63 protein-coding genes, 4 tRNA genes and 1 rRNA gene are annotated in these 55,378 nt (G+C 44.1%); 62 read left to right on the forward strand and 6 right to left on the reverse strand.

Going from position 1 to position 55,378, the window contains the following annotated elements; all coding sequences use genetic code 11:
• The first annotated feature begins 5 nt into the window (after window positions 1-5).
• Window positions 6-120: ribosomal RNA gene (gene rrf / locus OFY17_RS14140) — 5S ribosomal RNA — on the forward strand.
• A 234-nt stretch (window positions 121-354) separates the two neighbouring features.
• Here rrf and OFY17_RS14145 read toward each other — a convergent pair.
• Window positions 355-735, reverse strand: coding sequence for a GNAT family N-acetyltransferase (locus OFY17_RS14145; protein ID WP_263531389.1), 381 nt, complete (start codon window positions 733-735; stop codon window positions 355-357).
• A 136-nt stretch (window positions 736-871) separates the two neighbouring features.
• Here OFY17_RS14145 and OFY17_RS14150 point away from each other — a divergent pair, with 136 nt between their 5' ends.
• The 49 genes from OFY17_RS14150 (at window position 872) to rplQ (ending at window position 36,107) form a co-directional block, all read left to right on the forward strand.
• Window positions 872-2,047 (forward strand): alpha/beta hydrolase, encoded by a 1,176-nt coding sequence (locus tag OFY17_RS14150; protein WP_263531390.1) that lies wholly within the window; start codon window positions 872-874, stop codon window positions 2,045-2,047.
• Between the two features lie 20 nt (window positions 2,048-2,067).
• Window positions 2,068-2,937, forward strand: coding sequence for a phytanoyl-CoA dioxygenase family protein (locus OFY17_RS14155; RefSeq protein ID WP_263531391.1), 870 nt, complete (start codon window positions 2,068-2,070; stop codon window positions 2,935-2,937).
• A 24-nt stretch (window positions 2,938-2,961) separates the two neighbouring features.
• Window positions 2,962-3,915: a biotin--[acetyl-CoA-carboxylase] ligase gene (locus tag OFY17_RS14160; protein ID WP_263531392.1), complete on the forward strand. Its 954-nt coding sequence runs from the start codon at window positions 2,962-2,964 to the stop codon at window positions 3,913-3,915.
• Window positions 3,899-4,633: a type III pantothenate kinase gene (locus OFY17_RS14165; RefSeq protein WP_263531393.1), complete on the forward strand. Its 735-nt coding sequence runs from the start codon at window positions 3,899-3,901 to the stop codon at window positions 4,631-4,633. Before OFY17_RS14160 ends, OFY17_RS14165 begins: the two co-directional genes overlap by 17 nt.
• A complete protein-coding gene (locus OFY17_RS14170; RefSeq protein ID WP_263531394.1) occupies window positions 4,630-5,337 on the forward strand; it encodes an SPOR domain-containing protein in 708 nt (235 codons plus the stop codon). The genes OFY17_RS14165 and OFY17_RS14170 overlap by 4 nt, the downstream gene beginning before the upstream one ends.
• 74 nt (window positions 5,338-5,411) lie before the next feature.
• Window positions 5,412-5,495, forward strand: a tRNA-Tyr gene (locus OFY17_RS14175).
• A gap of 4 nt (window positions 5,496-5,499) precedes the next feature.
• Window positions 5,500-5,574 (forward strand) — tRNA-Gly (locus OFY17_RS14180).
• A gap of 1 nt (window position 5,575) precedes the next feature.
• Window positions 5,576-5,651, forward strand: a tRNA-Thr gene (locus OFY17_RS14185).
• A 118-nt stretch (window positions 5,652-5,769) separates the two neighbouring features.
• Window positions 5,770-5,845 (forward strand) — tRNA-Trp (locus OFY17_RS14190).
• A gap of 41 nt (window positions 5,846-5,886) precedes the next feature.
• Entirely contained in the window at window positions 5,887-6,255 is a 369-nt protein-coding gene (gene secE / locus OFY17_RS14195; RefSeq protein ID WP_263531395.1) for a preprotein translocase subunit SecE, read from the forward strand.
• Between the two features lie 9 nt (window positions 6,256-6,264).
• Window positions 6,265-6,798 carry a transcription termination/antitermination protein NusG gene (gene nusG / locus OFY17_RS14200; RefSeq protein ID WP_263531396.1) on the forward strand — a complete coding sequence of 178 codons (534 nt, stop codon included), beginning with the start codon at window positions 6,265-6,267 and terminating at the stop codon, window positions 6,796-6,798.
• Window positions 6,799-6,847: 49 nt separating this feature from the next.
• Window positions 6,848-7,282, forward strand: coding sequence for a 50S ribosomal protein L11 (gene rplK / locus OFY17_RS14205; RefSeq protein WP_263531397.1), 435 nt, complete (start codon window positions 6,848-6,850; stop codon window positions 7,280-7,282).
• The gene (gene rplA / locus OFY17_RS14210; RefSeq protein WP_263531398.1) at window positions 7,282-7,983 is read left to right on the forward strand and encodes a 50S ribosomal protein L1; all 702 of its coding nucleotides are present in this window, start codon (window positions 7,282-7,284) and stop codon (window positions 7,981-7,983) included. Before rplK ends, rplA begins: the two co-directional genes overlap by 1 nt.
• Before the next feature lie 227 nt (window positions 7,984-8,210).
• Complete coding sequence (rplJ, locus tag OFY17_RS14215) at window positions 8,211-8,711, forward strand: 50S ribosomal protein L10 (RefSeq protein WP_263531399.1); 501 nt, start codon at window positions 8,211-8,213, stop codon at window positions 8,709-8,711.
• Between the two features lie 82 nt (window positions 8,712-8,793).
• Complete coding sequence (gene rplL, locus OFY17_RS14220) at window positions 8,794-9,165, forward strand: 50S ribosomal protein L7/L12 (protein WP_263531400.1); 372 nt, start codon at window positions 8,794-8,796, stop codon at window positions 9,163-9,165.
• Window positions 9,166-9,349: 184 nt separating this feature from the next.
• Window positions 9,350-13,450 (forward strand): DNA-directed RNA polymerase subunit beta, encoded by a 4,101-nt coding sequence (gene rpoB / locus OFY17_RS14225; RefSeq protein WP_263531401.1) that lies wholly within the window; start codon window positions 9,350-9,352, stop codon window positions 13,448-13,450.
• A gap of 65 nt (window positions 13,451-13,515) precedes the next feature.
• Entirely contained in the window at window positions 13,516-17,718 is a 4,203-nt protein-coding gene (rpoC, locus tag OFY17_RS14230) for a DNA-directed RNA polymerase subunit beta' (protein ID WP_263531402.1), read from the forward strand.
• A gap of 136 nt (window positions 17,719-17,854) precedes the next feature.
• The gene (gene rpsL / locus OFY17_RS14235) at window positions 17,855-18,226 is read left to right on the forward strand and encodes a 30S ribosomal protein S12 (RefSeq protein ID WP_013659444.1); all 372 of its coding nucleotides are present in this window, start codon (window positions 17,855-17,857) and stop codon (window positions 18,224-18,226) included.
• 98 nt (window positions 18,227-18,324) lie between these two features.
• Window positions 18,325-18,798, forward strand: coding sequence for a 30S ribosomal protein S7 (gene rpsG, locus OFY17_RS14240; RefSeq protein WP_263531403.1), 474 nt, complete (start codon window positions 18,325-18,327; stop codon window positions 18,796-18,798).
• 21 nt (window positions 18,799-18,819) lie between these two features.
• Window positions 18,820-20,913, forward strand: a complete 2,094-nt coding sequence (fusA, locus tag OFY17_RS14245; protein WP_263531404.1) for an elongation factor G — start codon at window positions 18,820-18,822, stop codon at window positions 20,911-20,913.
• Between the two features lie 35 nt (window positions 20,914-20,948).
• Entirely contained in the window at window positions 20,949-22,172 is a 1,224-nt protein-coding gene (gene tuf, locus OFY17_RS14250; protein WP_263531405.1) for an elongation factor Tu, read from the forward strand.
• A 201-nt stretch (window positions 22,173-22,373) separates the two neighbouring features.
• Entirely contained in the window at window positions 22,374-22,685 is a 312-nt protein-coding gene (rpsJ, locus tag OFY17_RS14255; protein WP_012071937.1) for a 30S ribosomal protein S10, read from the forward strand.
• 128 nt (window positions 22,686-22,813) lie between these two features.
• Window positions 22,814-23,452 carry a 50S ribosomal protein L3 gene (gene rplC / locus OFY17_RS14260; protein ID WP_263531406.1) on the forward strand — a complete coding sequence of 213 codons (639 nt, stop codon included), beginning with the start codon at window positions 22,814-22,816 and terminating at the stop codon, window positions 23,450-23,452.
• A gap of 12 nt (window positions 23,453-23,464) precedes the next feature.
• Window positions 23,465-24,070 (forward strand): 50S ribosomal protein L4, encoded by a 606-nt coding sequence (gene rplD / locus OFY17_RS14265; RefSeq protein WP_263531407.1) that lies wholly within the window; start codon window positions 23,465-23,467, stop codon window positions 24,068-24,070.
• Window positions 24,067-24,363 (forward strand): 50S ribosomal protein L23, encoded by a 297-nt coding sequence (rplW, locus tag OFY17_RS14270; RefSeq protein WP_263531408.1) that lies wholly within the window; start codon window positions 24,067-24,069, stop codon window positions 24,361-24,363. Before rplD ends, rplW begins: the two co-directional genes overlap by 4 nt.
• Before the next feature lie 14 nt (window positions 24,364-24,377).
• Window positions 24,378-25,202 (forward strand): 50S ribosomal protein L2, encoded by an 825-nt coding sequence (gene rplB / locus OFY17_RS14275; protein WP_263531409.1) that lies wholly within the window; start codon window positions 24,378-24,380, stop codon window positions 25,200-25,202.
• Window positions 25,203-25,217: 15 nt separating this feature from the next.
• Complete coding sequence (gene rpsS / locus OFY17_RS14280; RefSeq protein WP_263531410.1) at window positions 25,218-25,493, forward strand: 30S ribosomal protein S19; 276 nt, start codon at window positions 25,218-25,220, stop codon at window positions 25,491-25,493.
• 14 nt (window positions 25,494-25,507) lie between these two features.
• Window positions 25,508-25,840, forward strand: a complete 333-nt coding sequence (gene rplV / locus OFY17_RS14285; RefSeq protein ID WP_063334248.1) for a 50S ribosomal protein L22 — start codon at window positions 25,508-25,510, stop codon at window positions 25,838-25,840.
• Between the two features lie 14 nt (window positions 25,841-25,854).
• On the forward strand, window positions 25,855-26,535 hold the full coding sequence (gene rpsC / locus OFY17_RS14290) for a 30S ribosomal protein S3 (protein ID WP_263531411.1): 681 nt from the start codon (window positions 25,855-25,857) through the stop codon (window positions 26,533-26,535).
• A gap of 10 nt (window positions 26,536-26,545) precedes the next feature.
• Window positions 26,546-26,959: a 50S ribosomal protein L16 gene (gene rplP / locus OFY17_RS14295; protein WP_263531412.1), complete on the forward strand. Its 414-nt coding sequence runs from the start codon at window positions 26,546-26,548 to the stop codon at window positions 26,957-26,959.
• Window positions 26,960-27,151 (forward strand): 50S ribosomal protein L29, encoded by a 192-nt coding sequence (rpmC, locus tag OFY17_RS14300; RefSeq protein ID WP_263531413.1) that lies wholly within the window; start codon window positions 26,960-26,962, stop codon window positions 27,149-27,151.
• 1 nt (window position 27,152) lies between these two features.
• Complete coding sequence (gene rpsQ, locus OFY17_RS14305; RefSeq protein WP_263531414.1) at window positions 27,153-27,413, forward strand: 30S ribosomal protein S17; 261 nt, start codon at window positions 27,153-27,155, stop codon at window positions 27,411-27,413.
• 51 nt (window positions 27,414-27,464) lie between these two features.
• Window positions 27,465-27,833, forward strand: a complete 369-nt coding sequence (gene rplN, locus OFY17_RS14310) for a 50S ribosomal protein L14 (RefSeq protein ID WP_263531415.1) — start codon at window positions 27,465-27,467, stop codon at window positions 27,831-27,833.
• A 17-nt stretch (window positions 27,834-27,850) separates the two neighbouring features.
• Entirely contained in the window at window positions 27,851-28,168 is a 318-nt protein-coding gene (rplX, locus tag OFY17_RS14315; protein ID WP_263531416.1) for a 50S ribosomal protein L24, read from the forward strand.
• Window positions 28,169-28,185: 17 nt separating this feature from the next.
• Window positions 28,186-28,725 (forward strand): 50S ribosomal protein L5, encoded by a 540-nt coding sequence (gene rplE / locus OFY17_RS14320; protein WP_263531417.1) that lies wholly within the window; start codon window positions 28,186-28,188, stop codon window positions 28,723-28,725.
• A gap of 12 nt (window positions 28,726-28,737) precedes the next feature.
• Window positions 28,738-29,043, forward strand: coding sequence for a 30S ribosomal protein S14 (rpsN, locus tag OFY17_RS14325; protein ID WP_263531418.1), 306 nt, complete (start codon window positions 28,738-28,740; stop codon window positions 29,041-29,043).
• Window positions 29,044-29,173: 130 nt separating this feature from the next.
• Window positions 29,174-29,566 carry a 30S ribosomal protein S8 gene (gene rpsH, locus OFY17_RS14330; RefSeq protein WP_263531419.1) on the forward strand — a complete coding sequence of 131 codons (393 nt, stop codon included), beginning with the start codon at window positions 29,174-29,176 and terminating at the stop codon, window positions 29,564-29,566.
• A gap of 8 nt (window positions 29,567-29,574) precedes the next feature.
• Entirely contained in the window at window positions 29,575-30,108 is a 534-nt protein-coding gene (gene rplF / locus OFY17_RS14335; RefSeq protein ID WP_263531420.1) for a 50S ribosomal protein L6, read from the forward strand.
• 8 nt (window positions 30,109-30,116) lie between these two features.
• The gene (gene rplR, locus OFY17_RS14340) at window positions 30,117-30,467 is read left to right on the forward strand and encodes a 50S ribosomal protein L18 (protein WP_263531421.1); all 351 of its coding nucleotides are present in this window, start codon (window positions 30,117-30,119) and stop codon (window positions 30,465-30,467) included.
• A gap of 10 nt (window positions 30,468-30,477) precedes the next feature.
• Complete coding sequence (gene rpsE / locus OFY17_RS14345) at window positions 30,478-30,978, forward strand: 30S ribosomal protein S5 (RefSeq protein WP_263531422.1); 501 nt, start codon at window positions 30,478-30,480, stop codon at window positions 30,976-30,978.
• 6 nt (window positions 30,979-30,984) lie between these two features.
• Complete coding sequence (rpmD, locus tag OFY17_RS14350; RefSeq protein WP_263531423.1) at window positions 30,985-31,170, forward strand: 50S ribosomal protein L30; 186 nt, start codon at window positions 30,985-30,987, stop codon at window positions 31,168-31,170.
• Between the two features lies 1 nt (window position 31,171).
• Window positions 31,172-31,606 (forward strand): 50S ribosomal protein L15, encoded by a 435-nt coding sequence (gene rplO / locus OFY17_RS14355; RefSeq protein ID WP_263531424.1) that lies wholly within the window; start codon window positions 31,172-31,174, stop codon window positions 31,604-31,606.
• Entirely contained in the window at window positions 31,607-32,935 is a 1,329-nt protein-coding gene (gene secY / locus OFY17_RS14360; protein WP_263531425.1) for a preprotein translocase subunit SecY, read from the forward strand.
• A gap of 22 nt (window positions 32,936-32,957) precedes the next feature.
• Window positions 32,958-33,074, forward strand: a complete 117-nt coding sequence (gene rpmJ, locus OFY17_RS14365; RefSeq protein WP_114697044.1) for a 50S ribosomal protein L36 — start codon at window positions 32,958-32,960, stop codon at window positions 33,072-33,074.
• A gap of 123 nt (window positions 33,075-33,197) precedes the next feature.
• Complete coding sequence (gene rpsM / locus OFY17_RS14370; RefSeq protein ID WP_263531426.1) at window positions 33,198-33,554, forward strand: 30S ribosomal protein S13; 357 nt, start codon at window positions 33,198-33,200, stop codon at window positions 33,552-33,554.
• 64 nt (window positions 33,555-33,618) lie between these two features.
• Window positions 33,619-34,011 (forward strand): 30S ribosomal protein S11, encoded by a 393-nt coding sequence (gene rpsK / locus OFY17_RS14375; RefSeq protein WP_263531427.1) that lies wholly within the window; start codon window positions 33,619-33,621, stop codon window positions 34,009-34,011.
• Between the two features lie 14 nt (window positions 34,012-34,025).
• Window positions 34,026-34,646 carry a 30S ribosomal protein S4 gene (gene rpsD, locus OFY17_RS14380; RefSeq protein ID WP_263531428.1) on the forward strand — a complete coding sequence of 207 codons (621 nt, stop codon included), beginning with the start codon at window positions 34,026-34,028 and terminating at the stop codon, window positions 34,644-34,646.
• A gap of 36 nt (window positions 34,647-34,682) precedes the next feature.
• The gene (locus tag OFY17_RS14385) at window positions 34,683-35,687 is read left to right on the forward strand and encodes a DNA-directed RNA polymerase subunit alpha (RefSeq protein WP_263531429.1); all 1,005 of its coding nucleotides are present in this window, start codon (window positions 34,683-34,685) and stop codon (window positions 35,685-35,687) included.
• A gap of 42 nt (window positions 35,688-35,729) precedes the next feature.
• Complete coding sequence (gene rplQ / locus OFY17_RS14390) at window positions 35,730-36,107, forward strand: 50S ribosomal protein L17 (protein WP_263531430.1); 378 nt, start codon at window positions 35,730-35,732, stop codon at window positions 36,105-36,107.
• 106 nt (window positions 36,108-36,213) lie between these two features.
• On the opposite strand, the gene uvrA is transcribed toward rplQ, so the two are convergent.
• Window positions 36,214-39,033 carry an excinuclease ABC subunit UvrA gene (uvrA, locus tag OFY17_RS14395; RefSeq protein ID WP_263531431.1) on the reverse strand — a complete coding sequence of 940 codons (2,820 nt, stop codon included), beginning with the start codon at window positions 39,031-39,033 and terminating at the stop codon, window positions 36,214-36,216.
• A 160-nt stretch (window positions 39,034-39,193) separates the two neighbouring features.
• Here uvrA and OFY17_RS14400 point away from each other — a divergent pair, with 160 nt between their 5' ends.
• The 5 genes from OFY17_RS14400 (at window position 39,194) to OFY17_RS14420 (ending at window position 44,080) form a co-directional block, all read left to right on the forward strand.
• Window positions 39,194-40,552 (forward strand): MFS transporter, encoded by a 1,359-nt coding sequence (locus tag OFY17_RS14400; RefSeq protein WP_263531432.1) that lies wholly within the window; start codon window positions 39,194-39,196, stop codon window positions 40,550-40,552.
• Between the two features lie 47 nt (window positions 40,553-40,599).
• On the forward strand, window positions 40,600-41,304 hold the full coding sequence (gene ssb / locus OFY17_RS14405) for a single-stranded DNA-binding protein (RefSeq protein ID WP_263531433.1): 705 nt from the start codon (window positions 40,600-40,602) through the stop codon (window positions 41,302-41,304).
• A 155-nt stretch (window positions 41,305-41,459) separates the two neighbouring features.
• Window positions 41,460-42,044, forward strand: coding sequence for a GNAT family N-acetyltransferase (locus OFY17_RS14410; RefSeq protein ID WP_263531434.1), 585 nt, complete (start codon window positions 41,460-41,462; stop codon window positions 42,042-42,044).
• Between the two features lie 178 nt (window positions 42,045-42,222).
• Window positions 42,223-43,110, forward strand: a complete 888-nt coding sequence (locus OFY17_RS14415; protein WP_263531435.1) for a helix-turn-helix transcriptional regulator — start codon at window positions 42,223-42,225, stop codon at window positions 43,108-43,110.
• Window positions 43,111-43,216: 106 nt separating this feature from the next.
• The gene (locus tag OFY17_RS14420) at window positions 43,217-44,080 is read left to right on the forward strand and encodes a nuclear transport factor 2 family protein (protein WP_263531436.1); all 864 of its coding nucleotides are present in this window, start codon (window positions 43,217-43,219) and stop codon (window positions 44,078-44,080) included.
• Between the two features lie 65 nt (window positions 44,081-44,145).
• Here the strand turns inward: OFY17_RS14420 and OFY17_RS14425 are convergent, their stop codons facing one another.
• Window positions 44,146-44,640, reverse strand: a complete 495-nt coding sequence (locus OFY17_RS14425; RefSeq protein WP_263531437.1) for a phosphatase domain-containing protein — start codon at window positions 44,638-44,640, stop codon at window positions 44,146-44,148.
• Between the two features lie 183 nt (window positions 44,641-44,823).
• On the opposite strand from OFY17_RS14425, the gene smrA reads away from it, so the two are divergent.
• From smrA to OFY17_RS14445, 4 genes are all read left to right on the forward strand, one after another.
• Entirely contained in the window at window positions 44,824-45,405 is a 582-nt protein-coding gene (smrA, locus tag OFY17_RS14430) for a DNA endonuclease SmrA (protein ID WP_263531438.1), read from the forward strand.
• A 152-nt stretch (window positions 45,406-45,557) separates the two neighbouring features.
• On the forward strand, window positions 45,558-48,479 hold the full coding sequence (locus OFY17_RS14435) for an insulinase family protein (protein WP_263531439.1): 2,922 nt from the start codon (window positions 45,558-45,560) through the stop codon (window positions 48,477-48,479).
• A gap of 44 nt (window positions 48,480-48,523) precedes the next feature.
• Window positions 48,524-49,630, forward strand: a complete 1,107-nt coding sequence (locus tag OFY17_RS14440) for a 1-acyl-sn-glycerol-3-phosphate acyltransferase (RefSeq protein ID WP_263531440.1) — start codon at window positions 48,524-48,526, stop codon at window positions 49,628-49,630.
• A gap of 79 nt (window positions 49,631-49,709) precedes the next feature.
• A complete protein-coding gene (locus OFY17_RS14445; protein WP_263531441.1) occupies window positions 49,710-50,402 on the forward strand; it encodes a lysophospholipid acyltransferase family protein in 693 nt (230 codons plus the stop codon).
• Window positions 50,403-50,518: 116 nt separating this feature from the next.
• Here OFY17_RS14445 and fabB read toward each other — a convergent pair whose 3' ends face one another.
• Window positions 50,519-51,733, reverse strand: a complete 1,215-nt coding sequence (gene fabB / locus OFY17_RS14450) for a beta-ketoacyl-ACP synthase I (RefSeq protein ID WP_263531442.1) — start codon at window positions 51,731-51,733, stop codon at window positions 50,519-50,521.
• Window positions 51,734-51,762: 29 nt separating this feature from the next.
• Window positions 51,763-52,278 (reverse strand): bifunctional 3-hydroxydecanoyl-ACP dehydratase/trans-2-decenoyl-ACP isomerase, encoded by a 516-nt coding sequence (fabA, locus tag OFY17_RS14455; RefSeq protein WP_263531443.1) that lies wholly within the window; start codon window positions 52,276-52,278, stop codon window positions 51,763-51,765.
• A 205-nt stretch (window positions 52,279-52,483) separates the two neighbouring features.
• Between fabA and OFY17_RS14460 the strand changes: the two genes are divergently transcribed.
• Window positions 52,484-53,452 (forward strand): alpha/beta hydrolase, encoded by a 969-nt coding sequence (locus OFY17_RS14460; protein WP_263531444.1) that lies wholly within the window; start codon window positions 52,484-52,486, stop codon window positions 53,450-53,452.
• Window positions 53,453-53,510: 58 nt separating this feature from the next.
• Here OFY17_RS14460 and ispB read toward each other — a convergent pair whose 3' ends face one another.
• Entirely contained in the window at window positions 53,511-54,491 is a 981-nt protein-coding gene (gene ispB / locus OFY17_RS14465) for an octaprenyl diphosphate synthase (protein WP_263531445.1), read from the reverse strand.
• A 281-nt stretch (window positions 54,492-54,772) separates the two neighbouring features.
• Here ispB and rplU point away from each other — a divergent pair, with 281 nt between their 5' ends.
• Together rplU and rpmA are read left to right on the forward strand one after the other, a co-directional pair.
• Window positions 54,773-55,081: a 50S ribosomal protein L21 gene (gene rplU / locus OFY17_RS14470; protein WP_263531446.1), complete on the forward strand. Its 309-nt coding sequence runs from the start codon at window positions 54,773-54,775 to the stop codon at window positions 55,079-55,081.
• Window positions 55,082-55,112: 31 nt separating this feature from the next.
• Window positions 55,113-55,370 (forward strand): 50S ribosomal protein L27, encoded by a 258-nt coding sequence (gene rpmA, locus OFY17_RS14475; RefSeq protein ID WP_263531447.1) that lies wholly within the window; start codon window positions 55,113-55,115, stop codon window positions 55,368-55,370.
• Window positions 55,371-55,378 lie beyond the last annotated feature (8 nt).

Genomic DNA, 55,378 nt, shown 5'->3' on the forward strand with positions numbered 1-55,378 from the left:
AATTGCTTGACGATCATAGAGGCGTTGAACCACCTGATCCCATCCCGAACTCAGAAGTGAAAAGCGCCATCGCCGATGGTAGTGTGGGGGATCCCATGTGAGAGTAGGTCGTCGTCAAGCTTTAAATTAAGAGAAACCCCATCCTGCACTGCAGGGTGGGGTTTTTTCGTTTTGGGGTGTTAAAACAAGAGTGGAAAGCTTAAAACACCGTGCCAGTGTGGGGCTCTTGATACGATACGCATGTGGGAGAAGCTCTTTTTCAAACTTTATATTGAGAGAACCCCCATCCTGCTGTGCAGTGTGGGGTTTTTATATTTACATACCTTACGGTAACTTTTGATGTCGCTCTAGTGTCTACTCTGCATAGTATTTCATGGCTGTGATTTTTCTACCCTGCTGCTGATAGCTGATATAACGGCTTTGTATTTCTTCTGGTAAGTCAGGGGTGTCGACTATTACAAAATTATTCTTTATATAAAAAGACACTTGGTGGTTGAGTGCGAAGCAGTAGCAAGGTGTTTGCTTGAGCTCTGTGTGGATTTGTTTTAATAAGTGACTGCCTAAGCCACTTTTGCGGTGGGGTGGTGCTGTGACCATTGCCATGAGTAATTGAGATGATGTTAGCTGTTTTAGTCGTACGGCAGACAAGATTTTGGCATTATGTCGTATTACCCAAATAGGGTCGGCTTTGTTGGGTTTGCCGCTAGGGTAGTGTTCTTGATAGAACCTCTTCACTAAGGGGAACCACAACGAGGGTACTAACTCTGCGTTAGGGTGGTCTGTACACATATTGAAATATCTATATCCTTTGTCTGAGTTAGTATGATACTGGGTATTAAAAGGTTGAACCTCTTATTTCAAGGTAAAGTATATGTTCAAGGCAATAGTGTCTTTAGCTTTTTTCTTTTTCATGCATACGGCGGCTGCATCTGAGAGCCCGCGGCCCTTTGTTTTCTTAGAAGGGGAGATATTTCATCAATATCAGCAACGAGCATCCGTTTATTTAAAAACAAACAAACTTTGGGTGAATGAGGAGGATCAAGCTCGTGAGCTTGCTGCCGTGATGCCTTTTGAGTTGATACCAGGCTCTTCGCAGTGTGAAGACCAGCAATCGATAGGGATTTTATTGTCCCACGGATTGTCGGATTCACCCTTCTCTATGCGATCCATTGCTAGTGCATTACAAGCTGCTTGTTACTATGTCCGTGTCCTGTTGTTACCAGGTCATGGCACTAAGGCGGAAGACTTATTAGAGGTGTCTCGTGATGATTGGCGAGATACTTTCCGTTATGCGGCAAAAGACTTTAAATCGGAAGTCGATATTTTGTATGTCGGTGGCTTTTCCACTGGAGGAGCCTTGGCAACTGAGTACGCATGGAATCATCCTGATGATGTTTCTGGAGTGCTGTTACTTTCTCCCATCTTTAAGATAAACAGCGGTATTGATTGGCTAGCTCCTTGGTTATCTTTAGTGAAAGATTGGTTAGACCATGAAGCAACCGACGACTTTGCCAAATACGCATCCATACCTCTTCCCGCTATTGCGGAAGTCTATCGTCTATCAAAAGAAGTTCGTAACCTTGTACTGGGTGGGCCTAAGTCTCTACCTGTGTTTATTGCTTTGTCAGAAGATGATCAAACGGTGGATTCTGCTGTAACACAACAAGTTTTTCAGGAGGGTATGCTTAGTGAAAATAGTCGGATGCTGCTTTATAGCTTAGGCGGTGGTAATACTGGGGATAGACGCGTTACCCAATACCATAGCTCTTGGCCAGAGCGGAAGATTTTGGGTATGTCGCATATGGCAGTACATGGCTCACCGGATAACCCTTATTATGGGGCGGATGGTGAGTATCGTGTTTGTGGTTGGCACATATCAGATAAGACTCTATATGAAGCGTGTCGCAGTGACCTAGATAACTGGTTTGGCGAGCGTTCTGATATTTTGCTTGAAAAGAGCGCCCATGCCGCTAGGTTATCTTGGAATCCACACTTTTCTGAATTGGTGCAATCGATTGATTTCTTCCTGCAAAGCAATGCTCAGTAACCAAAGATAGGAGGTTATATATGAATCTTACATCCTTGAAACTCACGGAAGAGCAAGTTAACCAATATCATAACGAAGGTTATTTGGTATTAGATTCTCTCGTGCCTGCTGAAGTTTGTGACCAATTGAAAGATAGGATGTCAGAGATATTGTCTTCGTTTGATGCGGAAGAGGTGCGCTCTATCTTTACCACTAACGAGCAAGCACGAAGGACTGACCGATATTTTATGGATTCTGCTGAAAGAATTTCTTTCTTTTTTGAAGAGGAAGCATTCAATGGCAGTGGTGAGCTTAACCAAGCGTTATCTTTATCTATTAATAAAGTAGGCCATGGGCTCCATCTTCAGGACGATCTTTTTCGTCAGTTTTCTTTGTCTTCTGTTTGGGAAGGTGTATTAAAGCAGCTGGGTATGAAGGAGCCAAGGGCGGCGCAATCCATGTATATTTTTAAACAACCCAGTATTGGCGGCGAAGTGAATTGTCATCAGGACAGTACTTTCCTATACACAAAACCAATGAGTGTGATTGGGCTTTGGTTTGCTATTGAAGAAGCTACATTGGAAAATGGCTGCTTGTGGGGAATTCCAGAAGGCCAAAAGGCGGGGCTGTTGAAACGATTTGAACGAACCTGTGAAAAGAGTGATGAAACAAAAATGGTGAGTTTAAAAGAGCATCACTGGCCTGAAAGTGACTTGCGGGCGATTCCTGTACCAAAGGGCTCATTGGTGATTTTGAGTGGCGAGTTTCCACATTTAAGTTATGCTAACCGCTCTAAACATTCTCGTCATGCCTATGCACTACACGCGGTAGATGCCTGTTGTGAATACCCTAAAGAGAATTGGTTACAGACGTCCTCTCAATTTGGTTTTGAAAAATTTGAGTGTGCTTAAGCTCAACATAAATGGAAAACATTAATGCAAAAAATCTTGTCTTTATTAAGCGACAATCAATTCCACTCTGGTGAAGAGTTGGGTGAAGCGCTTGGCGTAACTCGTGCTGCGGTGTGGAAAAAACTCAAGAAACTTGAGTCCATTGGTGTTGCTATAAATTCAGTGAAGGGTAGGGGGTATCGGTTACCAACACCTATAGAATTGCTTTCTGAAGAAGTATTAAGAGCAAGTGGTGTTGCTGAGAATGTGGCATTGAAATTGTCTTTTGAAACTGAATCCACGAATAATGATGCGAAAGCCTATATCGCTCAAGGCGGTTCTTTGCCTGCCCTTATCTCTGTAGAGCGGCAGACTAAAGGTAAAGGGCGCAGGGGACGTCAGTGGGAGTCTGGTGTAGCAAAAAACCTTACTCTTTCCTTTGCTTGGCGCTTTGATAATGGTCCGAACGTTATTGAGGGGCTTAGTTTGGCGGTGGCGGTGGCTGTCGTTCGAGTACTTAAAAAAATTGGTGTGCCCAATCCTGGGGTAAAGTGGCCAAACGATATTCAGATTGATGGCCATAAAATCTGCGGCATTCTACTGGAAATGGTAGCGGACCAAGATGCTTGTTATGTGATTATTGGGATTGGTTTAAATATAGAAATGGATGCGGACTCCATGGCACAGGTTGATCAACTGTGGACTGATTTAATTTCTCGATTGGATTCTCGCCCGAGTCGAAATGCGATCTTAGCGGATTTGGCTAAAGAGTTGACTCAGGTTTGTCAGCACTTTGAGGGAGGTGATGGTATAAAGCAGTACCAACATCAATGGCAGGCTTATGATGTGCTATTTAATCAAGCTGTTACTGTCAGCTCGGTGAGCTCTAAGCGTCAAGGAATAGCGAAAGGAATTGATGAAAAAGGCGCTTTGCTGTTGGAGGAAAATGGTGAACTAGTTGCCTTACATGGGGGCGAAATCAGTGTCCGTCGTAACTAACGAGCTGGTCGTGGATGCAGGGAATACCAGTATTAAGTTTACCGCCTTTGCAGCAGGTAAAGTGGTTTTTTTCAGTCGAGAGTTTGATGTGCTTGTTGAAGAGGGCTTTTCGCCTGAGGTGATTTACTTTGCTAGTGTTCGCTCAGGAGAGGATGATCGTGGGCTGCGTGAGAAACTACTGGCGCTGTACCCTGATGTCAACCTTATAGAGCTCCAAACCACTGCAAGGGCTTGTGGCGTGATTAATGCTTACCCTGAACCGAGTCGTCTGGGTGTAGATCGTTGGCTTTCCCTGATTGCAGGTTATCATCATGTGAAAAATAATGTGGTAGTAGTTGATGTAGGTACAGCGGTTAAAGTAGATGTGGTGAGCTCTGAAGGCGTTCATCTTGGTGGTTATATTGCGCCAGGTCTTAATTTAATGGAAAGTTCCTTGCTCTCTAATACGGCTAAGATACGCTATACACAAAGTGAAGTTGTTGTCGGTGATGGTTTGCCTAACTCAACAGCCAGAGCAGTTACAGAAGGGTGTTATGAAATGCTTGTGGGTTTTTTGGAGCGAGTGTATAAAATGCACCCTAATTTTGGTTGGGTTGTTGCCGGCGGTGATGTCGACAAATTGCTAGAGGCGTTAAATTTCCCTGTTCAGTATTCTCCTAATTTAGTGGCTGAGGGTGCGCGTCTAGTTGGCAATGAGTTGTTAAGGGGTAGTAAATGAAGTGGCTGTTTTTTTTAATTGTCTTGGCCAATGCAGCGTTTCTTAGTTGGCATAGTTTTGTTCAAGATGACGCGCCGATAGCTGTAGATCCTGTTTATGCTCCACCCGTGAGTACGAAAATTTTTCTTTTGTCTGAAAATGACCCAGATGCTCCTAAAGAAGCTTTATCACCTGCACCTATTTCAAATGAGAACTTAGAGGAAGTTATTAGCGAAGTCGTATCTGCTGTGGTCGATGATGCTCCTGCTTTACTTTGTCCTCGTATTGAAATTGAACGGGCGGGGGATAAGGTGCTGGTTGAGAAGGAGTTGGCCGAATCAGGATGGCAGTATAAGGAACAAGAGGCGACAGGCAAAAGAGCGAAGTTTTGGCTATATATAGCGGCGCCTGAAAACGCTGCAAAAGCCCAAGAAATAGTGAAGGAGTTAACGGCGAAGTCGGTTGATAGCTTTATTATTAATCGCGGAGAAATGAAAAACCGTATTTCTCTTGGGTTGTATTCCTCTGAAGATAGGGCTGCTCTGTCAAAAGCAAGAATAGAAGAGCTGTTCCCATATACCGTTGATATCTATGAACATATGCGTACGGTTTCTTTGCAATATATCGATATTGAAAGACCTGTTAGTGAAAAAGGCTGGGCTGAATTTGTTTCGCGATTTGATCTCAATGAAATGACGATAAAATTAGAAAAAAATCCCTGCTAATGCTTGCAATTGATTAAACGATTCATATAATGGCTCCCACCTTTTGGGGTGTTGCGTTATAGCGCTGAGTATGTGGAGGGGTTCCCGAGTGGCCAAAGGGAGCAGATTGTAAATCTGCCACGAAAGTTTCGGTGGTTCGAATCCACCTCCCTCCACCATTTTGCGGGTATGGTATAGTGGCTATTACCTCAGCCTTCCAAGCTGAAGAGGCGGGTTCGATTCCCGCTACCCGCTCCATGCTCATGTAGCTCAGTTGGTAGAGCACACCCTTGGTAAGGGTGAGGTCGGCAGTTCAAGTCTGCTCATGAGCTCCAGTCTATCCGAAGCAAAAAAAGTAGGTGGTTTGACCGCCTTTTTTATTGTCTGTTTTTTGGGCAGGTACCCTTGCTTATCAAAGCATGTTTAGGTATCATCCTCCGCCCATACGAATGTAGGCCAATAGTTCAATTGGTAGAGCACTGGTTTCCAAAACCAGCTGTTGGGGGTTCGAGTCCCTCTTGGCCTGCCATTTTTCGTATCCTATTTTATAAGTTAGGGATCACCTTAAGTATGAGTTCGAGTGCTGTAGCTCAATCATCTCGTGGAGATGTGTTTAAGTGGGCATTAGTTGTTTTGTTGGTTGCGGTAGCTGTAATCGGCAATAACTATTTTTCTGCTGAGTCACTATTGTATCGCTTAATTGCGATTTTGTTGTTGACTGGTGTTGCTGGTTTTGTTGCCTTACAAACAGCGAAAGGTCGTTCTTTTTTTACTTTAGCTAAAGAAGCAAAGAATGAAATTCGCAGGGTTGTGTGGCCAACTAGGCAGGAAACTTTCCAAACAACCTTGATTGTCTTGGCGGTTGTTCTGTTTATGTCTCTTGTTTTGTGGGGAGTCGATTCTTTCCTTGGTTGGCTTGTTTCCTCGGTTATTAGTTAGGAGTTGCTCGTGGCCAAACGATGGTATGTAGTACAAGCGTACTCAGGGTACGAAAAGCACGTAATGCGCTCGCTTCTTGAGCGTGTGCAGGTTATGGGGCAAGAAGAAAATTTTGGTGAAATCTTGGTTCCAACCGAAGAAGTGGTTGAAATTCGAGATGGCAAAAAGCGCAAGAGCGAAAGAAAGTTCTATCCAGGTTATGTTTTGGTTGAAATGGATATGAATGACGACTCTTGGCATTTGGTTAAAGGTACTTCTCGAGTGCTTGGTTTTATAGGTGGTACGGCGGATAGGCCTTCGCCTATTACCAAGCGAGAAGCCGATGCAATTCTTCAGCGTGTTAGTGATGGTGTTGATAAACCTCGTCCTAAAACATTGTTTGAAGTGGGTGAGGTTGTTCGTGTTAACGAAGGGCCGTTCGCTGACTTTAATGGTGTTGTTGAAGAAGTGGATTATGAGAAAAGTCGAATCAAGGTGGCAGTGTTGATCTTTGGTCGCTCTACGCCGGTTGATTTGGAATTTAGTCAGGTTGAAAAGGCCTGATTTTGTTAAACGGGTAGCCTAACGGCAGTGACCCATTTGGAGTTATAAAATGGCTAAGAAAGTCCAAGCTTATATCAAGCTACAAGTTAAAGCGGGTCAAGCGAACCCAAGTCCACCAGTTGGTCCTGCTCTAGGTCAACACGGCGTTAACATCATGGAGTTTTGTAAGGCGTTTAACGCAAAAACTCAAAGTGTTGAGCCAGGTCTTCCTACTCCAGTAATTATTACTGTTTATGCTGACCGTAGTTTTACCTTTGAAACTAAATCTACTCCTGCATCAGTTTTGCTTAAAAAAGCAGCTGGTCTAAAGAGTGGTTCTTCTCGTCCAAACACTGAGAAAGTTGGTACAGTTACTCGTGCTCAACTTGAAGAGATTGTTGCTGCTAAGCAGGCTGATTTGACTGCTGCAGATATGGATGCGGCTGTGCGTACTATTGCTGGTAGCGCTCGCTCTATGGGTCTAGAAGTTGAGGGTGAAGTTTAATGGCTAAGTTAACTAAGCGCGCTCGTTTGATCGCAGAAAAAGTAGAAGCTGAAAAGTTGTACTCAGTAGAAGAAGCTGTAGCGCTTCTTTCTGAACTTTCTACAGTTAAATTCACAGAATCTCTTGATGTATCTGTAAACCTAGGTGTTGACCCTCGTAAGTCTGATCAGGCTGTTCGTGGTTCAACTGTATTGCCTCATGGTGCAGGTAAAGATGTTCGCGTTGCTGTATTTGCTCAGGGTGCAAACGCTGAAGCAGCTAAAGAAGCTGGCGCAGATGTTGTTGGTTTTGAAGATTTGGCTGAGCAAGTGAAAGGCGGCAACTTAGATTTTGACGTTGTTATCGCTTCTCCTGATGCAATGCGTATCGTTGGTCAACTAGGTCAAGTATTAGGTCCACGTGGTCTTATGCCTAACCCTAAAGTTGGTACAGTGACACCTGACGTAGCTACTGCTGTTAAGAACGCAAAAGCTGGTCAAGCTCGCTACCGTACAGATAAAAACGGTATCATCCACGCGGCAATTGGCTCTGTTGAGTTTGCTGCTGATGCTGTTAAAGGTAACCTTGAAGCGCTTTTGGCTGACTTACGTCGCGCTAAGCCTGCTTCTGCTAAAGGTATCTACCTTAAGAAAGTGACTTTGTCCTCTACAATGGGACCTGGTCTACAAATTGATTTAGGTGCTCTTAGCTTAGCTAAGTAATCATCTAGATCAAACGCTTTGGGGTCTGCCGCTATTTGTTTAGCGAGCAGGCCGTCAAAGACCGTAGGAGCCTAAGGCTTAATTGAAGATCGAAAGATGTTTGTCCTGCGCAGATGGTGTGGCCCGATTCAGATAACTGGATCTAACTCACCAGCAAGTACTTCGAGTAATCGGAGAGTTGGTAAAAAATAGGGGAATATATTCCCTGCTAATCCAGGAGAAAACCAATGGCATTAGGTCTAGAAGACAAAAAAGCCATTGTCGCCGAAGTTAGCGAAGCGGCTAAAACTGCGTTGTCTGCAGTCGTTGCTGATTCTCGCGGTGTTACCGTGGGCAGCATGACAGCACTTCGTAAAGAAGCTCGTGAAGCAGGTGTTTATGTACGTGTAGTACGTAATACATTGGCTCGTCGTGCCGTTGAAGGTACTGACTTCGCATGTCTAACTGAGAGCTTCGTTGGTCCTACGTTGATTGCTTTTTCTAATGAGCACCCAGGTGCTGCAGCTCGTCTGCTAAAAGAATTTGCAAAAACGAACAACGATTTTGAAGTTAAGGCGCTGGCATTCAACGGTGAGTTGATCCCAGCAGGCGACATTGATCGTTTGGCAACACTGCCTACATACGACGAAGCTATTGCGAAACTGATGAGCGTTATTCAGGGTGCAACAAGCAAATTTGTTCGTACTCTTGCAGCAGTTCGCGACCAAAAAGAGCAAGAAGCGGCGTAATACGAATAATCGTATCGTTTCTTGATAAATATTTTGTTTTATTACCCTCGGGTAATTATAAAGAATGCTAGGAATCTGAGTCATGGCTCTAACTAAAGAAGATATCATTAATGCAGTAGCAGAAATGTCTGTAATGGATGTTGTAGAGTTGATCTCTGCAATGGAAGAAAAATTCGGTGTATCTGCAGCAGCAGCTGTTGCAGCTGGTCCTGCAGCTGAAGCTGGTGCTTCTGCTGAAGAGCAAACTGAATTTGACGTTGTTCTTACTGCTGTAGGCGATAAGAAAGTTAACGTAATCAAAGCAGTACGTGCTGCAACTGGTCTAGGTCTTAAAGAAGCTAAAGCAATCGTTGACGGCGCTCCTGCGTCTGTTAAAGAAGGCGTTTCTAAAGAAGATGCAGAAGCACTTAAAGGCGAGCTTGAAGGAGCTGGTGCATCTGTCGAAATCAAGTAATGATACTTGTATTTCCAGATTTCGACCAATAGTCGAAATGGCTGGTGACAATATGTCACCGGCCTTTTTGGGTTTTTAAAACTCAAATAAACATACAGAATTTTTATTGGAAGAATTTTCTTCCAAAATTGGTAAGGCCTGATTTAGGCCTTTTGCGTCAATGTGCACAAGCTGGGGAATGCTGATGGCTTACTCATATACTGAGAAAAAACGTATCCGTAAGGATTTCGGTAAACTGCCGCCCGTTTTGGATGTGCCATACTTACTGGCAATTCAGCTTGAATCCTATCGCAACTTCCTGCAAGAAGGTAAATCTCTTGCGGAGCGTGGGGAATTAGGCCTGCATGGGGCTTTTAAATCTGTCTTTCCGATGGTCAGCTTTTCTGGTAATGCAGCGTTAGAATACGTTGATTACCGTTTAGGCAAGCCTGTATTCGATGTGAAAGAGTGTCAGTTACGTGGTGTTACTTACGCGGCACCTTTGCGCGTCCGTGTACGACTTATCATTTATGATAAAGAGTCGTCGAATAAGGCAATTAAAGACATTCGTGAGCAAGAAGTTTACATGGGTGAAATTCCACTCATGACAGACAATGGTACCTTTGTAATCAATGGTACTGAGCGAGTTATTGTTTCACAACTACACCGCTCACCTGGTGTGTTCTTTGACCACGATCGTGGTAAGACTCACTCTTCAGGTAAATTGTTGCATTCTGCTCGTGTAATTCCATACCGTGGTTCTTGGTTGGATTTTGAATTCGATCCAAAAGACTGCGTATTTGTTCGTATTGACCGTCGCCGTAAGTTGCCTGCAACTATCTTGTTACGCGCGCTTGGTTACAATACAGAAGAAATTCTAGAACGCTTCTTCGATACAACTGGCTTCTACATTAAAGATGGCGGCTTCGAGATGGATTTGGTTGCAAATCGTCTTCGTGGTGAAACGGCTCTATTTAATATTGCTGATGCAAACGGTGAGTTGATTGTTGAAGAAGGTCGTCGTATTACGGCTAAGCACATTCGCATCATGGATAAAGCGGGCTTGACTCGTCTTACTGTGCCGCTTGAGTACATGCTTGGTAAAGTAACGGCGAAAAACTTGGTTCACCCTTCAACAGGTGAGTTGATTGCAGAAGCAAATACAGAGTTATCTGCCGATCTTCTGGAAGCGCTAGTGTCTGCTGGTGTTGAAGAAATCGATGCGCTTTATACAAATGATTTAGATAATGGTCCTTTCATTTCTGACACGCTCCGTATTGACCCAACTAGTAATCAGTTGGAAGCGCTTGTTGAAATCTACCGCATGATGCGTCCTGGTGAGCCACCAACAAAAGAGTCTGCTGAAGGTTTATTCCAAAGCTTGTTCTTCTCAGAAGATCGTTATGATCTATCTGGTGTTGGTCGAATGAAATTCAACCGCCGCTTAGGTCGTGATGAAGATACTGGTTCTGGTATCTTGGATAATGAAGACATCATTGCTGTATTGAAAACTTTGCTTGATATCCGTAATGGTAACGGCATGGTGGACGATATTGACCATCTTGGTAACCGTCGTGTGCGTTCTGTTGGTGAAATGGCAGAAAACCAGTTCCGTGTTGGTTTAGTCCGTGTTGAACGTGCTGTTAAAGAGCGTTTATCAATGGCTGAAGCAGATGGTCTGATGCCTCAAGATCTTCTTAATGCTAAGCCTGTAGCGGCGGCAATTAAAGAGTTCTTCGGTTCTAGTCAATTGTCTCAGTTCATGGACCAAAACAACCCGTTGTCAGAAGTAACGCATAAACGTCGTGTTTCTGCATTAGGGCCTGGTGGTTTGACTCGTGAACGTGCTGGCTTTGAGGTGCGTGACGTACATGCCACTCACTATGGTCGTGTTTGTCCTATCGAGACACCTGAAGGACCAAACATCGGTCTAATTAACTCTTTGTCAACATACGCTCGTACGAACAGCTATGGCTTCCTAGAGACGCCATACCGTAAGATCGTTGACGGCAAAATGACTGATGAGACTGTATACATCTCAGCAATTGATGAAGCTAAGTATGTTATTGCACAGGCTTCTGCGAATGTAGACAGTGAAGGTCGTTTGGTTGATGAGTTGGTTCAGGTTCGTCACATGCACGAAACGACTCTAATACCAAAAGAAAAAGTTAACCTAATGGACGTTTCTCCTCGTCAGGTTGTTTCTGTAGCGGCATCTTTGATCCCGTTCCTAGAGCACGATGATGCGAACCGTGCATTGATGGGATCGAACATGCAGCGTCAAGCTGTACCAACACTTAAGGCAGATAAGCCTGTTGTTGGTACGGGTATGGAGCGCAATGTTGCTAAAGACTCTGGTGTTTGTATTGTTGCTAACCGCGGCGGTGTGATTGAGTCGGTTGATGCGAGTCGTATTGTTGTACGTGTGAACTCGGAAGAAACAGTAGCAGGTGAAGCTGGTGTAGATATCTACAGCTTAACCAAATATGTTCGTTCTAACCAAAATACTTGTATTAATCAGCGTACGTTGGTTATGAAAGGTGAGAAGGTTGCGTCTGGCGACATCATGGCTGACGGTCCTTCTGTTGATATGGGTGATTTGGCACTAGGTCAAAACATGCGTATTGCTTTCATGCCTTGGAATGGTTTCAACTTCGAGGACTCGATCCTAGTATCTGAGCGCGTTGTTGAAGAAGATCGTTTTACATCGATCCATATCCAAGAGCTAACTTGTGTTGCTCGTGATACTAAGCTTGGGCCTGAAGAAATTACTTCTGATATCCCGAACGTAGGTGAAGGTGCACTTTCTAAGTTGGATCAGTCCGGTATCGTTTATATCGGTGCAGAGGTTGAACCTGGCGATATTCTAGTTGGTAAAGTGACACCTAAAGGTGAAACACAACTTACGCCAGAAGAGAAACTTTTGCGTGCCATCTTTGGTGAGAAAGCGTCTGATGTAAAAGACACTTCTCAGCGCGTTAAAACAGGTACTCGCGGTACTGTTATTGACGTGCAAGTCTTCACTCGTGACGGTATCGAGAAAGACGAACGTGCTAAGTTGATTGAAAAATCTCAGCTTGACCAAGTTCGTAAAGACTTGAACGAAGAGTTCCGTATTGTTGAGAAAGCAACCTTCGAACGATTAGCTGAAGCCCTAGTGGGTCAGCAAGCGGAAGGCGGTCCTGGTTTAGCTCGCAATGCAGTCATCACAGAAGAGTTCCTAGCGAACCTTGATCACTCTGAGTGGTTCTCTATTCGTGTTGCCAATGAAGAAGTAACTGAGCAGCTAGAAAAAGCTCAGGTTGCTTTGATTGAGCGCCGTAAAGAGCTTGATGCGAAATTTGAAGACAAGAAACGTAAGTTGCAAACAGGTGATGATTTAGCACCTGGTGTACTGAAGATTGTTAAAGTTTACGTTGCTATTAAACGTCGTATTCAGCCTGGTGATAAAATGGCCGGCCGTCACGGTAACAAGGGTGTTATCTCTAAGATCATGCCTGTTGAAGATATGCCGTACGACGAAAATGGTGACCCAGTTGATATCGTTTTGAACCCTCTTGGTGTTCCATCTCGAATGAACGTTGGTCAGGTTCTAGAGACTCACTTAGGTGCAGCTTCTAAAGGACTAGGTCGCAAGATTAATGAGATGTTGGCTGTTGAGCGTGAGAAAGCAGAAGCAATTGCTGAATTACGTGGTTTCCTAGGTGAAATCTACAACGGTTACGAAGGCGACTTGCAGTGTGCGCGTAAAGAAGATTTAGACAGCTTCACAGACGAAGAAATTTTAACTTTGGCTCACAACCTTAAAGGTGGTGTACCAATGGCGTCTGGTGCCTTTGATGGTGCGAAAGAGTCTGAAATCAAGCGTATGCTACGTTTAGCTGGTATCAACGAAAGTGGTCAAGTTAAATTATTTAACGGTCGTACAGGTGATGCATTTGAGCGCCCTGTGACAGTTGGTTACATGTACATGCTGAAATTGAACCACTTGGTTGATGATAAGATGCATGCACGTTCTACTGGCTCTTACAGCTTGGTTACTCAGCAGCCGCTGGGTGGTAAAGCTCAGTTCGGTGGTCAGCGTTTCGGTGAGATGGAAGTATGGGCACTTGAAGCTTACGGTGCTGCTTACACTCTACAAGAAATGCTAACTGTTAAGTCCGATGACGTGAATGGTCGTACTAAGATGTATAAGAACATCGTAGACGGCGATCACAGAATGGAACCTGGTATGCCTGAGTCTTTCAACGTATTGGTGAAAGAGATTCGTTCTCTTGGTATCGATATTGAGTTGGAAAACGAATAAGCACGAATCACATTTGACCTGCTGGGGAGCAAAACTTCCCAGCCTTACGAGTGGGGCGAATATACATGAAAGACTTATTAGGTCTTCTAAAATCACAAGGACAATCTGACGAGTTTGATGCGATCCGCATTGGCTTGGCGTCACCAGATATGATTCGTTCATGGTCTTACGGTGAAGTTAAGAAGCCAGAGACCATCAACTATCGTACGTTCAAACCTGAACGTGACGGTTTGTTCTGTGCCAAAATTTTTGGTCCTATCAAGGACTACGAATGTTTGTGTGGTAAATACAAGCGTTTGAAACACCGTGGTGTTATTTGTGAGAAGTGTGGTGTAGAAGTAGCTCTGTCTAAAGTGCGTCGTGAACGCATGGGCCACATTGAGCTTGCATCACCTGTTGCGCACATCTGGTTCTTAAAATCTCTACCATCTCGTGTAGGTCTTATCCTAGATATGACTTTGCGTGATATTGAGCGAGTATTGTACTTCGAATCTTTCATCGTACTTGATCCTGGTATGACAACCCTTGAAAAAGGTCAGTTGTTAAACGATGAGATGTACTTTGAAGCGCTAGAAGAGTTTGGTGACGAATTTGACGCTCGTATGGGTGCCGAAGCCGTTCAGCAGCTTTTACGCGACTTGAACATGCCGGAAGAAATCAACCGCATGCGCGAAGAGCTAAATAGCACAAACTCTGAAACGCGTATTAAGAAGCTTTCTAAGCGTCTTAAGTTGATCGAAGCGTTCAACCAGTCTGGTAACAACCCAGAGTGGATGGTATTGGATGTACTGCCTGTACTTCCACCAGATCTTCGTCCATTGGTGCCTCTTGAAGGTGGCCGTTTTGCGACGTCTGATTTGAATGACTTATACCGCCGAGTTATTAACCGTAACAACCGTTTGAAGCGTCTTTTAGAGCTTTCAGCTCCAGATATCATTGTGCGTAACGAAAAACGTATGCTGCAAGAATCTGTTGATGCTTTGTTAGATAACGGTCGTCGCGGACGAGCTATTACTGGCTCGAACAAGCGTCCTTTGAAATCTTTGGCTGATATGATCAAAGGTAAGCAAGGTCGTTTCCGTCAAAACTTGTTAGGTAAGCGTGTAGATTACTCTGGTCGTTCTGTAATCACAGTGGGTCCATCTCTACGCCTACATCAGTGTGGTCTACCTAAGAAAATGGCTCTTGAGTTATTCAAGCCATTCATTTTCTCTAAGCTTGAGCTTCGTGGTATCGCGACGACAATCAAAGCTGCTAAGAAAATGGTAGATCGTGAAACAGCGGAAGTTTGGGATATTCTTGATGAAGTTATCCGCGAACATCCAGTGATGTTGAACCGTGCGCCAACACTTCACCGTCTAGGTATTCAAGCATTTGAACCTATGTTGATCGAAGGTAAAGCGATTCAGTTACACCCACTTGTGTGTGCGGCTTATAACGCCGATTTCGATGGTGACCAAATGGCGGTTCACGTTCCGTTGACTCTAGAAGCGCAGCTTGAAGCTCGTGCCTTGATGATGTCTACGAACAACATCCTATCGCCTGCGAACGGCGAGCCTATCATTGTTCCTTCTCAGGACGTTGTATTGGGCTTGTACTACATGACTCGTGAGAAAATCAATGCCAAAGGTGAAGGCATGGCGTTTTCTGACATCAAAGAAGTACACCGTGCGTATGGTGCAAAACAAGTTGAACTTCACGCGAAAGTGAAAGTACGTGTTAACCAAGTTGATACTACTCTAGAAGGCGAAAAAGTACCTTCTACTTTCATCGTGGATACGACTGTTGGTCGTGCTTTGTTGTTTGATATTGTTCCTGATGGCCTTCCTTTCTCTGTGGTTAACCAAACCATGAAGAAGAAAGCAATCTCGAACCTAATCAACGAGTGTTACCGTAAAGTTGGTTTGAAAGAAAGCTGTATTTTTGCTGACCAATTGATGTACACAGGTTTTGCTTATGCAACAGCCTCTGGTTCATCTGTTGGTGTTGATGACTTTGTTATCCCGCCAGAAAAAGCAGACATCATTGCGGAAGCGGAAGCAGAAGTAAAAGAGATCGAATACCAATACGCAGATGGTCTTGTTACACAAGGCGAGAAGTACAACAAGGTAATCGATTTATGGTCTCGTACTAACGAAACTGTTACTGAAGCGATGATGAAAAACTTGGCAAAAGAGACAACGATCAATAAAGAGGGTGAAGAGGTTGAACAACAATCTTTCAACTCTGTTTACATGATGGCTGACTCTGGTGCCCGTGGTAGTGTTGCCCAAATGCGTCAGCTAGGTGGTATGCGTGGTCTGATGGCTAAGCCAGATGGCTCTATCATCGAAACGCCGATCACTGCGAACTTCCGTGAAGGTCTATCAGTACTTCAGTACTTTACCTCTACTCACGGTGCTCGTAAGGGTCTAGCCGATACGGCATTGAAAACAGCAAACTCTGGTTACTTGACTCGTCGTCTTGTAGATGTCGCACAAGATTTGGTTGTTACTGAAATCGATTGTGGCGCAACAAACGGTATTAAAGTGAACGCAATGATTGAGGGTGGCGACGTTGTTGTACCTCTTGGTCAGCGTGTACTAGGTCGTGTTGTTGCTCAAGACGTTATCGATGCGAAAGGTGATCTAGTTCTTCCTGCAGGCACTTTGATTGACGAGCAAGACGTTCGTACGATCGAGTCTGCTGGTGTTGATGAAATGATGATTCGCTCAGTAATTACTTGTGATACTCGTCACGGTGTTTGTGCTAAGTGTTACGGTCGTGATTTGGCTCGTGGTCATCAAGTTAACATCGGTGAAGCAATTGGTGTTGTTGCCGCTCAATCTATCGGTGAGCCTGGTACACAGTTAACCATGCGTACGTTCCACATCGGTGGTGCTGCATCGCGTGCATCTGCTGTAGATAGTGTTCAAGTTAAGAGCGCTGGTACGGTTCGCTTCCATAAGATGAAGAGTATCGAACGTGATACTGGTCAACTTGTTGTTGCTTCTCGTTCTTCTGAATTGGCTATTGCTGATGAAGCGGGTCGTGAGAAAGAGCGTTACAAGCTACCTTATGGTGCGGTGTTAAGTGTACGTGAAGGCGATGTTGTTACTGCTGGTCAAGTAGTGGCTAACTGGGATCCACATACACACCCAATCGTATCGGAAATGCAAGGTCGTCTAGAATTCAGCGGTATGGAAGAGGGCGTTACAATCCGTCGTCAGTCCGATGAAATGACAGGCCTAACAACTATCGAAGTATTGGAAGTGAAAGATCGTCCTACTGCAGGTAAAGATCTTCGTCCAATGATTGCGGTAGTGGATGCTGAAGGTAATCCAGTTCTTATTCCTGGTACTGACTCTCCTGTACAGTACATGCTTCCAGAAAAAGCTTTGTTGAGCTTGGATCATGGTGCAGAAGTGAAATCGGGTGAAGTACTAGCTCGTATTCCTCAAGAGTCACAAGGTAACAAAGATATTACCGGTGGTCTTCCTCGAGTGGCAGACCTATTTGAAGCTCGTCGCCCTAAAGATCCTGCTGTTATGGCAGAGACTAGTGGTGTGGTTAGCTTCGGTAAAGAAACAAAAGGCAAGATTCGTCTTGTGATTACTCCGCAAGACGGTAGTGATCCAGTAGAGACGTTGATTCCAAAATGGCGTCAAATCAATATCTTTGACGGTGAAGAAGTGGCTAAAGGCGAAATCGTTTCCGATGGTCCTTTGAGCTCACACGATATCTTGCGTCTTAAAGGTGTAGAGGCTTTAGCTGACTACATTAGTAATGAAGTGCAAGAAGTTTACCGTCTTCAGGGTGTTGTAATTAACGACAAACATATTGAAGTGATCGTTCGTCAGATGTTGCGTAAGGTAGATATACGTGAGTCTGGTGATACTGATCTAATTCAAGGTGATCAGGTTGAGTTAAATCAACTATTGGATGCAAACGAGAAGGCGGAAGCGGAAGGTAAATTTACTGCTAAGTTCGAACGTGTGCTTCTAGGTATCACTAAAGCTTCTTTGGCTACTGAGTCCTTTATATCAGCAGCGTCTTTCCAAGAGACAACTCGAGTTCTTACGGAAGGTGCGGTAACTGGTAAGAAAGATCACTTACGTGGCTTGAAAGAAAACGTTGTAGTAGGTCGCTTGATACCAGCAGGTACAGGTTTGGCTTACCACAATGAGCGCAAGAATAAGAAAGATCTTGCGCAAGCAGCGAAGGACGGAGTTCCGACAGTTAGCGCATCTGATGTGGAAGAAGCATTGAGTGCGGCACTAAAAGACTAGTTTTTGCTGTTAAATCGTTAGGGAGGCGTTTTTTTAATCGCCTCCCTATTGACTGTTTTGTAGGCGCAAATTAAACTTGCGCCTCCTTATTTTTGGCGATTTCCGCCATAAGAATTGGATTTGTGGAGCTTGTCTAATGGCAACCGTTAACCAGTTGGTTCGTAAACCACGTAAACGTAAAGTGGCAAAAAGTGACGTTCCTGCGTTACAAGCTTGTCCGCAACGCCGCGGTGTCTGCACTCGCGTATATACTACTACACCTAAAAAGCCTAACTCGGCTTTGCGTAAAGTATGTCGTGTTCGCTTGACTAACGGCTTTGAAGTAACTTCCTACATTGGTGGTGAAGGTCATAACCTACAAGAACACAGTGTTGTATTGATCCGTGGCGGTCGTGTAAAAGATTTGCCAGGTGTTCGTTATCACACAGTTCGCGGTAGTTTGGATACTTCAGGCGTACAAAATCGTAAGCAAGGTCGTTCTAAATACGGTACTAAACGTCCTAAGTAAGCTGATGCTGCTTAAGAAGTCGTTTATACATAATTTTGTAATACAGTAAGGCCGAGCAGTTTTATATTGTCTCGGACGAACCTGAAGAGGGTATAGATATGCCAAGAAGACGCGTCGTCGCCAAGCGTGAAGTACTTCCGGATCCTAAACACGGAAGCCAAACGCTTGCTAAGTTCATTAACCACGTAATGGTTAGTGGTAAGAAATCTGTTGCAGAAGCAATCGTTTATGATGCTCTAGAAACAGTAGCTCAACGTGCGAAAACTGATGCTCCTATGGGCGTTTTCGAGAAAGCACTTGAGTCTATCCAGCCTATGGTAGAAGTTAAAAGCCGCCGTGTAGGTGGTGCAACTTACCAAGTTCCTGTTGAAGTTCGTCCAGCTCGTCGTGCAGCTCTAGCTATGCGTTGGTTGGTTGATTTCTCTCGTAAGCGTGGTGAAAAATCCATGGCTTTGCGTTTAGCGGGCGAAATCTTGGATGCTGCTGAAAACAAAGGTGCTGCGGTTAAGAAGCGTGAAGACGTTCACCGTATGGCTGAAGCCAACAAAGCATTCTCTCACTTCCGTTTCTAATGTATCAAGGAAGCTAACGCAGTGGCACGTAGAACACCTATCGACCGCTACCGAAATATCGGTATTTGTGCGCATGTTGATGCAGGTAAAACAACGACAACTGAACGCGTTCTTTTCTATACAGGTCTGTCCCATAAAATTGGTGAGGTGCACGATGGTGCAGCTACCATGGATTGGATGGAGCAAGAGCAAGAGCGCGGTATAACTATTACTTCAGCGGCAACAACTTGCTTCTGGAGTGGTATGGATAAGCAGTTTGATCAGCACCGTATCAATATTATTGATACGCCTGGACACGTAGACTTTACCATTGAGGTAGAGCGTTCTTTACGTGTTTTGGATGGTGCCGTTGTTGTGCTATGTGGTTCTTCCGGAGTGCAGCCGCAAACTGAGACTGTTTGGCGTCAAGCTAACAAATATGAAGTTCCTCGTATGGTATTCGTCAATAAGATGGACCGTACGGGAGCCGATTATTTTTCTGTTGTTGAGCAGCTTCAAACACGTCTTGGGGCAAACGCTGTTCCTATTCAAATCAATATCGGCACCGAAGAAGATTTCAAAGGTGTTGTAGATTTGGTTTTGATGAAAGCCATTATGTGGAATGAAGAAGATCAGGGTATGACTTTCTCTTTGGAAGATATACCAGCTGATTTACTTGATGAAGCAGAGGCATGGCGTGAGCAGCTTATAGAGTCTGCGGCAGAAGCGAATGATGAGTTGATGGATAAATACCTTGAAGAAGGTGATTTATCTGTCGAAGACATCAAGATCGGCTTGAGAGCAAGAACATTGGCCAATGAAGTTGTATTGGTCACATGTGGTTCCGCCTTTAAAAATAAAGGTGTGCAGGCCGTTCTAGATGCTGTTATTGAATATTTACCTTCTCCGCTTGAAGTTAAGGCGATAGAAGGCACGCTTGAAGATGGTGAAACTGTTGTTACTCGTGAAGCTGATGATGAGGCGCCGTTCTCTGCACTGGCTTTTAAAATAGCGACAGACCCATTTGTAGGGACGCTAACATTTATTCGAGTTTATTCTGGTGCTTTGAAAACTGGCGATGCGGTTTACAATTCTGTTAAGCAGAAGAAAGAGCGTGTTGGTCGTATGGTTCAAATGCATGCGAATAATCGTGAAGAGATAAAAGAAGTATTGGCAGGCGATATTGCTGCAACCGTAGGTATGAAGTTTGTTACTACGGGCGATACGCTTTGCGATATGAAAGATGTTGTTGTTCTGGAGCGTATGGAGTTTCCTGAACCTGTTATCTCTGTGGCTGTTGAGCCTAAGTCTCAAGCAGACCAGGAAAAGATGTCTGTTGCTCTGGGTAAATTAGCGCAAGAAGATCCATCTTTCCGTGTAGAAACACATGAGGAGACAGGTCAAACTATCATTTCCGGTATGGGTGAATTGCACCTGGATATTCTTGTCGATCGTATGAGTCGCGAGTTTAAGGTGGAGGCGAACATTGGTAAGCCTCAGGTTTCATACCGTGAAAAAATCCGCAAAGAAGTGGTGGTTAATCACAAATTTGTGCGTCAATCCGGTGGTCGTGGTCAATATGGTCACGTCGTGATGAAGTTGATTCCAACTGAGCAAGATGGTCTTGAGTTTGTCAACGAGATTGTTGGTGGTGTTATTCCTAAGGAATACATCCCCGCAATTGAGAAGGGTGTTTCGGAGCAAATGAAGAATGGTGTAATCGCTGGATATCCTTTATTGGGTATGAAGGTTGTATTATTCGATGGTTCATTCCATGATGTTGACTCTAACGAAATGGCCTTTAAAATTGCAGCTTCTCAAGGGTTAAGAAAAGGAGCGGTTGATGCTGATCCTTGTGTTCTTGAGCCTGTGATGAAAGTGGAAGTTGTTACTCCTGAAGATTACATGGGTGACGTGATGGGAGACCTGAATCGTCGTCGTGGTATTGTTCAGGGGATGGACGATTCCCCGTCAGGAAAAATTATTCGAGCGGAAGTTCCTCTAGGGGAAATGTTCGGATATGCGACTGACGTACGTAGCTTGTCGCAAGGGCGTGCAAGTTATGCAATGGAGTTTGAGAAATACGCTGAAGCACCAGCTAGTGTGGCAGACGCGCTCATCAAAAATGAAGATTAATCATCATACTTACTATTATTTAAGGTGTATGTATCATGGCAAAAGAAAAGTTCGAACGTAGTAAACCACACGTAAACGTTGGTACTATCGGTCACGTTGACCACGGTAAAACAACTCTTACTGCAGCATTAACTCGTGTATGTGCAGAAGTATTCGGCGGTGAAGCTGTTGCTTTTGACGGTATCGATAATGCTCCTGAAGAGCGTGAGCGTGGTATCACAATCTCTACTTCTCACGTAGAGTATGATTCTCCAACTCGTCACTATGCACACGTAGACTGTCCTGGACACGCCGATTATGTTAAAAACATGATCACTGGTGCTGCTCAAATGGACGGCGCTATCCTTGTTTGTGGTGCAACTGACGGTCCTATGCCTCAGACTCGTGAGCACATCCTGCTTTCTCGTCAGGTAGGTGTGCCTTTCATCGTTGTTTTCCTAAACAAAGCTGACTTGTTGGCTGAAGACTGTGGCGGTGCGGATTCTGAAGAATACGCAGAAATGCTAGAGTTGGTTGAAATGGAATTGCGTGACCTTCTTTCTGAATACGAATTCCCAGGTGACGACACTCCAATCATCCCGGGTTCTGCTCTTATGGCATTGAACGGTGAAGATGATAACGAAATGGGTACAACTGCTGTTAAGAAGCTAGTTGAAACTCTAGATGACTACATCCCAGAGCCAGAGCGTGCAATCGACGGTGCATTCATCATGCCTATCGAGGACGTATTCTCTATCCAGGGTCGTGGTACAGTTGTAACTGGTCGTGTTGAGCGCGGTATCGTTAAAGTTGGTGAAGAAGTTGAGATCGTTGGTATCGCTGATACTACTAAAACAACTTGTACTGGCGTTGAGATGTTCCGTAAGCTTCTAGACGAAGGTCGTGCTGGTGAGAACTGTGGTATCTTGCTACGTGGTACTAAGCGTGAAGACGTTCAGCGTGGTCAAGTATTGGCTCAGCCTGGTTCTATCACTCCTCACACTACTTTCCAAGCAGAAGTATATGTTCTTGGTAAAGATGAAGGTGGTCGTCACACTCCTTTCTTCAAAGGTTACCGTCCTCAGTTCTACTTCCGTACAACTGACGTAACTGGTGCTTGTGAACTTCCTGAAGGTGTTGAAATGGTTATGCCTGGCGACAACGTTCAGATGACTGTTGAACTAATTCACCCAATCGCAATGGACGAAGGTCTACGTTTTGCGATCCGTGAAGGTGGTCGTACAGTAGGTGCTGGTGTTGTAGCTAAAATCATCAAGTAATAGATTAAACTTCTATTAATTGGTTTTTTTAAAAGGCCGCTCAATATGAGCGGCCTTTTTTATTTTTGCTTTATTTTATTTGTCACAAATTGGTTACTTGACAACCAGTTTGCGAATAGCTAATATTCGCCGTCCTTAAAAGAGGACGGTGGCTTAATAATGTACAGTTAAGTCATTAATACACAGTATTTGGAGTTGGAAATGCAAAGCCAAAAAATCCGTATTCGTTTAAAAGCTTTCGATCACCGTCTGATTGATGCTTCAACACAAGAAATTGTGGACACAGCGAAACGTACAGGTGCGCAAGTGCGCGGACCAATTCCACTTCCTACTCGTAAAGAGCGTTATACAGTATTGATTTCTCCACACGTAAATAAAGATGCGCGTGATCAGTATGAAATTCGTACACACAAACGTGTTCTAGACATCGTTGAGCCAACTGAAAAAACAGTTGACGCATTGATGAAACTAGATCTTGCGGCAGGCGTGGAAGTACAAATCTCTTTAGGCTAATAGCTTAAAGTTTGGGGTGCGACAACCGGCTGGTGATCAGTCGGCCTATGCACAATTAGTGGAATGATCTGGAATGATCAGCCGTAGCGGGTGATAGCCCCATACACAACTGGCAAGTGAGGTAAAAAATGGCTATTCAATTAGTCGGACGCAAAGCCGGAATGACACGTGTCTTCACAGAAGATGGTGCTTCCGTGCCAGTAACTGTTATCGAGGTTGAACCGAACCGCGTTACTCAGGTGAAAACAACAGAAACTGATGGCTACCAAGCTGTTCAAGTTACTGTAGGTTCTCGCCGTTCGAGCCGCGTCAACAAAGCTGCTGCGGGTCACTTCGCAAAAGCAAGTGTTGAAGCAGGTCGTGGTTTGTGGGAGTTCCGCCTGTCTGGTGACGAAAAAGAAATCAGTGTTGGTGATGAGCTAACAGTTGCTGATTTTGAATCTATCCAAGTAGTTGACGTAACTGGTCAATCAAAGGGTAAAGGATTTCAGGGTGCCATCAAGCGTCATAATTTCTCTATGCAAGACGCTACGCATGGTAACTCATTGTCTCACCGTGCACCTGGTTCCATCGGTCAATGTCAAACACCTGGTCGTGTTTGGAAAGGCAAAAAGATGGCTGGCCATATGGGTGCTGCACAAGTTACTACTCAATCACTAGATGTGGTTCGTGTAGATGCAGAACGTAACCTTATCCTAGTGAAAGGTGCCGTACCTGGTGCAGTTGATGGTGATGTTATTCTTCAACCAGCTGTTAAAGCTCGATAAGAGGGGTAGACAATGAACTTGAATCTAACAGGCGCTGAAGGGACTGTAGAAGTTTCTGACGTAGCCTTTGCTCGTGAATACAACGAAGCACTAGTACACCAAGTAGTTACATCTTACTTGGCAGGTGGTCGTCAAGGTTCTCGCGCTCAAAAAACACGCTCTGAAGTAGCCGGTGGTGGTCGTAAACCTTTTAAACAAAAAGGTTCTGGTCGCGCACGTGCTGGTACTATTCGTAGCCCATTGTGGCGTTCGGGTGGTGTTACATTTGCAGCTAAACCACAAGACTTCTCTCAGAAAGTGAACAAGAAGATGTACCGTGCAGCAATGCGCACCATCTGGTCTGAGCTTGTACGCCAAGACCGTCTTGTTGTAGTTGAGGAACTTGCTTTGGAAGCTCCAAAGACTAAGCTCTTTAAAGCAAAAATGACAGAATTGAATGTTGAGAATGCTCTGATTGTTTCTAAAGAAGTTGATGACAATCTGTTTTTAGCGGCTCGCAACATTCCAAACGTAGATGTGCGTGATGCAGCGTCTATCGACCCTGTTAGCTTGATTGCTTACGACAAAGTGTTGGTGACAGTTGGTGCTCTGAAACAAGTTGAGGAGGCACTAGCATGATCGGCGAACGCATTTATAAAGTTCTGTTGGGTCCACACATCTCCGAAAAAGCTACGATTGTTGCTGAAGGTAATGGTCAGTACGTTTTTCGTGTGGTTGGTGATGCAACTAAACCTGAAATCAAACAAGCTATCGAAGCGCTTTTTGAAGTCAAAGTTGAGTCTGTACGTACGTTGAACCAAAAAGGTAAAACGAAACGCACTGCTCGTGGCATGGGTAAACGTAGCGACGTGAAAAAAGCGTACGTTCGTTTAGCTGAAGGTCAAGACATTGATTTCATGGTCGCTGAATAAGGGGAGATAGGTCAATGGCTGTTGTAAAAAGTAAGCCAACGTCTGCAGGCCGTCGTCACGTTGTTAAAGTTACTAACACTGATTTGCACAAAGGCGCACCATATGCACCTTTGCTAGAAAAGAAAAGCAAATCAGGTGGTCGTAACAATAACGGACGCATCACTACGCGTCACGTAGGTGGTGGTCATAAGCAGCATTACCGTATGATTGATTTTCGTCGTAACAAAGACGGAATTTCTGCGGTAGTTGAGCGTTTGGAATATGATCCAAACCGTTCTGCAAATATTGCACTAATTAGATATGCTGATGGTGAGCGTCGTTACATTATCGCTTCCAAAGGTATGGCTGCAGGCAATGTTGTTTTTAGTGGTGCAGATGCACCTATCAAACCGGGTAATACTTTGCCTCTGCAAAATATCCCAGTTGGTAGTACTGTTCACTGCATCGAGCTTAAGCCAGGTAAAGGTGCACAAGTTGCACGTTCAGCCGGTGCTTCTGCTCAGCTAGTTGCTCGAGAAGGTCGTTACGTTACTCTTCGTCTACGTTCAGGCGAAATGCGTAAAGTATTGACTGAATGTCGTGCCACTTTAGGTGAAGTATCAAACTCTGAGCATAGCTTACGAGTTCTTGGTAAAGCTGGTGCTACGCGTTGGCGTGGTGTTCGTCCTACCGTTCGCGGTGCGGCGATGAACCCAGTTGATCACCCACATGGTGGTGGTGAAGGTCGTAGTAAGGGTGGTCGTCATCCAGTTACGCCTTGGGGTGTGCCTACTAAAGGGTACAAAACGCGCAGCAACAAGCGTACTGATAAACTTATTGTACGTCGTCGTACTAAGTAATAAGAGGAAACGACTGTGCCACGTTCACTAAAAAAAGGTCCTTTTATCGACCTTCATTTGATGAAAAAGGTAGAGGCTGCGGTAGAGAAAAATGATCGTCGTCCAATTAAGACTTGGTCGCGCCGTTCTACTATCTTCCCTGATTTTGTAGGGTTGACTATCGCTGTCCATAATGGTCGCCAACATGTTCCAGTTATTGTAACTGAAGACATGGTCGGTCATAAACTGGGTGAGTTCGCTCCGACCCGTACATATCGTGGTCACGCTGCGGACAAGAAAGCCAAACGGTAATTAGGAGTATTAACATGAGTGAAGTAAGCGCTTCATTAAAGGGTGCTCGCCTCTCAGCGCAGAAGGCCCGTTTGGTTATAGATCAAATCCGCGGCAAATCTGTTAGCGAAGCACTGAACATTTTAACGTTCAGTCCTAAAAAGGCGGCAGTTATTGTCAAGAAAGTACTGGAGTCTGCTATTGCGAATGCAGAGCATAACGAAGGTGCTGATATAGATGACTTACGTGTATCTACGGCTTACGTTGATGAGGCTATGACTCTAAAGCGTATTATGCCACGTGCCAAAGGCCGTGCAGACCGTATTTTAAAGCGTGGTTGCCATATAACAGTTAAAGTCGCTGACTAATTAGGAGAAACCCAATGGGTCAGAAGGTTCATCCAACTGGTATACGCTTAGGTATAGTTAAAGACCATACTTCTACTTGGTATGCGAATAACCAAAATTACTCTAAGCTGCTATTAAATGATCTTCAGGTACGTGCGTACTTGGAGAAAAAATTGGTTCAGGCTTCTGTTTCTCGTATTGAGATTCAACGTCCTGCTCAAACTGCTCGTATTACTATTCACACTGCCCGTCCAGGCATTTTGATTGGTAAGAAAGGTGAAGATGTAGAGAAACTACGTAATGCAGTTTCTGAGATGATGGGCGTACCTGTTCACATCAACATCGAAGAAATTCGTAAGCCTGAAATGGACGCGAAATTGGTTGCGCAAAACATCGCTAGCCAACTAGAGCGTCGTGTTATGTTCCGTCGTGCTATGAAGCGTGCGGTACAAAACGCAATGCGTGCAGGCGCGAAAGGTATCAAGGTTCAGGTTAGTGGTCGTCTTGGCGGTGCAGAGATTGCACGTGCTGAGTGGTACCGTGAAGGTCGTGTACCACTACACACTTTGCGTGCTGACATTGACTACTCTACTTATGAAGCAAACACAACTTACGGCATCATCGGTGTTAAAGTGTGGATCTTCAAAGGCGAAATCTTGGGCGGTATTGAGCAAGTGCGTGCTTCTAAAGGCGCACAACAGAAGAAGTCTAAGTAGGGGGTAAGTCATGTTACAACCGAAACGTACTAAGTTCCGTAAAATGCAGAAAGGCCGTAACCGTGGCTTGGCATTGCGCGGCAACCAGGTTAGCTTTGGTGAATTCGGGCTAAAATCGACTGAACGCGGTCGTATTACTGCTCGTCAAATTGAAGCGGCGCGTCGTGTAATGACTCGTCATATTAAACGTGGTGGCAAAGTCTTTATTCGCGTATTTCCAGACAAGCCGATTACTCAGAAGCCTCTAGAGGTTCGTCAGGGTAAAGGTAAAGGTAGCGTCGAATATTGGGTTGCGCAGATCCAACCAGGTAAGATGCTTTATGAAGTTGAGGGTGTTTCTGAAGAGCTAGCACGCGAAGCGTTTGCTTTAGCTGCTTCTAAGCTTCCTTTGTCCACAACTTTCGTAACGCGTACGGTGATGTAGATGAAAGCAAAAGAAATGCAAGATAAGACTGTAGCTGAGCTGCAAGAGACCTTGGTTGAGCTACTACGTGAGCAATTTACTTTGCGCATGCAGAAAGCGACTGGTCAATTGGCGCAAACTCATTTGCTCTCGCAAGTTCGCCGCAATATAGCACGTGTTAAAACTGTGCTAAATGATAAGGCAGGTAACTAAGATGGCAGAAACAAAAGCGCGCACAGCTACTGGTAAGGTAGTAAGCGATAAGATGGATAAAACCATCACAGTACTAGTTGAACGTACAGAAAAACACCCTCTTTATGGGAAGTATGTTCGTCGTTCTACTAAATTGCACGCTCATGATGAAACTAATGAGTGCCAGATCGGTGATACCGTTAAGGTCGTAGAAACACGTCCTTATTCTAAGTCTAAAACTTGGAAACTGGTTCAAGTAGTTGAGAAAGCAGCAGCTGTATAAGCTGCTACTTCCTTCATGAGACTTGTTATCTAATTTGATTGGAGAGCAGAAATGATTCAAACAGAATCGATGCTTGATGTTGCAGATAACAGCGGCGCGAAGCGTGTTCAGTGTATAAAAGTACTGGGTGGCTCACATCGTCGTTACGCTGCTATCGGTGACATTATTAAGGTCACAGTGAAAGAAGCGATCCCACGTGGTCGTGTTAAAAAAGGGCAGGTTCTAAACGCTGTTATCGTTAGAACTAAGAAAGGTGTTCGTCGTCCAGACGGTTCAGTAATTCGCTTTGATGTAAACTCAGCGGTATTGTTGAATGCTTCAGGACAGCCTATTGGTACTCGTATCTTTGGCCCTGTAACACGTGAATTGCGTACAGAACAATTCATGAAAATTGTTTCTCTTGCACCAGAAGTGCTGTAAGAGGGAGAGGGGACATTATGCGTAAAATCAAACGTGACGACGAAGTTATCGTAATTGCCGGTAAAGACAAAGGCAAACGTGGCAAAGTTGTTAAGGTAGTAGACGAGAACCGCGTTCTAGTTTCTGGCATTAATACTGTTAAGAAACACGAAAAGCCAAACCCTATGAAGGGTTCAACTGGCGGTATCGTTGAAAAAGAAGCACCTATCCAGGTTTCTAATGTAGCCATTTTTAATAGTGCTACTGGTAAAGCGGATCGCGTCGGCTTTAAATTGAACGAAGATGGTACGAAAGTACGTATCTTTAAATCAAATAGTGAAGCGATCGACGCCTAAGAGCGAGAATTATAGCCATGGCGAGACTTAAGCAAGTATATAAAGATGAAGTTGTAGCGAAGTTGACTGAAGACTTCAGCTACAAGAATGTGATGGAAGTGCCTAAAATCACTAAAATCACTCTAAACATGGGCGTTGGTGAAGCGATTGCAGACAAGAAACTTCTTGAAAATGCAGTTAAAGACCTTGAAGCGCTTAGTGGTCAAAAAGTTGTAGTGACTAAGGCCCGCAAATCCGTAGCAGTTTTCAAAATCCGTGACGGTTACCCGATCGGTTGTAAAGTGACTCTACGTGGTGAGCGTATGTGGGATTTCTTCGACCGTTTGGTTGATGTAGCTATCCCACGTATTCGTGACTTCCGTGGACTTAACCCTAAGTCTTTCGACGGTCGTGGAAACTATAGTATGGGTGTTAAAGAGCAGATCATCTTCCCTGAAATCGATTACGATAAAGTAGATCGTGTACGTGGTATGGATATTACCATCACAACGACTGCTCGTACCGATGAAGAAGGTCGTGCTTTGCTAGCAGCCTTTAATTTCCCTTTCAAGAAATAAGAGGTAGGAATCATGGCTAAAGCATCAATGGTTCAGCGCGAAGCAAAACGCACCAAATTAGTAGCTAAGTATGCTGAAAAGCGTGCTGCTCTAAAGGCGATCATTAGCGACGTTAATGCATCGGACGATGAAAAATGGGAAGCAACGCTTAAATTGCAAGCGCTTCCTCGTGATTCATCTTCTTCTCGCCAACGTAATCGTTGTCAAGTGACAGGTCGTCCGCACGGTGTATACCGTCGCTTCGGTCTTTCTCGTATTAAGCTGCGTGAAGCAGCAATGCGTGGTGACGTACCAGGCTTGAAGAAAGCTAGTTGGTAAGCAAGTAGAGCACGATCATAATGTACGGCAGTGAATGGGGTGTCTAAAAGCTGGACATTCCGTTCGCTGCTGTGTACTATGCGCGAGCTCTATTTGCTGCACAATGGTTTTTTAAATTAGGAGCTCTTAAATGAGTATGCAAGATACCCTTGCGGATATGTTTACACGTATTCGTAATGCACAGATGGCTGAAAAAGCTTCTGTGAGTATGCCTTCATCAAAAATGAAGACATCAATTGCTGCTGTTCTACGCGAAGAAGGTTACGTTGGTAACTTTAGTGTAGATGAAGCAGTAAAGCCTACGCTTACAATCGAGTTGAAATACTACGAAGGTAAGCCAGTAATCGAAGAAATTAAACGCGCATCTCGCCCAAGTTTGCGTCAATACAAAGGCACTGCAGATCTACCTAAAGTAGAAGCAGGTCTTGGTGTTGCAATCATCTCTACATCTAAAGGTGTGATGACTGACCGTGCAGCTCGTGCTGCAGGCATCGGTGGCGAAGTAATCTGCACAGTATTCTAGGAGTTAGTATGTCTCGTATTGCTAATAGTCCAGTGACGCTTCCTAGTGGTGTAGATCTTTCTCTAAACGGCCAAGCTGTTGTTGTTAAAGGCAGCAAAGGTACTTTAGAGTTAAACGTTCACCGAAGCGTTGAAGTGACTAAAGAAGAAAATGTTATAACTTTCGCAGCACGTGATGCAGCGAAACAGAGCCGTGCCCTAGCAGGTACAACTCGTGCTTTGATCAACAACATGGTTGTTGGTGTAAGCCAAGGTTTTGAGAAAAGATTACTTCTTCAAGGTGTTGGTTACCGTGCTGCAGTTAAGGGTAAAGTTCTTAACTTGTCACTAGGTTTCTCTCATCCTGTGGATTATGAATTGCCAGAAGGCGTAACAGCTGAATGTGCATCTCAAACTGAAGTTATCTTGCGCGGTATTGATAAGCAAGCCGTAGGTCAAGCAGCTGCAGAAGTTCGCGGTTTCCGTCCACCAGAGCCTTATAAAGGTAAAGGTGTTCGCTATTCTGACGAAGTTGTTCGTCGTAAAGAAGCTAAGAAGAAATAGGTAGGCATATGAACACTAAAAAACAATCTCGAATTCGTCGTGCACGTCGTGCTCGTTTGCATATTCGTGACTTAGGTGCGAATCGTCTTACTGTATTTCGCACACCACGCCACATGTATGCACAAGTAATTTCTCCTTGTGGTAGTAAGGTGCTAGCTAGCGCTTCTACTTTAGAAAAGACTTTACGTGCTGGTGCGACTGGTAACAAAGTAGCGGCTAAAGAAGTCGGTACATTGGTAGCTACTCGCGCTAAAGAAGCAGGTGTCACTTCGGTCGCTTTCGATCGTTCTGGCTTCAAATACCACGGTCGCGTTCAAGCTCTTGCTGATGCAGCGCGCGAAGCCGGTCTAGAGTTCTAAGGGGTAGCACATGGCAGTTAATGATCAACAAACTAGCGACCTCCAAGAGAAGCTAGTTCAAGTAAACCGCGTTGCTAAAGTTGTAAAGGGTGGTCGTATCTTCTCTTTCACAGCTTTGACAGTTGTCGGTGATGGAAATGGTAAAGTTGGCTTTGGTCGCGGTAAAGCGCGCGAAGTTCCTCAAGCAATTCAAAAGGCTATGGAACAAGCTCGTCGCAACATGGTATCTGTTAAGCTTGATGGCGGTACTCTTCAGTACCCAGTTAAAGCGAACCACGGTGCGTCTAAAGTTTACATGCAGCCTGCATCTCAAGGTACTGGTGTTATCGCCGGTGGTGCAATGCGTGCGGTTCTTGAAATCGCAGGTGTTCACGATGTATTGGCTAAATGTTATGGATCTACAAACCCAATCAACGTAGTTCGCGCTACAGTGAAAGGTTTGCAGAATATGAAAGCGCCTGAGCAAGTCGCAGCTAAACGCGGTAAGTCAGTCGATCAAATTTTGGGGTAATGTGTAATGGCGAATAATACCATCACAGTTCAACTAACCCGTAGTCCGATCGGTCGTCTTCCAAAACACCGTGAAACTGTTAAAGGCTTGGGTTTACGTAAGATTGGCCAAACTCGTGTGTTGGAAGATACTCCAGCAGTACGCGGTATGGTTAATAAAGTTTATTACATGGTTAAAGTGGTAGGAGAATAACATGTTCTTAAATACACTTCGTCCTGGCGAAGGTAGCAAACATGCTCCTAAACGTGTTGGTCGCGGCATAGGTAGCGGCTTGGGCAAAACAGGTGGACGTGGCCATAAAGGTCTTAAGTCTCGCTCTGGTGGCTCAGTAAAACCTGGTTTTGAAGGTGGTCAAATGCCTTTGCAGAAACGTCTGCCAAAATTTGGTTTTACTTCACGTCAGGCAAAGTATGTTGCTGAGGTTCGTTTAAACGAGCTTGCTGCTGTAAATGCTGAAGTTGTAGATTTAGCTGCTCTTAAAGGCGCAGACATTCTTGGTCATCAAATTAAAGTTGCACGTGTGATTTTGTCTGGTTCTATCGACAAAGCAATCACGGTTCGTGGCCTTAAAGTGACTAAAGGTGCTCGTGCGGCAATTGAAGCAGCTGGCGGAAAAGTCGAGGAATAAATGGCAAAGCAAGGCTCACTACCTGCTGGTGCACAAAACGGATTAGGCGAGCTATGGGCTCGCATCCGTTTCGTATTTCTAGCAATTATTGTATATCGTATCGGTGCTCACATCCCTGTTCCTGGTATTAATCCAGATCGTTTGGCAGCACTGTTTGATCAAAATGAAGGCACAATTCTGAGTTTATTTAACGTATTCTCAGGGGGCGCACTTGAACGCATGAGTATTCTTGCGCTTGGGATTCTGCCCTATATTTCTGCCTCTATTATTATGCAGTTGTTAACGGTTGTGAGTCCGCAGCTAGAGCAGTTAAAGAAAGAGGGTGAAGCAGGTCGTCGTAAGATTACCCAATACACTCGCTATGGTACTGTGCTGCTTGCTTTAGTTCAGTCTGCCAGTATGGCAGTTGGCTTAGCAAGTCAGGGTATTTCGTTCAGTTCTGGTATGGAATTCTATGCCGTTGCTGTTGTTACCCTTGTTGCTGGTACTGTCTTCTTAATGTGGTTAGGCGAACAAGTTACTGAAAAAGGTATTGGTAATGGTATTTCCATCCTTATCTTTGCAGGTATCGTTGCCGGCATACCCGCTGCTGTAGGTCAGTCATTTGAATCGGCTCGTCAAGGCGATATCAATATTTTAGCTTTGTTGTTGATTGCGATATTAGCGATTGCGACGGTTGCTGCCATTGTCTTTATTGAACGTGGCCAACGTCGTATTACGGTTAATTACGCGAAGCGTCAGCAAGGCAAAAAAGTGTTTGCTGCACAAAAGAGTCATTTGCCACTTAAAGTGAATATGGCGGGTGTTATTCCTGCGATCTTTGCTTCAAGTATCTTGCTTTTCCCAGCCTCTATTGGCCAATGGTTTGGTCAAGGTGATGGGATGGAATGGTTACAAAACATTTCATTGGCTCTTGCTCCTGGACAACCTCTGTATGTGCTGTTATTTGCAATCGCAATTGTTTTCTTTTGCTTTTTCTATACAGCCTTGGTGTTTAATCCAAAAGATGTAGCAGATAATTTGAAGAAATCCGGTGCGTTCTTACCGGGTATCCGTCCTGGTGATCATACCGCTCGTTACGTTGATGGCGTAATGACTCGATTGACACTGTTTGGTGCTTTATATATCACCACTGTGTCTTTGATGCCTCAGTTTTTGAATGTTGCGTGGGATGTTCCATTCTACCTTGGCGGCACCTCTATGTTGATCGTAGTGGTTGTTGTTATGGACTTTATGTCGCAAGTTCAAAGTCATTTGATGAGTCAGCAATACGAGTCATTAATGAAAAAATCAAACCTAACTGGTTATGGTCAAAATGGCCTAATGTGATAAACATTGGTTGGAGATGAACATGAAAGTACGTGCATCTGTAAAGAAAATTTGTCGTAACTGCAAAATCGTTCGTCGTAACGGTTCAGTTCGAGTGATTTGTAAAACAGAACCTCGTCATAAGCAACGCCAAGGTTAATTCCTTAGCTTGTTGGATGATAGGAATGGGTGGTTGATTTATAGTCTAATTGTAGGCATAATCAGCCGCCCTCATGAAAGTAAATGATGGGTTGATATTCATCTATAACAACGGAGTAAAGTGATGGCTCGTATAGCCGGTGTCAATATTCCTGACAATAAACATGCGGTCATTTCTCTGACTTACATCTTCGGAATTGGTCGCACACGTTCACGCGCTATTTGCGCTGCTACAGGTGTTGCTGAGAGCGCAAAAATAAGCTCTCTAAGCGATGATACGCTTGACCAACTTCGTGGCGAAGTTGCTAAGTATACTGTAGAGGGTGACTTACGTCGTGAAGTCAGTATGTCTATCAAACGCTTGATGGACTTAGGTTGTAATCGCGGGATTCGTCATCGCCGCAGCCTACCAGTTCGTGGTCAACGTACCAAAACGAACGCTCGTACACGAAAAGGTCCTCGTAAACCTATTCGTAAGTAATTTAAACGCGTTTCGCTCTAGTGCTAAGTTCACTAGAGCTGAGCATTAAATAGGAAAGTGCAATATGGCTAAGCCAGCTACGCGCAGCACCAAGAAGAAAGTCAAAAAGACGGTCGTCGACGGTGTTGCTCATGTACACGCTTCATTTAATAACACGATCGTGACAATCACTGATCGCCAAGGTAACGCTCTTTCATGGGCTACTGCAGGTGGTTCTGGTTTTCGCGGATCTCGTAAAAGTACGCCTTTCGCAGCTCAAGTAGCCGCTGAACGTGCTGGTACTGTCGCTTTAGAGTTCGGTCTAAAGAACGTTGACGTGATGATTAAGGGCCCAGGTCCTGGTCGTGAGTCCGCAGTTCGTGCATTAAATGCACTAGGCTTGCGTATCAATAACATTACAGATGTGACGCCAATTCCACACAATGGTTGCCGTCCACCTAAGAAACGTCGCGTTTAAGAGGAGACAGATACATGGCTCGTTATATTGGTCCAACTTGTAAGTTGTCTCGTCGTGAAGGTACCGACTTGCAATTGAAGAGCGGTTCACGCGCTCTTGAGTCGAAATGTAAAGCAGAAACGGTTCCTGGTGTGCACGGTGCACGTCGCGGTCGTCTTTCTGATTACGGCTTACAGTTACGTGAGAAACAAAAAGTACGTCGTATGTACGGTGTACTAGAGAAGCAATTTCGTAATTACTACAAATCTGCTGCTCGCCTTAAAGGCGCAACTGGCGAGAACCTTTTGCAACTTTTGGAATCTCGTTTAGATAACGTTGTTTATCGCGCAGGTTTCGGTTCTACACGTGCGGAAGCTCGTCAACTAGTAGGTCATAAAGGCATTCTAGTAAATGGCTCTACGGTTAATATCCCGTCTTACCAAGTTAAAGCTGGTGACGTTGTATCTATCCGTGAAAAAGCTAAAAAGCAATTGCGTGTACAAAGCGCACTAGAGCTATCTAAAAATCGTGCAGCGATCCACTGGATCGAAGTTGATTCAACTAAACTGGAAGCTACTTTTAAAGCAGCGCCAGAACGTGCCGATTTATCAGCTGAAATTAATGAGAACCTAATTGTTGAACTTTACTCTAAGTAATAGTTTGATGATTAGGATTGAGAAATAGGTGGATCTATGCAGCGTTCAGTGAGCGAATTGTTAACCCCACGCAATATTGAAGTACAAGAAATCAGTAGCACACGATCTAAAGTGACACTACAACCGCTTGAACGTGGTTTTGGTCACACTTTAGGTAATGCACTACGTCGCATTCTTTTGTCTTCAATGTCAGGTTGTGCGATTGTAGAAGTCGAAATCGACGGTGTATTACATGAATACAGTACAATCGAAGGGGTTAAAGAAGATGTAATTGAAATTCTTCTTAACCTAAAAGGAGTTGCGATCGCTCTACATGGGCAGGATGAAGCAACTCTGACTTTAAGTAAAAAAGGTCCTGGTGTCGTAACAGCAGCTGATATTCAGCTTGTTGCCGACTCTGAGATTGCTAACCCTGATCTTGTTATTGCGCACTTAGATGATACTGCAGAGTTAAACATGCAGATCAAAGTCGCTCGTGGTCTTGGTTATGAGCCTGCTGATGCTCGTGTTGCTGGTGATGATGAAACTCGTCCTATTGGTCGCCTGCAGCTTGATGCCTCATTCAGCCCAGTGCGTCGTGTAGCATACAGTGTTGATAATGCTCGTGTTGAGCAGCGTACAGACTTAGATAAGTTAGTCTTAGACATCGAATCTAACGGTACAATCGACCCTGAAGAAGCTATTCGTCGTTCAGCTACTATTCTTCAACAACAAATTGCAGTTTTTGTCGCTCTTGAAAGTGAGAGTGAAGCACCAGTTGAAGAAGAAGAAGATGAGATTGATCCAATTTTGCTACGCCCGGTTGATGATCTTGAGTTAACCGTTCGCAGTGCTAACTGTTTGAAAGCAGAGAACATTTATTACATCGGTGATTTGATTCAACGTACTGAAGTTGAGCTTCTTAAGACGCCTAACCTTGGTAAGAAGTCGTTAACTGAAATCAAAGATGTTTTAGCACAGCGTGGTTTGTCTTTGGGAATGCGTCTAGAAAATTGGCCACCGGCTAGTTTGAAAGACGATAGCAAAGTTCTAGCTCGCTAGGTCATTGTTCCCTGGCCACCGTAGTTTGGTAAGGAATGTATAATGCGTCATCGTAAGAGTGGACGTCACTTAAACCGTACTAGCTCACATCGTAAAGCGATGTTTAAAAATATGGCTGTTTCTTTGTTTGAGCACGAAGTTATTAAAACTACGTTGCCTAAAGCGAAAGAATTACGTCGTGTTGCTGAGCCGTTAATCACATTGGCGAAAGTAGATTCAGTTGCGAATCGTCGCCTTGCCTTTGCTCGTACTCGTAGCAAAGACGCAGTAGGTAAATTATTCTCTGAGCTAGGTCCTCGTTACCAAGCTCGTCCTGGCGGTTACATTCGCATTCTTAAATGCGGCTTCCGTACAGGTGATAATGCACCTATGGCTTATGTTGAATTGGTTGATAGACCAGTTACAGAAGCTGCTGAGTAAGATCAGTAAGTAATAAAAAAAGCCGAGCTTATGCTCGGCTTTTTTATGTCTGATTCTTTCTTAACTAAAGCCGAATAGAATAAGCTTCTATTCGGCTTTATGTTTTCTAGATCATGTCTTTCAAGAAACGACCTGTGTGTGAGCCTTCAGCTTGAGCTACGGTTTCTGGAGTGCCTTCAGCGATAATATAACCACCTCCGCTACCGCCTTCAGGACCAAGGTCTACAATCCAATCCGCTGTCTTAATCACATCAAGGTTGTGCTCTATGACCACAATGGTATTACCGTGATCACGCAGACGATGAAGAACTTTAAGAAGCTGCTCTATATCGGCAAAATGCAGCCCTGTGGTTGGCTCATCTAGAATATATAAGGTCGCGCCTGTGTCGCGTTTAGAGAGCTCTTTAGCGAGTTTAACCCTTTGGGCTTCACCGCCAGATAAAGTGGTTGCTGCCTGTCCTAGACGTATATAGCCAAGGCCTACGTCCATGAGTGTTTGAAGCTTTCTTGCAACAGAAGGAACCGCATCGAAGAATTCTCGGGCATCTTCAATAGTCATTTCCAAACATTCGTGAATGTTCTTGCCTTTGTAAAGTATTTCTAAGGTCTCACGGTTATAGCGTTTACCCTTACAGGTATCACAAGGCACATACACATCTGGCAAGAAGTGCATTTCAACTTTGATGACACCGTCACCCTGACAAGCTTCACAACGACCACCTTTCACGTTGAAGCTAAACCTCCCCGGTTTATAACCACGAGATCTCGCTTCTTGAGTTGCTGAGAACAGTTCCCTCATAGGAGTGAAAATACCAGTATATGTTGCAGGGTTTGATCTTGGTGTACGGCCGATCGGGCTTTGGTCTATATCGACACATTTATCAAATAGCTCTAAACCTTCAATCTTTTCGTGAGGGGCCGCTTTCAACGTAGTGGCGCCATTCAAAGCTGTAGCAGCAAGAGGGTAGAGTGTGCCATTAATCAAAGTGGACTTACCTGAACCTGATACACCAGTAACACAAGTCATGACACCTATAGGGATGTTGAGGTTAACCTCATTGAGGTTATTCCCCGTAGCGCCTTTTAAACTCAGCTGCTGATTATTCTTAGCAGAATGGCGGGTGGTAGGAATGTCTATCTTACGAGTACCGACAAGGTATTGGCCTGTTACTGACTCAGGGCAATTCATTATATCTTCAGGAGTGCCGCTGGCGATGACTTGACCACCGTGTACACCCGCACCTGGACCTATATCTACTACATGGTCGGCAATACGAATCGCGTCTTCATCATGCTCTACGACTATGACTGTATTACCGAGATCTCGTAAGCGGGTAAGAGTAGCGATTAAGCGTTCGTTATCTCGTTGATGAAGGCCGATAGAAGGCTCATCGAGAATGTACATTACGCCTACTAAGCCAGCACCGATTTGACTGGCAAGACGGATACGTTGAGCTTCACCACCAGAAAGAGAGTCAGCCTTGCGGTCTAATGTTAAATAATCCAAGCCAACATTCACTAGGAAAGTTAGGCGGTCGCGAATTTCTTTAAGTATCTTGGATGCAATTTCGCCACGGGCGCCGGGTAGCTCCAAGTTTTCAAAATATCTTAAGCATTCAGCAATAGGGTAGGTGACGACTTCTGGTAGTGTCTGCTCATCAATAAACACGTTTCTAGCAGAGCGATTCAAGCGAGAGCCGTGACAATCAGGGCAAGGCTGTACACTGATGTACTGAGAAAGGTCATCCCGCACACTGTCTGATTCTGTTTCATGGTAACGGCGTTGTAGGTTAGGAATGACCCCTTCAAATGCGTGTGAGCGCATCATCTTATCGCCGCGCTCATTAATATAAACAAACTCTATTTTATCTTTCCCCGAACCATTGAGAATACGTTTTTTGTAGTCGTCAGGAATATCCGCATACTTAGTGTCGATATCAAAACCGTAGTGGTTCGCCAGCGCGGTTAGCTGTTGATAATAGAAGATACTGCGTCGCCCCCACCCACGAATGGCACCTTCCGCTAGGGTAAGGGAATCGTCTTGTATGATGCGTTCAGGGTCGAACATTTGATGTGTACCTAAACCATCACAGGTTTGGCAAGCACCGTTTGGGTTGTTAAATGAGAAGAGCCTTGGCTCCAATTCTGTCAGGCTGTATCCACACACTGGACAAGCAAACTTGCTGGAGAAAATATATTCTTCGCTCTCATCATCCATATTGATGGCTTTAGCAATACCATCAGATAGCTCTAAACAAGTTTCAAAAGACTCAGCGAGGCGAAGCTGTAAATCGGGTCTGACTTTAAAGCGGTCAATCACCACTTCTATTGTGTGTTTTTTGTTTTTCTCTAATGCTGGAGCGTCATCTAGATCAACCACGATGCCATCTATGCGTGCTCTGATGAAACCTTTTGATAATAAATCGCTAATAGTATGTAAGTGCTCACCTTTTCTATCTTTAACGATAGGGGCGAGAAGCATCATCTTACTTTCTTCTGGTAGAGATATAATCTTATCAACCATCTGTGATATGGTTTGCGCTTCTAAAGGCTCGCCATGTGTTGGACAACGAGGCTGGCCAGCACGGGCAAATAGCAGACGCAAATAATCGTAGATTTCTGTGATGGTTCCCACGGTAGAGCGTGGGTTGTGGGATGTAGATTTCTGTTCAATGGAGATCGCTGGAGAAAGGCCCTCAATATGGTCAATATCGGGCTTTTCCATCATGGATAAAAATTGTCTGGCGTAAGTAGATAAAGATTCTACGTAGCGGCGCTGTCCTTCCGCGTATAAGGTGTCAAAAGCCAGAGAAGACTTACCCGAACCAGATAAACCGGTAATAACAATTAACTTGTCTCTTGGAATGTCTAAGTCCACATTTTTAAGATTGTGGGTGCGTGCTCCGCGTATGGTAATGGTATCCATGAGTCTCCAATGTGAAATTGTTCAGCAGAAATGAATTTGCCCGTAGTAAATTAAATAACTGTCTATTTTTACAGTAGTTGAAATGGAGCTTCAACGGTATTTTGAGTAAAATAGGCATCTTTTTTTTCAAACCCTTAAGTTAAGTGGTTATAACCTCTATATGGATCTACTCGAACGCCGCTCTGTACTTGCCCTAGCGCTGATCTATTTGTTTAGAATGCTTGGCTTGTTCCTCATTATGCCTGTTATTAGCATTGCGGGTGATGACATGACAGGGACAACAGCGGCTTTATTAGGCATGGCCATTGGTATCTATGGCCTAACTCAGGCCAGCTTACAAATTCCAATGGGCATGTGGTCTGACAAAATAGGCCGTAAACGAGTCATTGTTATTGGTTTACTGCTTTTTGCTGTTGGTAGCCTGATTTGTGCCAATGCAACAGACATTACGACACTCATTATCGGCCGTGCAGTGCAAGGTGCAGGGGCGATAGCTAGCACCTTAATGGCTCTATTGAGTGATGTCACAAGAGAGCAAAACCGAACTAAGGCCATGGCGTTAGTTGGCGCGAGCATCGGGGCTTCTTTTATGTTGTCTCTGGTAATTGGTCCTTGGTTATACGCGCTCATCGGTTTATCTGGCTTGTTCTATTTATCCTTTGCTCTGTCGATATTAGGCATTTTGTTGATTGTGTTTGCTGTGCCGAACTCGGTACACCACACTTTTCGCCGCGATACGACGCCGAACTTGGCAGCGTTAGGTTTAGTATTAAAAGACTCAAGATTACGCTTTTTAAACATCAGTGTGTTTCTTCTTCATGCGAGTTTGACTGCGCTATTTATTACCTTGCCAAGCCTTCTTTTGAATACATTTGAAATGCCTTTAGAAGATCACAGTTGGCTTTATCTAATTATCATGGCGAGTGCCTTTGTTGGAATGCTACCATTAGTCATAATGGCCGAAGCAAAAGCCAAGATGAAGCAAGTGTTAACTTTGGTGCTTTTGTTGTTAGGCGTTAGTACCCTGTCGCTACAATGGGGTAACCATATTGGGGTGTTCGCTTTCTTGCTTTGGGTGTACTTTGTTGGCTTTAATGCGCTAGAAGCAACCTTGCCTTCCTTGATCAGTAAACTGGCTCCCGTTGGTAACCGTGGTACGGCAATGGGCGTATTTTCTACTCATCAGTTTATCGGCTCCTTTATTGGTGGTGCTGGTGGTGGTTGGTTAATACAAAACTATTCGAGTAACGGCATATTTTGGGTGTTTGGTGTGGTATTTTTAGCTTGGGCATTGGTTAGTCTCACCCAGCCAGCTCCTAAACAGCTGAGTAGTCTCGCATTTAGTTTATCGAACATCGACGAAGCGGCTATACCAACCTTAACCGAACAACTTATGGCGGTTGAAGGAGTAGAGGGCTTACAAATATTTGAAGATGAGCAAACAGCTTACCTTAAAGTAAATAAGAAAAAGTTGGACAAAGACACTTTGGCACGTATTGCGCCACAAGTTGCTCTTTAAAACAGAATCTCGCAAAAGAACATTATTAATTTTAGTTGGAGAACGTCATGGCACGTGGAGTAAATAAAGTAATCTTGGTTGGCAATGCAGGCAATGATGCCGAAGTTCGTTTTATGCCGTCAGGTGGTGCTGTCGCAAACGTAAGTTTGGCAACAACGGAAAGCTGGCGTGACAAGCAAACTGGCCAAATGCAAGAGCGTACTGAATGGCACCGTGTGTCTTTCATGGACCGTGGTAACTACCGTTTAGGTCAAATCGCCGGTGACTTCATCAAGAAGGGTTCAAAAGTTTATGTAGAAGGTTCACTACGAACTCGTGAGTGGGAAAAAGACGGCATCAAGCGTTACACAACAGAAATTATTGCCAGTGAAATGCAGTTGTTAGATGGGCGTGCAGACGGTCAGCAGGGTGGCTACGATGCTGGTGCACAAGGTGGTTACGGTGGCGGAGCGTCAGCGCAACAAGCACCACAAGGTGGCTTTAACCAAGCGCCTCAGCAAGCGGCACCACAGCATGCTCCTCAAGGTGGCTTCAACCAGCCAGCAGGTGGCTATGGTCAGCAGCCACAGCCTCAAGCAGCACCACAACAAGCTGCGCCACAATCATTCGGAAGCTGGGGTAATGCGCCACAGCAAGCGCCTGCACAAGCAGCACCACAACAACGTGCTCCACAGGCAGCGCCAAAAGCACCAGAGCCAAAGCCACAACAAGCGCCTAACTTTGATGACTTTGACGATGATATCCCGTTCTAAGCAACTCTTAGTTGGCTAAAACAGAAAGCCCCGCAATGCGGGGCTTTCGTGTTTCTAGGAGAAGGCAATAAATGCGTTTAATAGTTTTTTCTAGTGGCCATTTATGAGAGTGTTTAGCATTATTGATAGCTAAGCTTGTGAGCAAGGGATTGAACATGATATTCGAGAAAGTAACATTGCAAGGTCAACATGTCCGTTTGGAACCGTTATCTGAGTCGCATAAAGAAGGGATTTGCTCAGCGATTTTAGACGGGGAACTTTGGAAACTTTTCGTAACCCTTGTTCCACACCCGTCTGAGATCGATGCATTTCTCAATAAGGCACGTTTGAATCAAGAATCTGGAGACGGTTTAGCCTTTGCTATTATTGATGAGAAAACCAATCAGGTAGCTGGCTCTACTCGTTTTATGAGGGCTAATTTACCGCATGCTCGAGTAGAAATTGGTTTTACTTTCTTAGGTAAGTCATTTCAAAAAACTAAGGTAAACACTGAGTCGAAGTTGTTAATGTTGACCTATGCATTTGAGACCTTAAACCTCAATCGAGTTGAATTACTCACAGATTACTTAAATACAAGTTCACGGAATGCGATTCTGCGTATTGGCGCTAAGCAAGAAGGTATTTTGAGAAGCCACATGGTGATGCCTAATGGTAGGGTTCGAGATTCAGTGTTGTTTAGTATCGCTCGCCATGAATGGTCTGGTGTTAAGCAGAACTTAGAATACAAATTGCTCAATTAGCTTGATAGAAAAGGTGGGGTTCACCATTTCGGTAAGTCTTCTGGTTATTGCGAGATCGAATATGTAGTGTATTTATCTTTTGCCTCCCCAATAAATAGTTGGACCAATAAAGTGAAAAGGATCTGAATGCGTTATCTAGAGCAGCCCTTATTTTACATAAAAGGTATGAGTACAGCAGATGAATATTCCTAGTGTGATCTTTGATTACAATAAGACTAAACAAGCAGAGTTCGAAATATTTGATTTAGAGGAGTTATATGAGCGAAAGTTTAATCATCACTCTCCAGACCAATGTCATAAAGTAAAATTCTTTGTACTCATTTATATTATGGCTGGTCATGGAAGTCATATGATAGATTTTGTTGAATACCCGTACCTAGCAGGGTCCGTTATTTTTGTGCAGCCAGAGCAAGTTCAAGCTTTTGATTTTAGTCATAGGCCCAAAGGGAAAGTTCTGGTCTTAACACAAGGCTTTTTGGATCAAGTGCATGCCAATATGCGCTTACCAAACTACACCCCCTTGCATCTGAATAGTCAATATACCCCTATTGTGAATCTTGATACCGAGAATCATGAACGTTGTCAGAAGTTAGTGAGTGAACTTACAGTCGAAGTGAACCATGCGTGCTCGGATCCGTTGATTGTTATGTACTTATTTTCAACTTTGTCTCTAATGCTACATAGATTACGGCCAGAGCTGAAAATGGATACGTTGTCGCAATCACAAAGTATTAAGTTTGCGCGCTTTATTGAGCTGTTATGTACAGAGTATCGGCAAATAAAGGGAGCTAACTGGTATGCCGATCAACTCAATATGACTTATAAAACCTTGAACCATATCTGTAAACTGGCGACAGAGTTAACCGCTAAACAGTTAATAGACTCTCATACCATATTAGAGATTAAGCGTTTGCTATTGGTAGGGAATGTTACTACGCAACAACTCGCCTTTGACCATGGTTTTGAAGATGTTAGCAACTTTGTTAAATACTTTAAGAAGCATACTCACATAACCCCAAGTCAATTTAAAAAGCAGTACCTTTCTGCAAACTTAACTGGAAAGTAGTTTTACGTTAAAGTTCGATATCGACCATTTTTCTGCCCACATTCACTCTGCTTAAGAATTCATCGTTTCTCTAATATACATATTGTCAATTTGTAAGGAGATAAGGATGAATAGAATTACTCTCAGAAAACTTGTGGCCCCCGTAGCCATAGCAACAGCATGTTTAACTATGACGAGTACAGCAACAGCGGAGCAAAAAATGACAAATACAGAAAAAGCGGTCGCGCTAATAGAAAGTATTGAAAATGGTAATCCTGAGCCAGTAGGTTTCATCAACCCACATAAATATATACAGCATAATTTAGCGATAGGTGATGGCTTAGCCGGTTTTGGTGAAGCGATGAAAATGCTGCCACCGGGCGGTGCTAAAGCTAGCGTTCAACGTGCATTTCAAGACGGTGATTATGTTGTATTGCATACAGAATATGATTTCTTTGGCCCGAAAGCTGGCTTTGATGTGTTCCGTTTTGAAAACGACAAAATCGTAGAGCATTGGGATAATTTACAAGAGATTGCTCCTCCAAACCCTAGTGGACATACTCAATTTGATGGGCCAACACAAGTTACGGATTTGAGTAAAACGGATGAAAACAAGGCCTTAGTGACGGACTTTGTTGAGACAATCCTAATCAAGGGGGATATGGGTAAAATTGGTCAGTTTATTGGGCCAAATGATGAAGACTATATTCAGCATAATCCAGCAGTGTCAGATGGTTTAAGCGGTCTAGGTAAAGCTTTAGCGGCTTTAGCTCAGCAAGGTATGCCAATGGCCTATAACAAAAATCATAAAGTGTTAGGGCAAGGGGATTTCGTTTTGTCGATTAGTGAAGGTAAGTTTTTAGATAAGCATGTCGCCTTCTATGATTTGTTCCGAGTCGAGGACGGAAAAATTGTAGAGCACTGGGACACTATCGAGAACATTCCCCCAAAAGCGGATTGGAAAAATGATAATGGAAAGTTTGGCTTTTAATTAATCAGGAAAAGTATAGGCAGGTTAAACTGCCTATACTTTGTTATCTATCCACCACCATCATCTTATAGTTCATAATTCATTTTCAAAAATTCAACATGCGCTGGAATGGTTAGTGCTTTCGGGCGAATGCTTTGTATAAGTGCTTTCGCTCGCTCCCATTGGTAACCAGATTCTAGTAGTAAGCATGCTGCCATGACTCCTGTTCTTCCCGTCCCACCACGACAATGAATCACTATCGTTTTCTTCTCTTTTAAGTGAGTAAGCAGCTCTTCTTTTTTGGTATTTAACACATCAAAGAAAGGTTGCTGCGGCGCTTGATCGTCTTCTACGGGTAGTTGATACCAAAGCATGCCTTGTTGTTGTATTTCTTTTCCAAGATCTGTGACGTTGAGTTTGGCAATCTCAGAGTCGGGTAGCATGCTGATGATAACGTCTGCACCCGCTTCTTTGAGGCTTAAAATGGATGAGGTTAAATCGGCGTCTTTTGTTCCCGGGCATGGTGTGAAGATAAATTGTGCGCCATTGTCGAGGGCAAGTAGGTCGTATGGGTGTGTCATCTGATATTCCTTCTGCATATATTTGGCCAGTATAAGATAAGAAATATGACAATTGTTAGTTGTGCTTGGGCTGAGGTGTGATTTTTGCCCCTTTTACCTTCGAAAAGCGTTTTATGAAACAAGCCTTTTTGTCTCGGTACACATATAATTGCCAGCATAATTGATTTAATGAGGTATTGGCTGGTGGATGAAGAAGATGGTGCATCTTTATTTGCGCAAGAAGTAGCAGGAATAAAGCCGCTTAAAACCAGTGAAGTGTATTTAAGTAAGAAAGGCCCTGAAGTGGACTTTCTCGCTCGTCAAAAAGCCGCGCTTATGGTGAATGAGGAGGATAGAAACCACCTGTCGCAAGATTATGTCGAAAAGGTGCAGCCAAATGACGTGCTGGCTTATAAGCGTTCTGGTGTACAAGATGGTGTGTTTAAACGCTTGCGTCAGGGTAAATATGGTATTGAGGCACGCTTAGATTTACATCGTCATACTGTTGCTCAGGCAAGAGAGCAGGTTTATCAGTTTGTTGATGACTGCATGCGTAATGATATTCGTGTTGCCATTATCGTCCATGGCAAGGGAGATCGAGCCCCTACCCCAGAAGAACAGGCAACGCTAAAAAGCTTCATCAATAAATGGTTACGTGACCTTGACCCTGTTATGGCATTTCATAGTGCGCAAAAATTCCATGGTGGTTTAGGGGCTGTGTATGTTTTGTATAAGAAAACCGAAAAAGCGCGCTTAGAAGATTGGGAAAAGCACCAAAAGCGTTAATTCTGTAAAGGGATTTAACGCAAAGCTTTCTCGTTATTTCGTGCAGTAAAAGCCATATTTTTGCTATAATCCCGCCACTTTAATCGCGACATGCTGTTTTTTGTCGTCCCAAACATAGTTGTCATCGTATTCTAATTCTATTGAGGTAGATAATGGCCCATAGTACTGCTCATCATTCTGCGTTTACTTTTGTTCGCAGCGAGTTTATTGATGCTCTTAACGCCACTGTGCAAGAGTTTGAACACACAGTTACTGGGGCGAAGCATTTTCATATCGCATCCGAAAATGACGAAAATGTTTTTCTTGTCGGCTTGAAGACAGTACCAACGGATTCCTGTGGTGTGGCTCACATTCTTGAACACACTGTGTTGTGTGGCTCTGAGCGTTTTCCAGTACGCGACCCTTTCTTCATGATGATACGTCGTTCATTGAATACCTTCATGAATGCATTTACCTCTTCTGATTGGACGGCTTACCCTTTTGCCAGCAAGAACAAGAAAGACTTCCATAACCTATTAGATGTGTATTTGGACGCTGTGTTCTTTTCTCGACTTGATGAGTTGGACTTCTCTCAAGAAGGTCATCGTTTGGAATTTGAAGAACCTGAGAATTCAGAATCTGACCTTACCTTCAAAGGTGTGGTATTCAATGAAATGAAAGGGGCGATGAGTTCTACCACTTCTGTGTTGTGGCAAACTCTGACTAAATACTTGTTCCCAAATAATACTTACCACTTTAACTCTGGTGGTGAGCCAACGGACATTCCTGATTTATCTTATCAAGACTTACTGGATTTCTACCGTACTCATTACCACCCATCTAATGCCGTCTTTATGACATTTGGTGATATTCCTGCTGAAACATTACAAGCTGAGTTTGAAGAGAAGGTACTAAGCCGCTTTGAACGTTTAGAAGAGCAAGTGGTTGTGCCGAATGCTAAACGCTACTTCTCACCAGTACGTGTTCAAGAAGGTTATGCAGCGGAAGAAGTGAAAGAAGATGCTAGCCATGTGGTGATAGGTTGGTTGCTTGGTGAAAGCATAGATTTAAACCAGCAATTCGAAGCGCAATTGTTGTCCAGTGTATTGCTGGATAACAGTGCGTCACCTTTGTTGCGAGTGTTAGAAGGAAGTGACTTAGGTCGGGCTCCGTCTCCTTTGTGCGGTCTTGAAGACAGCAATAAAGAAATGAGCTTCATGTGTGGTTTAGAAGGAGTGAAACAAGAAGACGCTTTGCAAGTGGAAGCCTTGGTTGTTTCATCACTAAAAGACATTGCTGATAATGGCGTACCACAGAGTATGGTGGATGCTATGTTGCACCAACTTGAGTTGAGTCAGCGCGAAATCGGTGGTGGCAGTTACCCATATGGTTTGCAGCTTATCTTGGCTGGCTTGTCGACGGCTGTGCACTCGGGTGATGTTATCGCTCAACTTGATCTTGACCCTGTCATCAATGACATGCGAGAGAAAATCAAAGACCCTCAATACATTCCTGAACTGATCAATCGCTTGTTGCTGTCAAATGCACACCGAGTCACTCTGACTTTAAGCCCAGATGATGCTTTAGAAGCACGTCGTAATGCAGCTGAGAAAGATCGTTTAAGTCAGATTAAAGCGGCGTTATCGGATGTTGAAAAAGAGCAAATCATCGCTCGTAGCGCAGCATTAAAAGAGCGTCAGGTGCAGGTGGATGATATGAGCATTCTACCTAAAGTCGGCTTGGAAGATGTTCCAGCACGTTTACCTGAATACGACAGTGCTAAGGTATCGGCTAACTTGCCAATTACCTTCTATCCACAAGGCACCAATGGTCTGGTTTATCAGCAGTTGGTTATTGATTTACCTGAGCTAGATGAAGAAGAGACGCAATACTTGCCGTTGTTTTCCTCTGTCATTACTGAGTTAGGTATAGGTGAAGAAGATTATCTAGCCGTACAAGAACGCCAAGCTCAAGTCTGTGGTGGTTTAGGTGCGTCTAATTCGATTCGCCCTGTCATTGCGGATCGTCAATCTCTAAATGCTTACTTTATCTTATCGAGCAAAGCCTTAGTTCCTAATGTTAAAGCGATGACAGAGCTACTTACGGATACCATGCTGAATGTGCGCTTTGATGAAGTTGGTCGCTTGAAAGAATTGGTGGCACAGCGTCGAGCTCGCCGTGAGCAATCTATCACAGGTCAAGGTCATTCATTGGCCATGGCGGCGGCAACCAGTACTTTCTCTGGTTTGGCGTTGCAGCAAGAGAAATGGGGCGGCTTGTCTGGTATTCGCTCACTTATGGCATTAGATGATGCCATGAAAGCAGACGATTCCGCAGTGGAAGCCGTACTGGCTGTATTTAAACGTTTGCATGAGAAACTATTAAAAGCCAATAAGCAGTTGTTGCTGGTGGCTGAAGCTCAGCATGAGACGGCAATAGTGGACGAAGTGACTAAGCTGGTTGCTGGTTTGCCAGTAGGCGAACTGGATACGAATTTTGCTTTGCCAGCGGAAGACAGTAAAACCAAGGTGGCTTGGCTGACTTCTACTCAGGTGAATTTCTGTAGTAAGGCCTACCGTGCGGCGTTTGGTGATCATCCAGATGTGGCGGCTTTAACAGTACTAGGTGGCTTCTTGCGTAATGGTTTCTTACACAGAGTGATTCGTGAGCAGGGCGGTGCTTATGGCGGTGGTGCTACCTTTGACGGCAGTTCCGGCGCTTTCCGTTTTTACTCTTACCGTGATCCTCGCTTAACAGAAACCCTAGCGGACTTCGATGCCTCCATTGATTGGATGCTAAACGAAGAACACACCGAAGATATGTTAGAAGAAGCGATTCTGGGTGTCATTGGTTCCATGGATAAACCGGGCTCCCCTGCTGGTGAAGCGCAAAGTGACTTCTATGTTCAGCTTCATGGACGCAGCTTGGCTTATCGAGAAGCTTTCCGTGCGAAAATTTTAGCGGTGACAATAGATCAACTTAAACAGGTTACGAAAACCTATTTAACAGAACAAAATGAAAATGTTGCTGTGGTATCTGCCACATCGAAGCGTGAAGAGTTAGAAGCCTTGGGCTTCACTATTCAAGCGCTTTAATGAGCAGCCTTTAGCAAATAATAGTTTAATTAACGGATAAGTGAATGGATCAGTTTCAAGATATACGCCCATACAATGATGATGAAGTTGCAGCGGTGTTGAATAACTTGGTGGAAACACCGGACTTCATTAATACCATTATTGGTTTTCGATTTGCCAAATGGCCTCGACTTTTGCATGGGCCATTGGGCTATATCGTCAAGCTGGCTCTAAAGCGTCAATTATCGAGCGTTAAAAATGTGCACGATTTCCAGATGCGTGTTGCTAGCTACATGGAACGTATGATCAAAACCACGACTACGGATGTGGAGTATCGCGGTATTGATAAGTTAGATAAGAACACAGGCTATTTGTTCTTATCTAATCATAGGGATATCGCCATGGACCCAGCTTTTGTGAACTACGGTTTGTATCTTGCTGGCCTTAATACGGTACGTATTGCGATAGGTGATAATTTGCTACGTCGCCCATTTGTTTCTGACTTAATGCGCCTAAACAAAAGCTTTATCGTGAAACGTTCGGCAAATGGTGTTCGAGAAATGATGGCTGCATTTGGGCAGTTATCTTCTTATATTTCGACATCATTAATGGAAGACCAGTCTAATATCTGGATCGCCCAGAAGGAAGGGCGGGCTAAAGATGGTCTAGATCAAACAGACCCTGCCATCATTAAAATGTTTTTCATGAGCCAGAAAAAAGCCAAAGTGCCGTTTCCTGAAGCCATGGCTAATCTGAAAATTGTGCCAGTATCTATCTCTTATGAATATGACCCTTGTGCCTTTGATAAAGCCAATGAGCTGAATGAAAAGGAGAAAACAGGTGCATATCAAAAGGCGGAATTTGAAGACATCGACAGTATTAAAAATGGTATCGTGGGCTTTAAAGGCAAGGTGGTAGTGACGTTTGGTGATGTGATTAAAGATGGCTTTGAAACACCTGAAGAGTTTGTTGAAGAGGTGGATCGCCAGATTATTATGAACTACGCTGCTCAGCCGACGAATGAAGCGGCTTTAGCGGTACAGCAGGGTTTACCTTCGACAGATAAAGGTTTCTCTGACTATCTTGATACGTGCCCTAAAGAGTTAAGGGAAACTATCTTGGCTATGTATGCAAATCCACTAAAACAAAAGCAAAAATATTTAAGCGAATAAGGTTAGGAGTAGAGTGTTAATGGGTGTTTTGGAGTCTTTAAGGTCCTGGCTGGGGTCCATTGTTTTCTTTGCTTATTATATGATCTCTACTATTGCGTTTGGCGCTCTTGCTCCTATCGCCACTCTGTTACTGCCGAAAAACGCTAGGCAGCCAGTCTTGAACCTACATAATAAAGGGCTGCTATTTATTTTCCGTGTTGCCTGTGGTGTGAAAGTAGAAGTCGTAGGTTTAGAGAATATTAATAAAGCGCGCCCAAGCGTGCTGGTGGCAAACCACCAAAGTGAATGGGAGACCTACATACTGCAAGTATTGTTCGCACCCATCTCTACTGTTCTGAAAAAGGAACTATTGTCCGTACCTTTTTTTGGTTGGGGTCTACGTATGGTTCAGCCGATTGCTATTGACCGATCTCAACGTACGAATGCCTTAAAGCAAATTATTAGCCAAGGTAAAGAGCGAATCGAAGACGGTCGTTCAGTGCTGATTTTTCCTGAAGGGACACGCATTGCGCCGAACGAAGAGCAAGCTTTCAACAAGGGCGCTGCTATGTTGGCGACCTCGGCGAATGCACCTATCCTGCCTGTTGTTCATAATGCGGGTTACACTTGGCCGGGAAGACGCTGGCGTAAGTTCCCAGGCAGTATTCGAGTGGTTATAGGTCCTGTAATCGAATCGGAAGGCAAGAAAACATCCGCGCTTCATGAGGAAATGGATACTTGGATGCGAGCTGAAATGGCTAAGTTGCCAAAAGGGAATAACTCTCTAGATTAATTCTCTAGCTAGGATCGAGTTTTACTCAGTTTGGTGAAGGTCTTCATTTATTTTGATCAATAAAAAAGCCGCATTTAAATGCGGCTTTTTTGTGTCTAGTGTTTAGCTGGGGAATATTAAGCTTCGTATTTTTTGAATACCAAGCTAGCGTTTGTTCCACCAAAACCAAAACTGTTAGACATGATTAAGTTCAAGTCAGCATCGTCTTTGCGAGTTGTTACAACAGGGATGTTACCAGCTGCTGGGTCTAACTCGTCTACGTTTGCAGATGCTGCGATGAATTTGTTTTCCATCATTAGCAAGCAGTAAATTGCTTCATGAACACCAGCAGCACCTAGAGAGTGGCCAGATAGAGACTTAGTTGAGCTAACTAGTGGGATTTTATCACCGAATGTTTCGTTAACTGCTTGAAGCTCTTTCATATCACCAGCAGGAGTACTTGTACCGTGCGTATTGATGTAATCAATATCACCGTCAATTGTGCTCATTGCCATTTGCATACAACGTACTGCGCCTTCACCAGAAGGAGCAACCATGTCGTAACCGTCAGATGTTGCACCGTAGCCAACTAATTCTGCGTAGATTTTCGCGCCACGTGCTTTTGCGTGTTCAAGTTCTTCAATAACCAACATACCGCCACCGCCAGCGATAACGAAACCGTCACGGTTTGCATCGTATGCACGAGAAGCTTTTTCAGGAGTGTCATTGTATTTAGAAGATAGAGCGCCCATCGCATCAAACATACAAGTTTGAGTCCAGCTTTCTTCTTCACCACCACCTGCAAACACGATATCTTGTTTGCCCAGTTGGATAAGCTCCATCGCGTTACCGATACAGTGAGCACTGGTTGAACATGCAGATGTAATAGAGTAGTTCACACCTTTGATTTTAAATGGTGTTGCTAGACAAGCTGATACAGTACTTCCCATTGTTTGAGTAACACGGTAAGGACCAACACGCTTAACACTTTTCTCGCGAAGAGTGTCTGCTGAATCTACAAGATTTTTTGCAGATGCACCGCCAGAACCTGCTACTAGTCCAGTACGGATATTAGAAACTTGTTCTTCAGTTAAACCAGCATCTTCAATAGCTTGTTGCATAGATGAGTATGCGTAGGTTGCTGCATCACCCATGAAGCGGCGAACTTTACGATCGATGCCGTCTGCATCTAAATCGATTCGGCCACAAACATGGCTACGGAAACCATATTCTTTGTAATCTTCAGCAAAACGAATGCCAGATTGGCCTTCGCGTAAAGAGTTTAAAACGCTTGCTTTGTCATTGCCTAGACAGCTGACGATGCCAAGACCAGTTACTACTACACGACGCATAAGAGTGCCTCTTTTTTTATTCTAAAACTTTAGAAGTTATCTGTTGAAGTGAATAGACCCACGCGAAGGTCTTTCGCTGTGTAAATTTCACGACCGTCAACTTTTACGCTTCCATCGGCAATGCCCATAACCAATTTGCGTTCGATTACACGCTTAAGGTTGATATGGAAGGTAACTTTTTTGGCTGTTGGCAAAATTTGACCTGTAAATTTCACTTCACCAGCACCCAAAGCGCGTCCGCGCCCTTTGTTGCCTTTCCAACCAAGGAAGAAGCCAACAAGTTGCCACATAGCATCTAAGCCAAGGCAACCAGGCATAACTGGGTCACCCGGGAAGTGGCATTCAAAGAACCAAAGGTCAGGATTGATATCTAGCTCAGCGATGATTTCGCCTTTGCCGTGTTCTCCGCCTTCGACAGAAATGTGAGTAATACGATCCATCATAAGCATATTGCCTACAGGAAGTCGGGCATTACCTTCACCAAACATTTCGCCGTAGCCGCATTGTAATAGTTCGTCTTTTTCAAAAGATGAAGCAGTAGTCATTGTATTCCTATATCCACATCCAGAATGACTTAAAAGTAGTCAGGTGGACTTTTGTGGCCTAGTTTGCAGTATAAAATCTAGCTGATTATATCGGTTTGAAGCCTTAATATGAATGTTTGTATGGAAAAAAACTCAACAACCTGTGTGAAAAACAATCATTTCGTGTGTGTTTTTGTTTCTTTGGTCAATATTGGCCTTTTTAAATATGGTTTTTCTGGTTGTCGAGAAGCGCTTTTCTGGTAGTGTGTTCTTTTCTTTAAATGAATGGTTGAGGGTGAAGATGAGCTTTCGAGGAGACACTGAGCTGGTCGCTTGGAGAAGTCCAGTGAAGGACGGTTATATTCAGGGGTATGAGAGCCTCGTTGATGACAAGAAACCGACCATTCATTTTCTTCATGGTAATGGCTTCTCAGTCAAAACCTATTCATGCTTTTTGCAGAAATTACATGGCTTTAATTTGATTTTGCAGGACGCTGCAGGCCATGGTGATTCGTCTGCAGGGAATCATTTCGTCGGCTGGAATGCAACGGCAGAGCGTTTTATTGAGTCCTTAGATCAGCAAAGAAATCGGTTACCAAATACTGACTTGATTGGTATGGGGCACAGCTTTGGCGGTTGTATGACCTTGCTGATGAATCAAGCAAGTAAGCCTGCTTTCGACGCTATGGTTTTGCTTGATCCAGCGTTTTTCCCCCCTCGCTTAGTTTGGATGATGCGTGCTGTAAAAATGGCAGGTCTAAGACGTCATCTCCCGTTGGCAAAAAAAGCTCGCCGCCGTCGTACTAAGTGGGAAACTTATGCTGACGTTAGAGGGAACTTCCATGAGCGTGGTACTTTCAAAGGATGGGAAAGTGAGTGCTTAGAAGATTATATTTCCTCATCAATAAAGCAGTCTGAGGATGGTCATTACTATTTGGGTTGCCCCCCTTGGATGGAAGCAGAAATTTTCTCTACTTACCCTAAAGGTGGATGGAGAGCGATTAAGGAAATTTCTGTTCCTACCTATATTGTTCAAGGTAAGGATACTTTCCCCTACTTTAAGGAAGCTTATAAGTTAGCTGCGAGCCTTAACCCGAATATTAAAGTCATTGAGGTAGAAGGAGGGCACTGCTTTATGCAGCAGCACTCCAGCAAGTCTGCCGAGGCTGTATTAGAAATATTGAATAGATTATAGATATAAAAAGCTAGGTGCATTTTGTGGGGTAACCATTTAATGCAGCTAGCTTTTCTTTTTAAGCGCGGCGCTTCACTGAAGCGTGAGCTAAGGATATGAGGGTGTCTTTATATTCTGAGTTAGGCAGACATTGAATAGCAGAGATAGCTAGATCTGCTTGTTCTTGCGCTTGTTTCTCTGTGTATTCTATTGCACCACAACCTTGTACGTCAGAAATGATGGCTTCTAATTGCTCAAGTCCGCCCGTTTCAATAGCATTTCTCACTCGCTTGATTGCGTCTTCGCTGCCGTGCTTCATGGTGAAAATGAGCGGTAAAGTAGGTTTGCCTTCTGCTAGATCATCACCAACACTTTTGCCCATTTCTTCTGCCGTACTGGTGTAATCCATAACATCATCAATAAGCTGGAATGCGGTGCCTATATACATGCCATATAAACGTAGTGCTTCTTGATGCTCCTTCGAGGCGTTTGCTATGACGGAGCCACAAAGTGCAGCACCTTCAAATAGCTTGGCTGTTTTGTATTGGATGACCTTTAGGTAGCTTTCTTCTGTGGTGTCAGGGTCGCCACAGTTGATGAGTTGCTGAACTTCGCCTTCGGCAATAACGTTCGTTGTGTTTGACAGTATGCTCATGCATTGCATGCTGCCCACTTCTACCATGATTTGAAATGCTCGAGAGTAGAGGAAATCACCGACTAAAACGCTTGGCGCGTTGCCCCATTCTTCATTAGCCGTTTTTTTACCGCGGCGCATATCAGACTCGTCTACAACATCATCATGTAATAGAGTCGATGTGTGAATGAACTCTATGATGGTAGCCATTTGAATAGCTTGGGTTGATTGCTCTTCATTAAGGCCTGAGCTGGCTTTGGCCGATAGCAATACCAGTAATGGGCGGAGTCTTTTGCCGCCGTTACTTATAATGTAATAGCCAATTTGTTCGATAAGTGGAATGTCACTTTTAAGCTGCGACATTATGTACTCGTTCATTTGGCCAAATTCATTGGCCACAACACTGTGTATTTGAGTTGGTTGCATGTAAATTCCGAAGCTAAATCACTCTACGCTGATAGGCAAACGAGCCTCATGCTAGGTAAGGCTAGAGCTAGGGTCAACCTTAAACGCAAAAAATATATAAAGTGCTTGTTTACAGCTTGTGTTGTTTGGTGTGATTTTGTACAATCCTGCGTCCGATTTACCCACATTTTGCTCCCTATCATATGGTTAGTGATTTTTGGCGGATTCGTCAGAAGTTAGTTGCCACTAGAAGTAGGTCAAATTTAATTTCAGTAGCCGGGTAAATCTTATTGGAGAAGAAAATGTTTGCAGTGATCAAAACTGGCGGTAAGCAATACCGTGTACAAGAAGGCCAAACCCTTAAGGTTGAGAAATTAGCTGTTGAAGAAGGTGGCGCGATTCAATTCGACGACGTTCTTCTTGTATCTAATGGTGACGACGTTAAAGTTGGCGCACCAGTAGTAGAAGGCGCTAAAGTAACGGCTGAAGTTGTTGCTCATGGTCGTGGTGACAAAGTGAAAATTTTGAAATTCCGCCGTCGTAAGCACTCTATGAAGCGTATGGGTCATCGTCAGTGGTTCACGGAAGTGAAAATAACTGGCATTAACTAAACGCTAACTATTCAAATTTAAGGAGTAAGTTATGGCTCATAAAAAGGCGGGTGGTAGTACTCGTAACGGTCGCGATTCCGAGTCGAAACGATTAGGTGTCAAACGTTTTGGTGGTCAAGCTGTGATCCCAGGTAACATCCTAGTTCGTCAGCGTGGTACTCAATTCCACCCTGGTGCTGGTGTTGATATTGGTAAAGATCACACTTTGTTTGCTGTAGTTGAAGGCCAAGTGAAGTTTGAAGTGAAAGGTAAGTTTAAGCGTCGTACGGTTTCCGTAGTAGCTGCTTAATAGCTTAT

It is taken from the genome of Marinomonas sargassi, from assembly GCF_025716875.1.
GTDB lineage: Bacteria > Pseudomonadota > Gammaproteobacteria > Pseudomonadales > Marinomonadaceae > Marinomonas > Marinomonas sargassi.

Coding starts and splice junctions, on each gene's coding strand:
- OFY17_RS14150 (WP_263531390.1), top strand. CDS start 872: ATGTTCAAGGCAATAGTGTCTTTAGCTTTTTTCTTTTTCATGCATACG.
- OFY17_RS14155 (WP_263531391.1), top strand. CDS start 2,068: ATGAATCTTACATCCTTGAAACTCACGGAAGAGCAAGTTAACCAATAT.
- OFY17_RS14160 (WP_263531392.1), top strand. CDS start 2,962: ATGCAAAAAATCTTGTCTTTATTAAGCGACAATCAATTCCACTCTGGT.
- OFY17_RS14170 (WP_263531394.1), top strand. CDS start 4,630: ATGAAGTGGCTGTTTTTTTTAATTGTCTTGGCCAATGCAGCGTTTCTT.
- secE (WP_263531395.1), top strand. CDS start 5,887: ATGAGTTCGAGTGCTGTAGCTCAATCATCTCGTGGAGATGTGTTTAAG.
- rplK (WP_263531397.1), top strand. CDS start 6,848: ATGGCTAAGAAAGTCCAAGCTTATATCAAGCTACAAGTTAAAGCGGGT.
- rplA (WP_263531398.1), top strand. CDS start 7,282: ATGGCTAAGTTAACTAAGCGCGCTCGTTTGATCGCAGAAAAAGTAGAA.
- rplJ (WP_263531399.1), top strand. CDS start 8,211: ATGGCATTAGGTCTAGAAGACAAAAAAGCCATTGTCGCCGAAGTTAGC.
- rplL (WP_263531400.1), top strand. CDS start 8,794: ATGGCTCTAACTAAAGAAGATATCATTAATGCAGTAGCAGAAATGTCT.
- rpoB (WP_263531401.1), top strand. CDS start 9,350: ATGGCTTACTCATATACTGAGAAAAAACGTATCCGTAAGGATTTCGGT.
- rpoC (WP_263531402.1), top strand. CDS start 13,516: ATGAAAGACTTATTAGGTCTTCTAAAATCACAAGGACAATCTGACGAG.
- rpsL (WP_013659444.1), top strand. CDS start 17,855: ATGGCAACCGTTAACCAGTTGGTTCGTAAACCACGTAAACGTAAAGTG.
- rpsG (WP_263531403.1), top strand. CDS start 18,325: ATGCCAAGAAGACGCGTCGTCGCCAAGCGTGAAGTACTTCCGGATCCT.
- tuf (WP_263531405.1), top strand. CDS start 20,949: ATGGCAAAAGAAAAGTTCGAACGTAGTAAACCACACGTAAACGTTGGT.
- rpsJ (WP_012071937.1), top strand. CDS start 22,374: ATGCAAAGCCAAAAAATCCGTATTCGTTTAAAAGCTTTCGATCACCGT.
- rplC (WP_263531406.1), top strand. CDS start 22,814: ATGGCTATTCAATTAGTCGGACGCAAAGCCGGAATGACACGTGTCTTC.
- rplD (WP_263531407.1), top strand. CDS start 23,465: ATGAACTTGAATCTAACAGGCGCTGAAGGGACTGTAGAAGTTTCTGAC.
- rplW (WP_263531408.1), top strand. CDS start 24,067: ATGATCGGCGAACGCATTTATAAAGTTCTGTTGGGTCCACACATCTCC.
- rplB (WP_263531409.1), top strand. CDS start 24,378: ATGGCTGTTGTAAAAAGTAAGCCAACGTCTGCAGGCCGTCGTCACGTT.
- rplV (WP_063334248.1), top strand. CDS start 25,508: ATGAGTGAAGTAAGCGCTTCATTAAAGGGTGCTCGCCTCTCAGCGCAG.
- rpsC (WP_263531411.1), top strand. CDS start 25,855: ATGGGTCAGAAGGTTCATCCAACTGGTATACGCTTAGGTATAGTTAAA.
- rplP (WP_263531412.1), top strand. CDS start 26,546: ATGTTACAACCGAAACGTACTAAGTTCCGTAAAATGCAGAAAGGCCGT.
- rpmC (WP_263531413.1), top strand. CDS start 26,960: ATGAAAGCAAAAGAAATGCAAGATAAGACTGTAGCTGAGCTGCAAGAG.
- rpsQ (WP_263531414.1), top strand. CDS start 27,153: ATGGCAGAAACAAAAGCGCGCACAGCTACTGGTAAGGTAGTAAGCGAT.
- rplN (WP_263531415.1), top strand. CDS start 27,465: ATGATTCAAACAGAATCGATGCTTGATGTTGCAGATAACAGCGGCGCG.
- rplX (WP_263531416.1), top strand. CDS start 27,851: ATGCGTAAAATCAAACGTGACGACGAAGTTATCGTAATTGCCGGTAAA.
- rplE (WP_263531417.1), top strand. CDS start 28,186: ATGGCGAGACTTAAGCAAGTATATAAAGATGAAGTTGTAGCGAAGTTG.
- rpsN (WP_263531418.1), top strand. CDS start 28,738: ATGGCTAAAGCATCAATGGTTCAGCGCGAAGCAAAACGCACCAAATTA.
- rpsH (WP_263531419.1), top strand. CDS start 29,174: ATGAGTATGCAAGATACCCTTGCGGATATGTTTACACGTATTCGTAAT.
- rplF (WP_263531420.1), top strand. CDS start 29,575: ATGTCTCGTATTGCTAATAGTCCAGTGACGCTTCCTAGTGGTGTAGAT.
- rplR (WP_263531421.1), top strand. CDS start 30,117: ATGAACACTAAAAAACAATCTCGAATTCGTCGTGCACGTCGTGCTCGT.
- rpsE (WP_263531422.1), top strand. CDS start 30,478: ATGGCAGTTAATGATCAACAAACTAGCGACCTCCAAGAGAAGCTAGTT.
- rpmD (WP_263531423.1), top strand. CDS start 30,985: ATGGCGAATAATACCATCACAGTTCAACTAACCCGTAGTCCGATCGGT.
- rplO (WP_263531424.1), top strand. CDS start 31,172: ATGTTCTTAAATACACTTCGTCCTGGCGAAGGTAGCAAACATGCTCCT.
- secY (WP_263531425.1), top strand. CDS start 31,607: ATGGCAAAGCAAGGCTCACTACCTGCTGGTGCACAAAACGGATTAGGC.
- rpmJ (WP_114697044.1), top strand. CDS start 32,958: ATGAAAGTACGTGCATCTGTAAAGAAAATTTGTCGTAACTGCAAAATC.
- rpsM (WP_263531426.1), top strand. CDS start 33,198: ATGGCTCGTATAGCCGGTGTCAATATTCCTGACAATAAACATGCGGTC.
- rpsK (WP_263531427.1), top strand. CDS start 33,619: ATGGCTAAGCCAGCTACGCGCAGCACCAAGAAGAAAGTCAAAAAGACG.
- rpsD (WP_263531428.1), top strand. CDS start 34,026: ATGGCTCGTTATATTGGTCCAACTTGTAAGTTGTCTCGTCGTGAAGGT.
- OFY17_RS14385 (WP_263531429.1), top strand. CDS start 34,683: ATGCAGCGTTCAGTGAGCGAATTGTTAACCCCACGCAATATTGAAGTA.
- rplQ (WP_263531430.1), top strand. CDS start 35,730: ATGCGTCATCGTAAGAGTGGACGTCACTTAAACCGTACTAGCTCACAT.
- uvrA (WP_263531431.1), bottom strand. CDS start 39,033: ATGGATACCATTACCATACGCGGAGCACGCACCCACAATCTTAAAAAT.
- OFY17_RS14400 (WP_263531432.1), top strand. CDS start 39,194: ATGGATCTACTCGAACGCCGCTCTGTACTTGCCCTAGCGCTGATCTAT.
- ssb (WP_263531433.1), top strand. CDS start 40,600: ATGGCACGTGGAGTAAATAAAGTAATCTTGGTTGGCAATGCAGGCAAT.
- OFY17_RS14410 (WP_263531434.1), top strand. CDS start 41,460: ATGATATTCGAGAAAGTAACATTGCAAGGTCAACATGTCCGTTTGGAA.
- OFY17_RS14415 (WP_263531435.1), top strand. CDS start 42,223: ATGAATATTCCTAGTGTGATCTTTGATTACAATAAGACTAAACAAGCA.
- OFY17_RS14420 (WP_263531436.1), top strand. CDS start 43,217: ATGAATAGAATTACTCTCAGAAAACTTGTGGCCCCCGTAGCCATAGCA.
- OFY17_RS14425 (WP_263531437.1), bottom strand. CDS start 44,640: ATGACACACCCATACGACCTACTTGCCCTCGACAATGGCGCACAATTT.
- OFY17_RS14435 (WP_263531439.1), top strand. CDS start 45,558: ATGGCCCATAGTACTGCTCATCATTCTGCGTTTACTTTTGTTCGCAGC.
- OFY17_RS14440 (WP_263531440.1), top strand. CDS start 48,524: ATGGATCAGTTTCAAGATATACGCCCATACAATGATGATGAAGTTGCA.
- OFY17_RS14445 (WP_263531441.1), top strand. CDS start 49,710: ATGATCTCTACTATTGCGTTTGGCGCTCTTGCTCCTATCGCCACTCTG.
- fabB (WP_263531442.1), bottom strand. CDS start 51,733: ATGCGTCGTGTAGTAGTAACTGGTCTTGGCATCGTCAGCTGTCTAGGC.
- fabA (WP_263531443.1), bottom strand. CDS start 52,278: ATGACTACTGCTTCATCTTTTGAAAAAGACGAACTATTACAATGCGGC.
- OFY17_RS14460 (WP_263531444.1), top strand. CDS start 52,484: ATGGTTTTTCTGGTTGTCGAGAAGCGCTTTTCTGGTAGTGTGTTCTTT.
- ispB (WP_263531445.1), bottom strand. CDS start 54,491: ATGCAACCAACTCAAATACACAGTGTTGTGGCCAATGAATTTGGCCAA.
- rplU (WP_263531446.1), top strand. CDS start 54,773: ATGTTTGCAGTGATCAAAACTGGCGGTAAGCAATACCGTGTACAAGAA.
- rpmA (WP_263531447.1), top strand. CDS start 55,113: ATGGCTCATAAAAAGGCGGGTGGTAGTACTCGTAACGGTCGCGATTCC.